Source organism: Nocardia amikacinitolerans NBRC 108937 (assembly GCF_001612615.1).
Taxonomy (GTDB): domain Bacteria; phylum Actinomycetota; class Actinomycetes; order Mycobacteriales; family Mycobacteriaceae; genus Nocardia; species Nocardia amikacinitolerans.
Genome location: NZ_BDAU01000004.1, coordinates 1 through 56,312 on the forward strand (window position 1 = coordinate 1; position 56,312 = coordinate 56,312).

At 69.8% G+C, this 56,312-nt stretch carries 51 protein-coding genes (1 of these 51 running past the window's edge); 31 read left to right on the forward strand and 20 right to left on the reverse strand.

The annotated features are described in order from the left end of the window. Positions 1 to 41 precede the first annotated feature (41 nt). From NAM01S_RS03990 to NAM01S_RS04005, 4 genes are all read left to right on the forward strand, one after another. A complete protein-coding gene (locus NAM01S_RS03990; protein ID WP_067779453.1) occupies positions 42 to 1,175 on the forward strand; it encodes an Mrp/NBP35 family ATP-binding protein in 1,134 nt (377 codons plus the stop codon). A gap of 135 nt (positions 1,176 to 1,310) precedes the next feature. Further along, positions 1,311 to 2,117: a class I SAM-dependent methyltransferase gene (locus tag NAM01S_RS03995; protein WP_067779456.1), complete on the forward strand. Its 807-nt coding sequence runs from the start codon at positions 1,311 to 1,313 to the stop codon at positions 2,115 to 2,117. 43 nt (positions 2,118 to 2,160) lie between these two features. Continuing rightward, on the forward strand, positions 2,161 to 3,042 hold the full coding sequence (locus tag NAM01S_RS04000) for an SDR family oxidoreductase (RefSeq protein ID WP_067779458.1): 882 nt from the start codon (positions 2,161 to 2,163) through the stop codon (positions 3,040 to 3,042). A 194-nt stretch (positions 3,043 to 3,236) separates the two neighbouring features. Then, positions 3,237 to 3,605: a helix-turn-helix domain-containing protein gene (locus NAM01S_RS04005; RefSeq protein WP_067779461.1), complete on the forward strand. Its 369-nt coding sequence runs from the start codon at positions 3,237 to 3,239 to the stop codon at positions 3,603 to 3,605. 2 nt (positions 3,606 to 3,607) lie between these two features. On the opposite strand, the gene lexA is transcribed toward NAM01S_RS04005, so the two are convergent. Next, a complete protein-coding gene (lexA, locus tag NAM01S_RS04010) occupies positions 3,608 to 4,285 on the reverse strand; it encodes a transcriptional repressor LexA (RefSeq protein WP_097248151.1) in 678 nt (225 codons plus the stop codon). Positions 4,286 to 4,547: 262 nt separating this feature from the next. On the opposite strand from lexA, the gene NAM01S_RS04015 reads away from it, so the two are divergent. After that, the gene (locus NAM01S_RS04015) at positions 4,548 to 4,994 is read left to right on the forward strand and encodes a hypothetical protein (RefSeq protein ID WP_067779467.1); all 447 of its coding nucleotides are present in this window, start codon (positions 4,548 to 4,550) and stop codon (positions 4,992 to 4,994) included. A 94-nt stretch (positions 4,995 to 5,088) separates the two neighbouring features. Here the strand turns inward: NAM01S_RS04015 and NAM01S_RS04020 are convergent, their stop codons facing one another. Then, positions 5,089 to 5,349, reverse strand: coding sequence for a hypothetical protein (locus tag NAM01S_RS04020; RefSeq protein WP_218018333.1), 261 nt, complete (start codon positions 5,347 to 5,349; stop codon positions 5,089 to 5,091). A 122-nt stretch (positions 5,350 to 5,471) separates the two neighbouring features. On the opposite strand from NAM01S_RS04020, the gene NAM01S_RS04025 reads away from it, so the two are divergent. The 3 genes from NAM01S_RS04025 to nrdR all read left to right on the forward strand — a co-directional run bounded on the left by NAM01S_RS04025 (position 5,472) and on the right by nrdR (position 7,565). Further along, complete coding sequence (locus NAM01S_RS04025) at positions 5,472 to 5,651, forward strand: hypothetical protein (RefSeq protein WP_067779469.1); 180 nt, start codon at positions 5,472 to 5,474, stop codon at positions 5,649 to 5,651. A 75-nt stretch (positions 5,652 to 5,726) separates the two neighbouring features. Beyond that, positions 5,727 to 6,974: a hypothetical protein gene (locus NAM01S_RS04030; protein ID WP_084482407.1), complete on the forward strand. Its 1,248-nt coding sequence runs from the start codon at positions 5,727 to 5,729 to the stop codon at positions 6,972 to 6,974. A gap of 120 nt (positions 6,975 to 7,094) precedes the next feature. Continuing rightward, the gene (nrdR, locus tag NAM01S_RS04035; protein ID WP_067779472.1) at positions 7,095 to 7,565 is read left to right on the forward strand and encodes a transcriptional regulator NrdR; all 471 of its coding nucleotides are present in this window, start codon (positions 7,095 to 7,097) and stop codon (positions 7,563 to 7,565) included. 86 nt (positions 7,566 to 7,651) lie between these two features. Here the strand turns inward: nrdR and hrpA are convergent, their stop codons facing one another. Further along, a complete protein-coding gene (hrpA, locus tag NAM01S_RS04040; RefSeq protein ID WP_067779475.1) occupies positions 7,652 to 11,716 on the reverse strand; it encodes an ATP-dependent RNA helicase HrpA in 4,065 nt (1,354 codons plus the stop codon). 139 nt (positions 11,717 to 11,855) lie between these two features. Between hrpA and NAM01S_RS04045 the strand changes: the two genes are divergently transcribed. The 3 genes from NAM01S_RS04045 to NAM01S_RS04055 all read left to right on the forward strand — a co-directional run bounded on the left by NAM01S_RS04045 (position 11,856) and on the right by NAM01S_RS04055 (position 15,607). Then, the gene (locus NAM01S_RS04045; protein WP_067780040.1) at positions 11,856 to 12,494 is read left to right on the forward strand and encodes a Pr6Pr family membrane protein; all 639 of its coding nucleotides are present in this window, start codon (positions 11,856 to 11,858) and stop codon (positions 12,492 to 12,494) included. Positions 12,495 to 12,567: 73 nt separating this feature from the next. Further along, positions 12,568 to 13,791, forward strand: coding sequence for an aminotransferase family protein (locus NAM01S_RS04050; protein WP_067779482.1), 1,224 nt, complete (start codon positions 12,568 to 12,570; stop codon positions 13,789 to 13,791). Positions 13,792 to 13,969: 178 nt separating this feature from the next. Beyond that, on the forward strand, positions 13,970 to 15,607 hold the full coding sequence (locus NAM01S_RS04055; RefSeq protein WP_067779485.1) for an acyl-CoA synthetase: 1,638 nt from the start codon (positions 13,970 to 13,972) through the stop codon (positions 15,605 to 15,607). A gap of 61 nt (positions 15,608 to 15,668) precedes the next feature. Here the strand turns inward: NAM01S_RS04055 and NAM01S_RS04060 are convergent, their stop codons facing one another. Continuing rightward, positions 15,669 to 16,397 (reverse strand): SDR family NAD(P)-dependent oxidoreductase, encoded by a 729-nt coding sequence (locus NAM01S_RS04060; protein WP_067779488.1) that lies wholly within the window; start codon positions 16,395 to 16,397, stop codon positions 15,669 to 15,671. A gap of 200 nt (positions 16,398 to 16,597) precedes the next feature. On the opposite strand from NAM01S_RS04060, the gene NAM01S_RS04065 reads away from it, so the two are divergent. The 4 genes from NAM01S_RS04065 to NAM01S_RS04080 all read left to right on the forward strand — a co-directional run bounded on the left by NAM01S_RS04065 (position 16,598) and on the right by NAM01S_RS04080 (position 21,323). Further along, the gene (locus tag NAM01S_RS04065) at positions 16,598 to 17,650 is read left to right on the forward strand and encodes an AraC family transcriptional regulator (RefSeq protein WP_067780043.1); all 1,053 of its coding nucleotides are present in this window, start codon (positions 16,598 to 16,600) and stop codon (positions 17,648 to 17,650) included. 76 nt (positions 17,651 to 17,726) lie between these two features. Continuing rightward, on the forward strand, positions 17,727 to 18,785 hold the full coding sequence (locus tag NAM01S_RS04070) for an AAA family ATPase (protein WP_067779491.1): 1,059 nt from the start codon (positions 17,727 to 17,729) through the stop codon (positions 18,783 to 18,785). Positions 18,786 to 18,787: 2 nt separating this feature from the next. Continuing rightward, a complete protein-coding gene (locus NAM01S_RS04075; RefSeq protein WP_067779494.1) occupies positions 18,788 to 20,617 on the forward strand; it encodes a vWA domain-containing protein in 1,830 nt (609 codons plus the stop codon). A gap of 127 nt (positions 20,618 to 20,744) precedes the next feature. Further along, on the forward strand, positions 20,745 to 21,323 hold the full coding sequence (locus tag NAM01S_RS04080) for a DUF5134 domain-containing protein (RefSeq protein ID WP_067779496.1): 579 nt from the start codon (positions 20,745 to 20,747) through the stop codon (positions 21,321 to 21,323). A 9-nt stretch (positions 21,324 to 21,332) separates the two neighbouring features. On the opposite strand, the gene NAM01S_RS04085 is transcribed toward NAM01S_RS04080, so the two are convergent. From NAM01S_RS04085 to NAM01S_RS04095, 3 genes are all read right to left on the reverse strand, one after another. After that, entirely contained in the window at positions 21,333 to 22,007 is a 675-nt protein-coding gene (locus tag NAM01S_RS04085) for a PhzF family phenazine biosynthesis protein (protein ID WP_067780046.1), read from the reverse strand. Positions 22,008 to 22,174: 167 nt separating this feature from the next. Beyond that, complete coding sequence (gene ahpD / locus NAM01S_RS04090; protein ID WP_067779504.1) at positions 22,175 to 22,714, reverse strand: alkylhydroperoxidase, AhpD family; 540 nt, start codon at positions 22,712 to 22,714, stop codon at positions 22,175 to 22,177. A 107-nt stretch (positions 22,715 to 22,821) separates the two neighbouring features. Further along, positions 22,822 to 23,409 (reverse strand): peroxiredoxin, encoded by a 588-nt coding sequence (locus tag NAM01S_RS04095; RefSeq protein WP_067779506.1) that lies wholly within the window; start codon positions 23,407 to 23,409, stop codon positions 22,822 to 22,824. A 110-nt stretch (positions 23,410 to 23,519) separates the two neighbouring features. Here NAM01S_RS04095 and NAM01S_RS04100 point away from each other — a divergent pair, with 110 nt between their 5' ends. From NAM01S_RS04100 to NAM01S_RS04130, 7 genes are all read left to right on the forward strand, one after another. Next, entirely contained in the window at positions 23,520 to 24,428 is a 909-nt protein-coding gene (locus NAM01S_RS04100; protein ID WP_067779508.1) for a hydrogen peroxide-inducible genes activator, read from the forward strand. Positions 24,429 to 24,495: 67 nt separating this feature from the next. Beyond that, positions 24,496 to 25,269, forward strand: coding sequence for an MBL fold metallo-hydrolase (locus tag NAM01S_RS04105; RefSeq protein WP_067779510.1), 774 nt, complete (start codon positions 24,496 to 24,498; stop codon positions 25,267 to 25,269). 55 nt (positions 25,270 to 25,324) lie between these two features. Beyond that, on the forward strand, positions 25,325 to 25,870 hold the full coding sequence (locus tag NAM01S_RS04110) for a gamma-glutamylcyclotransferase family protein (RefSeq protein WP_218018334.1): 546 nt from the start codon (positions 25,325 to 25,327) through the stop codon (positions 25,868 to 25,870). 24 nt (positions 25,871 to 25,894) lie between these two features. After that, positions 25,895 to 26,485: an LmrA/YxaF family transcription factor gene (locus tag NAM01S_RS04115; RefSeq protein ID WP_067779514.1), complete on the forward strand. Its 591-nt coding sequence runs from the start codon at positions 25,895 to 25,897 to the stop codon at positions 26,483 to 26,485. A 79-nt stretch (positions 26,486 to 26,564) separates the two neighbouring features. After that, entirely contained in the window at positions 26,565 to 27,302 is a 738-nt protein-coding gene (locus tag NAM01S_RS04120) for an SDR family NAD(P)-dependent oxidoreductase (protein WP_067779517.1), read from the forward strand. Beyond that, positions 27,302 to 27,505 (forward strand): tautomerase family protein, encoded by a 204-nt coding sequence (locus NAM01S_RS04125; RefSeq protein WP_067779520.1) that lies wholly within the window; start codon positions 27,302 to 27,304, stop codon positions 27,503 to 27,505. Before NAM01S_RS04120 ends, NAM01S_RS04125 begins: the two co-directional genes overlap by 1 nt. Before the next feature lie 219 nt (positions 27,506 to 27,724). Continuing rightward, a complete protein-coding gene (locus tag NAM01S_RS04130; protein ID WP_067779523.1) occupies positions 27,725 to 29,116 on the forward strand; it encodes a cation:proton antiporter in 1,392 nt (463 codons plus the stop codon). Positions 29,117 to 29,309: 193 nt separating this feature from the next. Here NAM01S_RS04130 and speD read toward each other — a convergent pair whose 3' ends face one another. The 4 genes from speD to NAM01S_RS04150 all read right to left on the reverse strand — a co-directional run bounded on the left by speD (position 29,310) and on the right by NAM01S_RS04150 (position 35,227). Beyond that, a complete protein-coding gene (speD, locus tag NAM01S_RS04135) occupies positions 29,310 to 30,518 on the reverse strand; it encodes an adenosylmethionine decarboxylase (RefSeq protein ID WP_067779526.1) in 1,209 nt (402 codons plus the stop codon). 8 nt (positions 30,519 to 30,526) lie between these two features. After that, a complete protein-coding gene (locus NAM01S_RS04140) occupies positions 30,527 to 31,642 on the reverse strand; it encodes a type III PLP-dependent enzyme (protein WP_067779528.1) in 1,116 nt (371 codons plus the stop codon). Positions 31,643 to 31,739: 97 nt separating this feature from the next. Beyond that, positions 31,740 to 34,238 carry a DEAD/DEAH box helicase gene (locus NAM01S_RS04145; protein WP_067779531.1) on the reverse strand — a complete coding sequence of 833 codons (2,499 nt, stop codon included), beginning with the start codon at positions 34,236 to 34,238 and terminating at the stop codon, positions 31,740 to 31,742. A gap of 56 nt (positions 34,239 to 34,294) precedes the next feature. After that, positions 34,295 to 35,227 (reverse strand): PAC2 family protein, encoded by a 933-nt coding sequence (locus tag NAM01S_RS04150; protein ID WP_067779533.1) that lies wholly within the window; start codon positions 35,225 to 35,227, stop codon positions 34,295 to 34,297. A gap of 290 nt (positions 35,228 to 35,517) precedes the next feature. Here NAM01S_RS04150 and NAM01S_RS04155 point away from each other — a divergent pair, with 290 nt between their 5' ends. Both NAM01S_RS04155 and NAM01S_RS04160 read left to right on the forward strand, forming a co-directional pair. After that, positions 35,518 to 36,237 (forward strand): sensor domain-containing protein, encoded by a 720-nt coding sequence (locus tag NAM01S_RS04155; RefSeq protein ID WP_253798305.1) that lies wholly within the window; start codon positions 35,518 to 35,520, stop codon positions 36,235 to 36,237. Between the two features lie 174 nt (positions 36,238 to 36,411). Beyond that, positions 36,412 to 37,776, forward strand: coding sequence for a DUF4192 domain-containing protein (locus NAM01S_RS04160; protein ID WP_084482415.1), 1,365 nt, complete (start codon positions 36,412 to 36,414; stop codon positions 37,774 to 37,776). A gap of 86 nt (positions 37,777 to 37,862) precedes the next feature. Here the strand turns inward: NAM01S_RS04160 and galE are convergent, their stop codons facing one another. Beyond that, entirely contained in the window at positions 37,863 to 38,843 is a 981-nt protein-coding gene (gene galE / locus NAM01S_RS04165; RefSeq protein ID WP_067779535.1) for a UDP-glucose 4-epimerase GalE, read from the reverse strand. A 3-nt stretch (positions 38,844 to 38,846) separates the two neighbouring features. Then, entirely contained in the window at positions 38,847 to 39,536 is a 690-nt protein-coding gene (locus tag NAM01S_RS04170) for an iron-dependent transcriptional repressor DtxR (RefSeq protein ID WP_067779537.1), read from the reverse strand. 185 nt (positions 39,537 to 39,721) lie between these two features. Between NAM01S_RS04170 and NAM01S_RS04175 the strand changes: the two genes are divergently transcribed. The 3 genes from NAM01S_RS04175 to NAM01S_RS04185 all read left to right on the forward strand — a co-directional run bounded on the left by NAM01S_RS04175 (position 39,722) and on the right by NAM01S_RS04185 (position 44,063). Continuing rightward, positions 39,722 to 40,987: an acetoin utilization protein AcuC gene (locus NAM01S_RS04175; protein ID WP_067779540.1), complete on the forward strand. Its 1,266-nt coding sequence runs from the start codon at positions 39,722 to 39,724 to the stop codon at positions 40,985 to 40,987. Continuing rightward, complete coding sequence (locus NAM01S_RS04180; protein ID WP_067779544.1) at positions 40,980 to 43,667, forward strand: bifunctional acetate--CoA ligase family protein/GNAT family N-acetyltransferase; 2,688 nt, start codon at positions 40,980 to 40,982, stop codon at positions 43,665 to 43,667. Before NAM01S_RS04175 ends, NAM01S_RS04180 begins: the two co-directional genes overlap by 8 nt. Positions 43,668 to 43,754: 87 nt before the next feature. Further along, a complete protein-coding gene (locus NAM01S_RS04185) occupies positions 43,755 to 44,063 on the forward strand; it encodes a DUF4333 domain-containing protein (RefSeq protein ID WP_067779547.1) in 309 nt (102 codons plus the stop codon). Between the two features lie 137 nt (positions 44,064 to 44,200). On the opposite strand, the gene NAM01S_RS04190 is transcribed toward NAM01S_RS04185, so the two are convergent. The 3 genes from NAM01S_RS04190 to NAM01S_RS04200 all read right to left on the reverse strand — a co-directional run bounded on the left by NAM01S_RS04190 (position 44,201) and on the right by NAM01S_RS04200 (position 47,844). After that, complete coding sequence (locus tag NAM01S_RS04190; protein ID WP_067779550.1) at positions 44,201 to 45,169, reverse strand: sigma-70 family RNA polymerase sigma factor; 969 nt, start codon at positions 45,167 to 45,169, stop codon at positions 44,201 to 44,203. A 196-nt stretch (positions 45,170 to 45,365) separates the two neighbouring features. After that, positions 45,366 to 46,883 (reverse strand): DUF7782 domain-containing protein, encoded by a 1,518-nt coding sequence (locus tag NAM01S_RS04195; RefSeq protein ID WP_067779555.1) that lies wholly within the window; start codon positions 46,881 to 46,883, stop codon positions 45,366 to 45,368. Positions 46,884 to 47,103: 220 nt separating this feature from the next. Then, entirely contained in the window at positions 47,104 to 47,844 is a 741-nt protein-coding gene (locus tag NAM01S_RS04200; RefSeq protein WP_067780058.1) for a VOC family protein, read from the reverse strand. Between the two features lie 250 nt (positions 47,845 to 48,094). Here NAM01S_RS04200 and NAM01S_RS04205 point away from each other — a divergent pair, with 250 nt between their 5' ends. Then, positions 48,095 to 49,390, forward strand: coding sequence for an MFS transporter (locus NAM01S_RS04205; RefSeq protein WP_218018340.1), 1,296 nt, complete (start codon positions 48,095 to 48,097; stop codon positions 49,388 to 49,390). 7 nt (positions 49,391 to 49,397) lie between these two features. On the opposite strand, the gene NAM01S_RS04210 is transcribed toward NAM01S_RS04205, so the two are convergent. Then, the gene (locus NAM01S_RS04210) at positions 49,398 to 49,811 is read right to left on the reverse strand and encodes a DUF3099 domain-containing protein (protein WP_084482417.1); all 414 of its coding nucleotides are present in this window, start codon (positions 49,809 to 49,811) and stop codon (positions 49,398 to 49,400) included. A 107-nt stretch (positions 49,812 to 49,918) separates the two neighbouring features. Here NAM01S_RS04210 and NAM01S_RS04215 point away from each other — a divergent pair, with 107 nt between their 5' ends. Then, complete coding sequence (locus NAM01S_RS04215; RefSeq protein ID WP_067780064.1) at positions 49,919 to 50,155, forward strand: DUF3039 domain-containing protein; 237 nt, start codon at positions 49,919 to 49,921, stop codon at positions 50,153 to 50,155. 24 nt (positions 50,156 to 50,179) lie between these two features. Here the strand turns inward: NAM01S_RS04215 and NAM01S_RS04220 are convergent, their stop codons facing one another. Then, on the reverse strand, positions 50,180 to 51,160 hold the full coding sequence (locus tag NAM01S_RS04220; RefSeq protein ID WP_372511617.1) for a YihY/virulence factor BrkB family protein: 981 nt from the start codon (positions 51,158 to 51,160) through the stop codon (positions 50,180 to 50,182). Positions 51,161 to 51,453: 293 nt separating this feature from the next. Between NAM01S_RS04220 and NAM01S_RS04225 the strand changes: the two genes are divergently transcribed. Next, positions 51,454 to 53,220 carry a DEAD/DEAH box helicase gene (locus tag NAM01S_RS04225; RefSeq protein ID WP_067779561.1) on the forward strand — a complete coding sequence of 589 codons (1,767 nt, stop codon included), beginning with the start codon at positions 51,454 to 51,456 and terminating at the stop codon, positions 53,218 to 53,220. Positions 53,221 to 53,488: 268 nt separating this feature from the next. On the opposite strand, the gene NAM01S_RS04230 is transcribed toward NAM01S_RS04225, so the two are convergent. Both NAM01S_RS04230 and NAM01S_RS04235 read right to left on the reverse strand, forming a co-directional pair. Continuing rightward, the gene (locus NAM01S_RS04230; RefSeq protein ID WP_067779564.1) at positions 53,489 to 54,043 is read right to left on the reverse strand and encodes a hypothetical protein; all 555 of its coding nucleotides are present in this window, start codon (positions 54,041 to 54,043) and stop codon (positions 53,489 to 53,491) included. Next, on the reverse strand, positions 54,043 to 55,857 hold the full coding sequence (locus NAM01S_RS04235) for a DEAD/DEAH box helicase (RefSeq protein WP_372511614.1): 1,815 nt from the start codon (positions 55,855 to 55,857) through the stop codon (positions 54,043 to 54,045). Before NAM01S_RS04235 ends, NAM01S_RS04230 begins: the two co-directional genes overlap by 1 nt. A gap of 127 nt (positions 55,858 to 55,984) precedes the next feature. Here NAM01S_RS04235 and NAM01S_RS04240 point away from each other — a divergent pair, with 127 nt between their 5' ends. Next, positions 55,985 to 56,312: the beginning of a TetR/AcrR family transcriptional regulator gene (locus NAM01S_RS04240; protein WP_253798302.1), read on the forward strand. 434 nt of this gene lie beyond the right edge of the window; only the first 328 of its 762 coding nucleotides appear in the window; it begins with the start codon at positions 55,985 to 55,987; its stop codon lies beyond the right edge, outside the window.

The following is a 56,312-nucleotide window of genomic DNA, read 5'->3' on the forward strand; positions in this document are numbered from 1 at the left end:
TGAGTCTCGGCTAACACATGCCGAATCGAAAGGCAACCACAATGACCGAACCGTTGGTATCGAAGGAACGAATCGCACAGGCGCTCGCGCTGGTCCAGGATCCCGAGATCCACCGTCCCATCACCGAATTGAACATGATCGACGCCATCGACGTGCGCCCCGGCAACCGGATCGCCGTCCGGGTGCTGCTCACCGTGGCCGCCTGCCCGATGCGGACCACGATCGACCGCGACGTCCGAGCGGCCGTGCTCGACGTTCCTGGCGTCGCGGAGGTGAGCGTCGAGTTCGGCGTGATGTCCGACGAGCAGCGATCCGGGCTGCGCTCCCAGTTGCGCGGCGACACGCCTGACGATGTCGTTCCGTTCGCCCAGCCCCACTCTCGGACCCGTGTCTACTGCGTGGCGTCGGGCAAGGGCGGCGTCGGAAAGTCCACGGTCACGGTCAATCTCGCCGCGGCCATGGCTGCGCGCGGGCTCGCGGTCGGTGTGCTGGACGCCGACATCCATGGCCATTCGATTCCCGGGATGCTCGGCGTCACCGGCGTTCCGACTCAGGTCGATCGGATGATCATGCCGCCGACGGCCCGCGGCGTCCGGGTCATCTCGATCGGCATGTTCCTCGATGCCGACAAGCCGGTGGTGTGGCGCGGGCCGATGCTGCACCGCGCGCTGCGGCAGTTCCTCGCGCAGGTGTTCTGGGGGGATCTGGACGTGCTGCTCGTCGACCTGCCGCCCGGCACCGGTGACATCGCGATCTCGCTGGCGCAACTACTGCCCGATGCCGAACTGTTGATCGTGACCACGCCGCAGCCGACGGCGGCGGGCATCGCCGCGCGAGCCGGTGCCGTCGCGGCGGAGACGGGGCAGCGGGTGGTCGGTGTCGTGGAGAACATGTCCTGGTACGAAGATCCCGCGGGTGGCCGTCAGGCACTGTTCGGTGCGGGCGGTGGCCGCGCGGTCAGCGATCGGTTGACAGCCCTGCTCGGCTCCGAGTGTCCGCTGCTGGGGCGAATTCCGTTCCATCCCGCGGTGGGCGCGGCGGGGGATCGGGGTGCGCCGATTGTTGTCGCGGAGCCCAGCTCGGCGGCCGCTGACGTGCTCAACGAGGTGGCGCGGCAGCTTGCCGTGGGCCCGCGCGGCTTGGCGGGTCGTCCCCTGGCGATCGGCGTGCGATGACGACCCCGCGATCCGAAGCGTTGCGGAGGCGGCGCACCTGAGTTAGGTTGTCCTTAGTTCTAGTTGAACATCGATTTCACTAATGCGGCCGAGGTGCGCGGGTGACTCCGGCCGACCGAGTGGGAGGACGAACCCATGGGCGCCGACGTCGAACTCGACGGGATCCCGCTGACCATGCTCTGGACCCTGCACAATCGAGCCAGCGAGTCCAAACGGCCCGACGCGATCCTGCGCGACCCCGACTGCGAGCGGATCTACGACGCGATCGCCTTCGACTACGAGCGAGCCTTCGGCAAGCCGGACGGCACGCACGCGGTGCGGTCGAAGATGTTCGACGCGGTGCTGCGGCCCTGGCTCGCGGCCCACCCGGGCGGGACGGTGGTGGAACTCGCGGCCGGACTGGAGACGCAATTCCAGCGCTGCGACGACGGACGGGTGCGGTGGCTGTGCGTGGACGTGCCGGATGCGATCGCGGTGCGCGAACGCTTCCTGCCGCCGAGCGAGCGGTGCAGGCATCTGCCCGTGAGCGCGCTGGACACCGCCTGGCTGGACCAGGTGGACCCGTCGCACGGCGTATTCGTCACGGCGCAAGGGCTTTTCATGTACTTCGAGCCGGAGCAGGTGCGGCGGCTGTGCTCCGCGATCCTGGACCGATTCCCCGGCGTGGAGTTGATGTTCGACACCATCCCGCCCTGGTTCTCCCGCAAGACTCTGCGCGGCTTCCACAAGACCCCGCACTACGAGGCGCCGCCGATGCCGTGGGGCGTCCGGCGCAGCGACATCGCGGATCTGGTGCGCTCGTGGAGTCCGAAGGTCACCGAGGTGACGGTCTCGTCGTACAGCCCGTCGCACGGTCCGCTCCCCGCCACGCTGCCCCTGTTCGAGCGGCTGCCGGTCCTACGCGACATCCCGCCCGCGATCGCGCACGTGCGCACCGCCTGAATCGTGTTCCGAAGCGTGTCCGAGGGGTTTACGCTGGGAAACCATGACCGCCTTCACCGGCAAGGTCGTACTCGTCACCGGCGGCGCCCGCGGCATCGGTGCGGAGGTCGCGCGGCGACTGCACGCGCGCGGCGCGCGCCTGATCCTCGTCGATGTCGATCCGCCACCGCTGCGGGAACTCGCGGCGGAATTGGGCGGCGACGAACATGTCTTAACGGTCCCCGCCGACGTCCGCGACCTCGCCGCGCTGGAGGCCGCGGTCGCGAAAGGAATCGAGCGGTTCGGCGGCATCGACATCCTGGTCGCCAACGCGGGCATCGCCAGCTACGGATCGGTCCTTGCCGTAGACCCCGCCGCTTTCCGGCGGGTGATCGAGGTCAACCTCGTCGGCTGCTTCCATACGGTCCGCGCCGCCTTGCCCTCGGTCGTCGAGCGGCGCGGGTACGTGCTGATCGTCTCCTCCCTCGCGGCCTACGTGGCGATGCCGGGGATGGCGGCCTACGACGCCGCCAAAGCCGGGGTCGAGCATTTCGCGAACGCGCTGCGGCTCGAGGTCGCGCATCGCGGAGTCGATGTCGGGTGCGCGCACATGTCGTGGATCGATACCCCGCTGGTGCGGGAGAGCTTCGCCGACCTGCCCGCGATGTCGCGCGGGCTCGCCGCGCTGCCCGGCCCGTTCCGCAAGACGACCTCGGTGCAGCAGTGCGCCGCCAGGTTCGAGCGGGGCATCGCGCGGCGCGCCAGGCGAATCAACGTCCCCGTGTGGGTCGGCATGCTCCGCTGGCTGCGGCCGCTGCTGCAACTGCGGCTCGTCGAGCGCTCGAGCGGCAAGACCACCAAGGACTGGCTGCCGGAAATGGACGATGAGGTGGTCGAGCTCGGTCGTTCGCTCAGCGCCCGGACGCAGGCGCTCGGCGAGGACTAGCGCCGCCTCGGGCCACCGCCGGGTCTCGACTCTTATCCGCTGCCGCGCGGGCTTTCTCTGTTCTCCCAGAAGGGAATTCAACCGTTTCACCGCCGAAGTGGCAGGGAATTGGTAGTTTTCGCGGACCCGCGCGGATGCGTTCGGAAGGTCGATGGGGGTTCGCGGAGATGTCCGGTTCGAAACTATCGGGAAGCGTGTCCGTCGGACGCCGTGATCGACTGCCGGGCAAGGGGATTCGCTCAGGCATCGTGGGCGCGGTGCGTGACGAGCTGGTCCGGGACCCGGCCGCGATCCCCGACCTGCCGCGGGTCGCGGCGGCGTTGTTTCTCAGTTCCCGCACGCTCTCCCGTCGGCTCAACGTGGAGGGGACGTCGTTTCGCGCGCTGGTGGACGAGGTCCGCAGGGCGCGGTCCGAACAGCTGCTCGGTCACACGCGCCTGACCACCGAGCAGGTCGCCAGCAGGCTCGGCTACTCCGAATCCGCCTCGTTCATCCGCGCCTTCCGGCGCTGGAACGGATGCCCGCCGCAGCAATTCCGTTCCCGCGGCGGGCATTCCGGCTGATCTCAGATCTTGCGGATGACCGTCACGACCTTGCCGAGGATGCGGGCGTCGTTACCCGGAATCGGCTCGAACAGCGGGTTGTGCGGCATCAGCCAGACGTCCTTGCCGCTGCGCTTGAAGGTCTTCACCGTGGCCTCGCCCTCGATCATCGCGGCCACGATGTCGCCGTTGTCGGCGACGTTCTGCTGGCGAACGACCACCCAGTCGCCGTCGCAGATGGCGGCGTCGACCATCGACTGGCCGACGACCTTCAGCAGGAACAGCGAACCGTCGCCGACCAATTCACGCGGCAGCGGGAACACGTCCTCCACCGCCTGCTCGGCGAGGATCGGCCCACCGGCGGCGATCCGGCCGAGCACCGGGACGAAGGTCGGGGTCGGACGGCTTGGATCGATCGCGGCGGCCTCGGCGTCCTCGATCGCGGCGCCGGGCAGGCTGGTCACCGCGCGCACCGCCTCGTCGAGGCCGCGGACGTCGACCGCGCGGGGGCGGTTGGGGTCGCGACGTAAATAGCCCTTACGTTCCAGGGCCCGAAGTTGGTGGGCGACCGACGAGGTGGAGGTCAGTCCGACCGCGTCGCCGATCTCGCGGATGCTCGGCGGGTAGCCGCGCTCGCTCACCGAGGTCCGGATGACCTCCAGCACCTTGCGCTGACGCACGGTGAGATCTGCCCCGGTCAGCGACGGGTCGCCGCCGACTCCGCTCTCGTCGCCCGTGTCGTCTGTGTGGCTCACCGCAACCGCCCTTCCTGTCGTTGATGTCGCTTTTCGAATTTAGTCCGGTGACGCCCAGGTTTCAAACATCTGTTCGACGCATGTCGGGCGTTTCGTGCTGACTTCGGCGCCGTCGCGTGGTAGAAATCGAACATCAGTTCTTCGAACATGTGATCGAAAGCGACTCCCTTCGAGCCATCCCGCCTGCATCTACACGGAGGTTTGTCCGATGAACACAGCGATCCGCGAAATCCGCGCCGGCGAAACCGCTCCGGCCTCCGAGGCTCCGCACGACAATCTGGGTTTCGACTCCGTACCCAGGGTGCGGCGCGCGCATCGAGGCGGGCTGCGCGCGCTGGACGGGCCGGGTCGCGCGGTGGCGGATCGTCGCCCGCCCGCGACCAGGCCGGGCGGGACCGTGGAGCTGTATCGGCGCGGTCCCGTGCACACGCCCGCCGCCCGGCGCCCGCGCGGCTCGCACCCGGTCCCGACCGTGGAGCAGGCGCAGCTGGGCTTCGCGGTGCTGGCGGTCGCGGCCCTGCTGAGCGCGCTCGTGGTCGTTGCGCTGTTCGGCCTCGCCCATTGGCGGGCGGGCAATTTCGAGGAACCCGCCCACTCGACTTCGATTCCCGCGGAGATCGGGCAGCAGTCGCACTACGGCGACTTCCCGCGCTGATCCGGCGAATCTGCCCGCTGATTCGCTGAGACGCCGAACCGGGACGTCGGCGGCAAGAGGTCGTGGCGGACGCCGTGTGTTGCCTCGGCGGGCCTCATCCCTCGTCGGAGAGTCGGTCCAGCCACTCCTTCAGTAGATGCTGCTCCGCGCTGCTGAGGCTGGTTTGTTCCGGCAGCGCGGCTCTCAAGGCGCGGGCGGCGCCGGCCGGTCCCGCGTCGCGCACCGCGGGCTCCTCGGTGGTCACCGCGGCGACCATGGACTCCCGAAGGGTTGTCAGCAGGGCGGGGTTGCGCCGGTCCGGCGGCAGTGACAGCCAGGTGAGCACCGCGCCGCGCGCCGTTGCGTGGATGATCATGGCCGCGAGTTCCTCGTCGACGCGGAGCCAACCACCGGCGGCGAGGCGCCGGATACGGCCCGGTCGTCGGTCGCGCCATCACCAGGGTCACGGTGTCCGACGGGCGTTTTCGTGAGCACTTGATGGGCGGGGGAGTCCCCGCCGATGCGGCAGCGCAGCTACTGGGCGTCTTCGCCGCCAGTCGCGCGGGGGAATTCGCTGCCGTGGACCCCACGCTGGCCGAACTGATCGGCCGTCGACCGAGTGGCGTGGACGCGGTGCTGCGCGAATCGTCCAGCGTGGCCGAAAATCTCGATCCATAACTAGAACGCGTTGTTACTGTGCTGAAAACGTGACCCAGGCAACACCTGCCGCGAACGATTTCGGGACCACTTGCAATGACGCAGCGACACACAGCGGGCCGCGCGGTCCGGGCTTTCGCCGGGCTCTTCTTCTGTCTTCTGTTGGGACTCGGCGCGATTCCCGCCGCGCACGCCGACCCCGCCTACCACGGCTATCTGGATCTTCCGTCGGTCAACGGCGACGGTGAGTACGGTGGCGGACTGAATCCCGCACTGCCACTGGACGAACCGACGTTGCGCGCGGCGCTGGACCAGGCGCGCGCCGACGGCATCGCGCCGGAACGCTATGCGACACTGCTGCATCAGTACTGGCTTGTGGTGGCGACCGGCAACGCCGCGATCGATCTGGCCGGGTGGGACCCCAGCCGCGGCGTGCGCGCCAACGAGCGCACGTTCAACCAGGTGTACGTCAACTATCTGCGGCTGACCACAGCGCATCCGGAGTTCTACTGGGCGGGTCTCGCCGGGATCGCCGGCGGCTCGTTCGCCTCCGGGTTCTTCGACATGAGCGATGTCGGCGTCGTTCTCGACGTGCCTGGCATCCATCAACTCGGCAACGCGGTCGCCGACCTGCTGCGCGGAACCCCCGAGGAACTGGTCGGCGAACTGCCCGCCGACATCCGGCTGCTCGCCACGGAGGGCACGCGGTTGTCCGCCGAGGACGTCGCCTGGTATCAGACCCGGCTGATGATCATGCAGAAGCACATCTTCACCGATCTCGTTCCGATGCACGAAGCCTTCGTCGCGCTCGGCATGCCGGGGATCGACGAGATGTACGCCGCCGGAATCATCGACGCCGACATCCGCGCCGCCTGGCAGTCGATCACGACGGGCACCCGCGACGGCTACATCGACGCGCTGATCCGCATGACCGACCGGGAGCAGAACCGCGTCATCGCCGACCAGTGGGACGTCACCTCCGCGGGGCGCGACGGCATCGGTCGTGTGCTCACCTACGTCAGCACCATCGCGGGCAAGCCCGCGGTGCCCGGCGTGCGCGCGCCCGGCGTCTTCGCCCCGGCCACCGTGCGCGCCGATCTCGGCGGCAGGCCGGTCGCGCTGCGCACCGCGCTGCCCGCCTTCAACTGGGCCGACCGGGAGGACCGCTGGACCTACATCATGGGCGACCTGGTGCCGCGCCACATCGACATGGAGTCCGACGCCGTGCTCGCCGCGGCCGTGCTCGGCGAGTCGTTCTGGCACAAACTCGCCCGAGGGCGGCTCGTGCCGCGCCTGCCGGAACTGCTCGCCGACCTGACCGCCCGGTGGCAACTCGTCGAGTGATGCGGCCCGCCGGGCGAAACTCCCGGTACCGGCACGGGTATCCTCGAAGAGCTATGGAGGTATACCGCGTGTCAATAGGGGTATACCTTGTGCCGGGTACATCGACGAAGGATCTCTCGGATGCATTGCCCGTACTGCCGACACCCTGACTCGCGGGTGGTCGACTCGCGCGAGGCCGAGGAAGGCGCGGCCATCCGCCGTCGACGTTCCTGCCCGAATTGTGGGCGGCGTTTCACCACGGTCGAGACCGCCATCCTGTCCGTGGTCAAGCGCAGTGGCGTCACCGAACCGTTCAGCCGGGAGAAAGTCATCCGCGGCGTGCGGCGCGCCTGCCAAGGTCGCGAGGTCGACGACGATGCCCTGAACCTGCTGGCTCAGCAGGTCGAGGACGCCGTGCGCGCGACGGGTTCGCCCGAGGTGCCCAGCCACGAGGTCGGCTTGGCGATCCTCGGCCCGCTGCGCGATCTCGACGAGGTCGCGTATCTGCGCTTCGCCTCGGTCTACCGGTCCTTCACCTCGGCGGAGGACTTCGAACGTGAGATACGGGAGATGCGCGAGGCGCGCGCCGCGGCGGGCGTCGCCGCCGACTGATCCGCTCCGACTCCGAGCCCGCCGGATAACGTGATCCGGCGGGCTCGCTGTCGCTCGGAGAAGGCTGCGATCGTCCGCACTGCCCGCTAACGACGAATCGCGGCGATCGCCTTCTCGATCCGCTTGGCCGACACCGGATACGGCGTGCCGAGCTTCTGGGCGAACAGGCTGACCCGGAATTCCTCGATCATCCACCAGATCTCGGTGACATCGGGCGCCTGCTTGCGTCCCTCCGGCAGCGCGGCGAGCAAGCGGTCGTACGCGGCGAGGACGCGGTCGAGTTCGGCCATGCCCTGCCGGTCGCGCACGGCGGAACCGGGCAGCGATTCCAGACGGACCAGCGCGGCGCGCAGGTAGCGGGGGAGGTCCCGCAGGCGCGCGCTGCCCCATTCGGAGACGAAGCCGGGGAAGACCAGATCGTCGAGCTGGTGGCGGACGTCGTCGGCGATATCACGCTCGGCGGTGCCGCCCAGCGCCGAGGACACCCGGTGCGCCTCGGCCAGCACCGGCACCACCGCGCGGACGATGCGGGCGACCTCGGTGGCGAGCTTGGGACGGATCGCGGCGACGAGGGCCTCGAATCGGTCCGGGCTGTGTACCGGGCCGCCCGCGCCCGCGATCAGTTCGTCGGCGGCCGCGGCACGGCAGTCCTCGACAAGCGCCTCCAACGACCCGTACGGATTCTGGCTCAGCGCAAGACGATCTGTGGGGCGCAGCCCGGCGGTGACGGTGCGCACCGAGGTCGGGATCGCGTGCAGCACCAAGGCGCGGGTGCCCGCGCGCATGGCGGCGGCCTGTTCGGCGGGGGAGCTGAGGACCCGCACGGCGACGCCCTCGCCCTCGGGGACCAGCGCGGGATATCCGGTCACGGTCTGCCCGGCGACCTCGCGCCGCACCGTCGGCTCGACGGTGCCGAGGGACTCCGAGGTCCACACGGTGGCCGCGGCTCGTTCGGCGCCCGCGGTCGCGCGCGCCACGGAGGCCGAGACCTGTTCGGCGAGTTGGGTCTTCAGCGCGGTCAGGCTCTTGCCCTTGGCCAGTACCCGGCCCCGGGTGTCGACCGCGGCGAAGGTCATGCGCAGGTGGTCGGGCAGCGCGGCGGGATCGAGGTCGTTCGGCGTGATCGTCACCGATCCGAGCCGGGACAGCTCCCTGGCCAGGCCGGTGCGCAGCGGTTCGGCGCGCGGGGTGAGCGCGGCGAGCGCGGCGGCGGCGAAGTCCGGTGCCGGAACCACGCTGCGCCGCAACGACTTCGGCAGTGTCTTGATCAGCGCCGCGGCCAATTCCTCGCGCATGCCCGGCACCAGCCAGTCGAAGCCGACGGCGCGCACGTGCGCCAGCTGCTCGACCGGGATGCGCACGGTGACGCCGTCGTCCTCCTGGCCCGGCTCGAACTGGTAGGTCAGCGGGAAGCTCAGCTCGCCCTGGCGCCACGCGTCCGGGAAGTCCGTCGGATCCAGCGCCGCCGCGTTCTCGTTGACCACCGTCGACTTCGAGAAGTCCAGCAGCGCGGGGTCTTTCCGCTTCGCGGTGCGCCACCAGCTGTCGAAATGCCGCGCCGAGACCACGTCCGCGGGGACGCGCTTGTCGTAGAACTCGAACAGCACCTCGTCGTCGACCAGGATGTCGCGGCGGCGGGCACGGTGCTCGAGATCGGCCACGTCGTCGAGCAGCTCCCGGTTGCGATGAAAGAACTCGTGCTTGGTCTGCCACTCGCCCTGCACCAGCGCGTGCCGCAGGAACAGCTCGCGGGATACCTCGGGGTCGATGCGGCCGTAGTCCACCGGTCGGCTCGTCACCAGCGGCACCCCGTACAGCGTGACCCGCTCGTAGGCGCGCGCGGAGCCGCGCTTGGACGACCAGTGCGGCTCGGAGTACGTGCGCTTCACCAGGTCGCCAGCCAGCCGCTCGGCCCATTCGGGTTCCACCCTTGCCGCCATGCGGCCGAACAGCCGCGACGTCTCGACCAGCTCGGCGGCCATCACCCAGCGCGGTGGCTTCTTCGCAAGCGACGAGCCGGGGAAGATCATGAACTTGGCGCCGCGCGCACCGAGGAACTCCCGGCTCTCCGCCTCGCGCACGCCGATATGGGAGAGCATGCCCGCCAGCAGCGATTGGTGGATCGCAGTGGAATCCCAAGGGAGGCCGTGGTTTTCGAGTGGGACCTCCGAGGTCTTCGGCGTGCCACGGCCTCCGCGCCGCTTGCGATTCGTTCCGGCGGACTCGTCCGTCGTGCGGTCCGTCGGCACGGATTCCGTTGTGGGGACGGTTTTCGAGCCGCGTCCGTCGGTGGACCAACCCAGACCCTTGGTGATGGTGCGTAGCTGCCCGTGTAGGTCCTGCCACTCCCTGATTCGCAGGTAGTGCAGGAACTCCTCGCGGCACATCCGCCGGAACTGATTGGACGACAGCGACTTGCGCTGCTCGGTGAGATAGTCCCAGAGCCGCAGATAGGCGAGGAAGTCGGAGCCTTCGACGACGAAGCGCGCGTGCTTGGTGTCGGCGGCCTGCTGGAACTCGGCGGGCCGCTCGCGGACGTCCTGGATCGACAGCGCGGCGACGATGATCAACACCTCGGCCAAGCATCCGTTGCCGTTGGCCTGCACCAGCATTCGCGCCATGCGCGGATCGACCGGCAGCTGCGCCATCTCGCGACCGACCGGCGTGAGCGCCAACGCGGCATCGGGGCCCGCCGCGCCGCGGGCCAGCGCGCCCAGTTCCTCCAGCAGCGCGATGCCGTCGCGGATCGCGCGCTTGTCCGGCGCCTCCACGAACGGGAAGTTCTCGATGTCGCCGAGCCCGAGCGCGGTCATCTGGAGGATGACGGCGGCCAGGTTGGTGCGCAGGATCTCCGGTTCGGTGAACGCGGGCCGGGATTCGAAGTCGTCCTCGGAGTACAGCCGGATGGCGATGCCGTCCGCGACGCGGCCGCAGCGCCCGGACCGCTGGCGGGCCGAGGCCTGCGAGACCTCTTCGATCGGCAGCCGCTGCACCTTGGTGCGCATCGAGTAGCGGGAGATGCGCGCGGTGCCTGGGTCGACCACGTAGCGGATGCCGGGCACGGTCAGCGAGGTCTCCGCGACATTGGTGGCCAGCACCACGCGGCGGCCGGTGTGCGGCGCGAAGACGCGGTGCTGCTCGGCGGTGGAGAGTCGCGCGTACAGCGGCAGGATCTCGGTGCGCGGCAGCTTCAGATCGCGCAGCGCGTCGGCGGTGTCGCGGATCTCGCGTTCGCCGGAGAGGAAGACCAGCACGTCGCCGTCGCCCTCGGCGAACAGCTCGCGCACCGCGTCGCCGATCGCGTCGACGGGGTCGCGGTCCACCACGCGGGTGTCCTCGTCGTCCTCGTCGGCGGCGGGGAGTTCCAGGCTCAGCGGCCGGTACCGGATCTCGACCGGGTAGGACCGGCCCGACACCTCGACAATCGGTGCGGGCGCGCCCTTCTCGTCGGCGAAATGCTTGGCGAACAGCTCAGGATCGATGGTCGCCGAGGTGATGATCACCTTCAGGTCGGGGCGGCGCGGCAGCAGCTGCTTCAGGTAGCCGAGCAGGAAATCGATGTTGAGGCTGCGCTCGTGCGCCTCGTCGATGATGATCGTGTCGTAGCGGCGCAGCAGGCGGTCGCGCTGGATCTCGGCGAGCAGGATGCCGTCGGTCATCAGCTTGACCAGGGTGCGCTCGGAGGCCTGATCGGTGAACCGCACCGTGTAGCCGATGACGTCGCCGAGCTCGGTGTCCAGCTCCTCGGCGATGCGTTCGGCGACGGTGCGCGCGGCCAGCCTGCGCGGCTGGGTGTGCCCGATCGCGCCGCGGATGCCGCGGCCCAGCTCCAGGCAGATCTTCGGGATCTGCGTCGTCTTGCCGGAGCCGGTCTCGCCCGCGACGATCACCACCTGGTTGGCCGCGATGGCCTCGGCGATGTCGGCGCGACGGGCGGTCACGGGCAGCTGCTCGGGGTAGCGAATCCGTGGCACCGCGGCCCGGCGTGCCTCGACGCGCAGTTCGGCGGCGGTGATGTCGGCGGCGATCTCCTCGAGGTCGGTGCCGCGCGCCCGGTCCAGCCGACGCCGCAGCCGGTACTCGTCGCGGAGGGAGAGATTCGCCAGGCGGGTGCGGAGCTCGCGGGTTCCGGTATCAGCTGTCCTGGTCATTGCGTCGTCCAGCGTACCGGGCGGGGCGTCACCGCCCGCCGCTGCCGGGCCACCGCGGACGTCCTCGCCGATAGCCGAACGTATGCCGGCGGCGCTGGTTCGGCCGGTCGAGCGCTACCCGATGTGCGAAGATCGGCCAATGGACGCGGGCTCGGGCACCTGGTGGGTAGTCAGAGGACTTCGCGTTGCCTTCGGTGTACTCGGCATCGTGGCGCTGGCCTGGATCCCGCTGCGCGATCTGGATACGGATACCTTCTCGCCCGCGAACTACTTCAGCTACTTCACCATCCAGTCGAACATTCTCGGCGTGATCGTGCTGCTGATCGGCGGCCTGCGGGACCCGATGTCGCGCCGTTGGCAGGTGCTCCGCGGCGCCGCGACGCTCTACCTGCTGATCACGGGCGTGGTCTACGCCGTGCTGCTGGCGAATATCGATGTCATGCTCACCGACCAGTGGATCAACGACATCCTGCACCGCATCCTGCCGATCGTGCTGGTCCTGGATTGGATTCTGGTGCCGGTGAGCCTGGGCATCACCGGCAGGCTCATCGGAGGGTGGTTGATCTACCCCGCGGCGTACGGCGTCTACAGCCTCACACGGGGGCACGTCCTGGACTGGTATCCGTATCCGTTCCTGGATCCCCGCGGCCAGGGGTATGTCTCCCTGATCATCGGAATGATCATCTTGACCGGGGTGTTCGCGCTGCTGGCGGTCGCCGTCGCCGCCCTCGGCGGGCTCGCCCTGCGCCGGCGCGAACCAGGCGAGGTGGTGACATGAGCGAACGTAGTGAGCGAATCATGCGCCAGCGCGCTTCGCGCATGCCGGAGCCGAGCGCCAGCGAGGCGAAGGCATGAGCGCGTTGTGGCATGGATTCGCCGATATGGGCGCCGTCGAGCGGGACGGCGCGTTCGTGATCGCGCGCGGCGAGGGCGCCTACGTCTACGACCAGTCGGGCGCCAGGTATCTCGACGCCACCGCCGGACTGTGGTTCGCCAACGTCGGGCACGGTCGCGCCGAGATCGCCGACGCGGTCGCCGCCCAGCTGCGCGAGATCGCGCACTACTCGAACTTCGGCGACTTGGCCGAACCGCCCACCAGGGAACTGGCCGAGCGGCTCGCGGCGATCGCGCCGGTGCCCGGCAGCAAGATCTTCTTCACCTCCGGCGGATCGGACGCGATCGACACCGCCGCCAAACTGGCAAGGCGCTACTGGCACCAGGTGGGCAGGCCGGAGAAGACGATCGTGGTGGGCAGGGAGCGCGCGTATCACGGAATGCACGTCGCCGGAACGGCTTTGGCGGGGTTGCCGCTCAACCGCGAGGGGTACGGCGAACTCATGCCCGATGCGCGCACCGTCGCGTGGGACGACGCCAAGGCGCTGCTCGCGCTGATCGAGGAGGTCGGCGCCGAACACATCGCCGCCTTCTTCTGCGAGCCGATCATCGGCGCGGGCGGGGTGTACCTGCCGCCGGAGGGCTACCTGGGCGAGGTGCGCCAGATCTGCGATGAGTACGAGATCCTGTTCGTCGCCGACGAGGTCGTCACCGGATTCGGGCGCATCGGCGGCAGCTGGTTCGCCTCGAGCCGCTTCGACCTGCGGCCCGACATCATGACCACCGCCAAGGGGCTCACCAGCGGCTACCTGCCGATGGGCGCGGTGTTCGTCGCGCCGGAACTGGCCGAGCCGTTCTTCGGCGGCGGCGTGTGGTGGCGGCACGGATACACCTACGGCGGGCACGCCGCCTCGGCCGTCGCGGCGCTGGTCAACCTCGACATCCTCGAACGCGAGAACCTGCTCGCCGAGGCCGCGCGGCTGGAACGGACCTTGCACGAGAAGCTCGCGCCGCTGGCCGAGCATCCGCGCGTGGCGGAGGTGCGCAGCGGGCTCGGCGCGGTGGCCGCGGTGCAGCTGGCGGACCCCTCCGAAGCGCCTGCCTTCGTCAAAGAGCTACGCGTCCAGGGTGTTTCGAGCCGAGCAGCCGGTCAGGGTGCGATGCAGGTCTCGCCACCCTTCGTGATGACCGACGCCCAAGTCGACGAGCTGGCCGCCGCGTTCACCCGCGCGCTCGGCTGACGGCTCACAGCGCCAGCGTCATGAACACGCTGTGCGGGTCCTCGGTGTAGTCGGCGAAGGGCGGACAAACCACGAACCCGTGGCGCGCGTAAAGGCGCGATCGGGCTCTCGACGGAACTGTGTGAGACACCTTACTGTGAGGGCACTCGCCCTCGTCTGCTTCAGCTCAGGTGGACCTATGAATCGTGTCAACACTCTCGGCTCTGTCGCGGCCGCCGCGGCTCGCCGCGTCGCCGACGAGACCTACTACGCGAGCCTCGCGGTGCGCGCGGGTCTGGCCACTCCGCAACGGCCGGATCGGCTGGCTCGCATGGGTTTCGCGGTACTGCGCTCGGGGATGCTCGGCGGACTCGTGACGGTGGCCGCGCTGCGGTACCGGCACCGCGCGGCGATCATCGACGAACTGGGCGCGGTGAGCTTTCGCGAGCTCGACGAACGCAGCACCGCGCTGGCCAACGCCTGGCGGGCGCGCGGTCTGCGCGACGGCGAAGGCGTCGCAGTGCTCGCGCGCAACCATCGCGGCTTCCACTACGCGGTGTTCGCCGCGGCCAAATGCGGCGCCAAGATCATCCTGCTGAACACCGACTTCGCCGGGCCACAGCTGCGCGAGGTCCTGGCGCGCGAAGGCGCCGATCTGGTGGTCTACGACGACGAATTCGCGGGCGTCCTCGGCGATCTGCGCACCCCGCGCGGCCGCTACCGCGCCTGGACCGACGCGCCCGCGGTCGACACGCTGGAGAACCTGATCGCGGGCGGCTCGCGAAAACCGCCGCGCCGACCGAGCACCGCGGCCAAGATCATCCTGCTGACCAGCGGCACCACCGGGACCCCGAAGGGCGCGCCGCGCCGGGAGCCGACATCGCTGGCGCCGCTCGGCGCGATCCTCGGCCGGGTTCCGTTCCGCGCCGAGGAGATCACCGAATGTCCGGCGCCGCTGTTCCACACCCTCGGCTTCGCGCACGCCATCATGGCCGTCGGTTTCGGTTCGACCCTGGTGATTCGGCGTCGCTTCGATCCGAGGGCGGTGCTCGACAGCCTCGACCGGCACGGCGCCACCGCGTTGATCGCCGTGCCCGTGATGCTGCAACGGTTGGTCGATCTCGGGCCGGAAGTGCGTGCGGGACAAGACTTCTCGCGGCTGCGGATCATCTTCGTCGCGGGCTCGCAGCTGGGCGCCGAGCTGTGCGTGCGCGTCACCGAGGCGTTCGGTCCCGTCGTCTACAACGTCTACGGTTCCACGGAAGTGGCGTACGCGACCATCGCCACCCCCGCCGATCTGGCGGTCGAGCCCGGCTGCGTCGGCACCCCGGTGCCGAGCACCACCGTCAAGATCTTCGACGAGAACGACGCCGAGCTGCCGCCCGGCCGCACCGGACGCATCTTCGTCGGCAACAACTACCAGTTCGAGGGCTACACCGGCGGCGGAGACAAGGACCGCATCGGCTCGCTGATGTCCACCGGCGACGTCGGTCATTTCGACAGCGCGGGAAGGCTTTTCATCGACGGCAGGGACGACGACATGATCGTCTCCGGCGGCGAGAACGTCTTTCCGGGCGAGGTCGAGGAACTGCTCGCCGCCCACCCCGCGGTCGAGGAAGTGAGCGCCTTCGGCGTCGACGACGACCGCTACGGCCAGCGCCTGCGCGCGGTGATCGTGGTCCGCGCGGGCCACACCCTCACCGAAGACGAAGTGCGCGACCACGTGAAGACCCATCTGGCCCGCTTCAAAGTCCCCCGAGACGTCCTCTTCATCGACCGACTCCCCAGAAATCCCACCGGCAAAGTCCTCAAACGCGTGCTGCGCGAGCTGGGTTAGGCGTTTCTCCGCGTTCGCACCGGTGCGCAGGCTCGCGACGGACCGCCTCCGGCTGCGCCCATCAGACCCTGCCGACCATGCGGCGGAGGGTTCGGCGGAGCCGGATGCGGTCGGGGACGGCGCTACGCAGCCAGCCGTCGGACGGCACCACGACGAGTCCGCTCCTGCGGTGTTCGACGCAGTCGACGATCGCGTCGGCGACCAGTTCGGGGGCCGGTGCGTAGCCGGGGGCGATGGTGCTGACCAGCACGCCTTGTTCGGCGAGACCTCGATGCAGCGCGGTGCCGAGCCCGACGACGGCGTGTTTGGTCGCGCTGTAGACGGCCGCGCCGAGCGCCGCGGTGACACCGACCGCCGAACCGATGTTGACGATGTGGCCGTGCCCCTGCTCAACGAAACGCCGTCCGGCCAAACGGGATCCGGTGATCACCGCGCGCAGGTTGACGTCGATCTGGTGATCCGATTCGATCTCGGACTCGCTGAGGAACGATCCGCTCGGCGCGGTGTCGGCGGCGTTCACCACCACGTCCAGCCCGCCGAGCTTGCGTTCGGCGCGGGCGAGGAACTCGGCGAACCGCGCGCTGTCGGCGGTGTCGAGCGTGAGGCCGACGGCGGTGCCGCCGTGCATCCGAGCGAACTGCTCGGCCACCGCGCGGGCCCGCCCCGTGTCGCAGTCCCCGAGCGCCACATCCGCGCCCGCCGCGAGAAACGCCAGTGCGATCTCGCGGCCGACGCCGTGCGCGCCTCCGGTGATCGCCACCCGTTTGCCCACAAGTGTCTTCTTCGACATGTGATTTCGCCCGCTTTCGCCTCGGGCCTCGACGGTAGGGTGCGGCGCGGTGTCGATGCCATGCGATGTCGGGTCAGGACATTTCGGATATCGGCCAGTTGTGCCGTCGACCGCGAGGCGTTTGCCGCGGCGCGCGGGCGGACGGACAGGACGTCCGGCTGTCCTTGCGATGTCCGGCCAAAACCATGCGGAATCCGGCCATGCCGGACGACGATGAAGCTGTGTCCTCGTGGGAGTGGCGGCGCTCGGTGACGTTGTCGGCTGTCTTGGTCGAATTGGCACGCGACCACGGTCTGCCACTCGGGGAATGCTTGCGCGACACCGGGATCGAGCCCGCACAGCTCACCACGCCTGGCATGGAGGTCACCGCCGGGCAGGAGCTGGCACTGATCGACAACATCGTGACCCGGCTCGACGACCGCCCCGGCCTCGGACTGGAAGCCGGAATGCGCACGCACGTCACGACTTACGGTGCGCTCGGGCTGGCACTCCTCAGCAGCCCGACGGTGCGGTCCGCGGTGGACCTGCTGATGCGCTACATCCGGATGACCACGACCTTCGCCCGCACCCGGCACGTCTACCAAGACGACACGCTGCTGCTCTACGCCGACGACCGCGACGTGCCGCCCCGGCTGCGCGGCTTCCTGCTGGAGCGGGATGTGGCGGTGCTGCTGACGAATTGGACGGCCGTGTACCACGCGCCCGCGCCGATTCTGAGCGGACAGGTCGCCTGGGGCCTGCGTCCCCGACTGCAACCGATTCTCGATCGGTACGGACTCACGGCCACCGATGGCCCTGGCCCGCACCTGGTCGTCTTCGACACCGCGGGCTTCGACGACCCACTGCCGCAAGCCAGCCCGCTCACGGCGGCGCTGTTCGAGGAGCAGTGCGCGCACCTGCTGCGACGGCGTGGGCTGGCCAAGGGCATCGCCGGATCGGTGCGGGAGGTGCTGCTGCACCGGCTGGGAGGGCGCGTCTCCCAGGAGGACGTGGCGGCCGCGCTGCACATGAGTCTGCGCACCATGCGCCGCCGCCTGGCCGAGGAGGGCACCTCGTATCGCAGCCTGTGCAGCGAGACGTACGGCAACATGGCCGAGGAGCTGTTGTCCACCGGCCTGACCGTCGAGGACGTCGCCTACCGCATGGGATATTCGGGCGCGCCGAGCTTCTCCAACGCGTTCAAACAGTGGCGCGGCGTCTCACCCGGCCGGTTCGCCCGCGCCGCCGTGGAAAGGCACGGCCGACCCGTCTGACGCGAAAACCGGTGGCCGAGCCGCGCACGGCCCGCGTACCTTCGACCCTCGTAATTCTCGACGGGGGAGGAAGAATATGGAGGCGACGGTCACGGTGACCCCGGACCAGCTGCCGGAGTTGCTGCTGCACGTCGCACTGGTGCGGCCGGTGTTCCTCTGGGGCGCACCGGGTATCGGCAAGAGCTCGCTCGTGCGCTCGTTCGCCGAATCGCTCGGGCTGGAGTGCGTCACGCTGCTCGGCACCCAGCTCGCGCCGGAGGACCTGATCGGGGTGCCGCAGATCGTCGGCGACCGCAGCCGATTCGCGCCGCCGGAGCTGATCGCAAGGCCGACCCCGTACTGCCTGTTCCTGGACGAGTTGAACGCGGCGGCGCCGGAGGTGCAGAAGTCGTTCTACTCGCTGATCCTGGACCGCCGCATCGGCGGCTACGAACTGCCCGCCGGTTCGGTGGTGATCGGCGCGGGCAACCGCGCCATCGACAACGCGCTGGCCCGTCCGATGGCCTCGGCGCTGGTCAACCGCATGGTGCACCTGCACCTGCGGGCCGACGTGGACGACTGGCTGAAGTGGGCCGCGCACAACGACATTCATCCCTGGGTGGTGCGCTACGTGACCCAGCGCCCCGATCACCTGTGGTCGGCGGCGCCGAAGACCGAGGCGCCCTTCTCCACCCCGCGCGGCTGGCACATGCTCTCCGACGCACTGCACTCCTGCGGCGACGATCTCGACGACACGCTGCTCGAGGTGCTCGCGGCGGGCACGCTGACTCCCGCGCACGCCTCGGGGTTCCGCGCCTTCGTCAAGACCATCCGGCACGCCTACGATCTGGACGCCGTGATCAAGGGCGAGGCCGACTGGCCGCGCGATCCCGGCGACCGCGATCTGCTGTATTTCCTCTCCGAGACCTTCCGCGCGCGGCTGATCAAGGAACTGCCCGGCTCCCGCAAGCACGTCTCGGCCGCGACGCACCGATTCGTGTTGCGAGCCAAGGCGATGCTCGTCGAGCTGTCCGAGATCTCGGTCGAATGCGCGCAATTGGTGATCGCGTCGGACGCGGACGGTGTGTCGGTGCTGCCCTCCTGGTTCCTGGTCGAGGTGACCCGCGACCTGCCGCGCCTGGCCGCGCGGCGGTAGCGGTGGGCGCCGCGCGCGGGAAGCGCCGCGCGACCGTCGATCCCTGGCGCCAGGCGGTGCTGGACGGCTGGGGTATGGTCCGTGCGCATCGTGCCTTCGGGCATCTGCCGGGCAGGCTCTACGAGCTCGACCCGCGCCGGACGCCGCAGGAGGTGTGGGCGCGCATCGCGGGCGCGGGCGTCGGCTACCACCCGAAGCGTCGCGCCGAAGCCGCCGAGTGGGCATGGGTTTTCGCGCACTGCCTGCTGCACGCCGGGTTCGGACACCTGGACCCGCGCCGGGCGGACCCCGCCGACATCGTCACCGACATCGATCTGTCCGAGAGCTGGTCGATCGACGCGGCCGAACCGCACCCCGCCTATCGCGCCGCCTGCTGCGCCGTCGTCGACCAGTATCTGACCACGATGAAGATCGGTCGTCGGCCGACCGAATTCTCCGCCGCGCCGAGCATTTCCGACGAATACGCGACGGCCGCCCGCTGGCGCTACACCGCCGTTCCCGCCGAGTACCGGCGCGACGACCCGCCGGACTTCCTGATCAGCGGCGCCGCCGCGGCCGAGCGCGCCGACGACCCGGCACGTTTCGCCGCGGGTATCGCCGCCGCCGCGCGCGACGCGTTGACCGTCGCGGGCGGCGACTCGACACCCGAGGGCCGTAGGCCGCAGCGAACCTGGGACGCGGCGCTGAGCTGGTTCGTCTCCTCCTACCCGCTGCTCGGCGCGCTGGCGGCCGGGATGACGCTCGTCGCGGACGCGGGTCTGGCGCGCGGGTGGGACATCGCCATCGCCGCGGTCAACGCCGAGGCGGCGGAGATCTACGTCAACCCGCTGGCCGGGCTGACGCAGGAGGAGTGGCGCTTCGTGCTCGCGCACGAAATGCTGCACGCCGCACTGCGACACGGTGAACGCACCGCTTGGCGGGACCTTTACCTGTTCAACATCGCGTGCGACTACGTGGTGAACGGCTGGCTGGTGGAGCTCGGAGTCGGGGTCATGCCTGAGGGCTTGCTCTACGACCCCGCGCTGAAAGGCTGTTCGGCGGAGGAGGTGTACGACCGCATCGCGACGGATCTGCGGCGGTTGCGCAAGCTGGCCACGTTGCGCGGGCGCGGCCGCGGCGACGTGCTCGGCGAACCGCTGCCGCACTCCGGCGGCGCGGGACGCTACGTCGACCTGGACGACTACTACCGCAACGCGCTGACCACCGGCCTGGCGTATCACCTGAACAGCGGGCGCGGCTACCTCCCCGCCGCGCTGGAAGAGGCGATTCGCGCCATGGACCAGCCGCCGCTGCCCTGGGACGCGCAGCTGGCGCACTGGTTCGACGAGCACGTCCCCGCGGTCGACAAGCGCCGCAGCTACGCCCGCGCCTCCCGCAGGCAGGCGGTGACGCCCGACATCCCGCGCCCGGCGTGGGTGCGTCCGGAGGAGAGCACGCGGCTGCCGACCTTCGGCGTCGTTCTCGACACCTCGGGATCGATGGACGCGGCGCTGCTCGGAAAAGGTCTGGGCGCCATCGCTTCCTACGCTCTGGCCAGGGACGTGCCGCGCGCGAGGGTGGTGTACTGCGACGCTGCGGCCTACGACGCGGGCTATCTGCCGGTCGAGGAGATCGCGCGCGGCGTGCGGGTGCGCGGCCGCGGCGGCACCGTCTTGCAGCCCGGGATTCGGCTGCTCGAACGCGCCGACGACTTTCCCGCCGATGGACCGATTCTGATCATCACCGACGGTGCCTGCGATGTGCTGCGAGTGCGCCGCGAGCACGCCTACCTGGTGCCCGCGGGTGCGTCGCTGCCGTTTCGGCCGAATGGTCCGGTCTTCCGGATGCGCTGAGCCGGGATGTCCGGCGACCGCGTCGGGAGTCCTCGCTCGGAGAAACGAGAAAGGGCACCCTAACCCGACGTGGGATGCGAGCATGGAAGGGCAGTCTCACGATCGCCGCGGCGAAAGGTGGTGGGGTGTGGCCGAGTTCGTGCAGGAGTACGCCGCGTTGCGGTGGTCGGTGGTGGCGGCGTTCCTGGTGACGTCCGCGATCGTGACGCTACGACTGGCGAGACCCGTTCGCGGGCACGTGAACTCGGAATCGGATGCCGCGCACCTGGTCATGTGCCTGATCATGCTGGTGATGCTGATCTTTCCTGCCGAGGCGAGTCCGCACGCGGTGCGCGGAGTCCTGATCGCCATGACCGTCGCGTTCGGTGCGTTGCTGGTGAGCCGGATCGTGGAATGGCGCGCGGCGCGCGGCGCGGTGACGGCCGGACAGACTTTCGCGATCGGATACCACGCGCTCGCCGCCGCGGCCATGCTCTACGCGATGTCCGGGCATTCGGCCGCCGATCACGCGGGCCCGCCGCCCTTCGCGGCCTATGCGCTCGCCGCGCTCTTCATCGCCGACGCGCTCGCGGTGCTGTGCCTGCGCGGCGGCGGTTGGCACCGGCTGGCGCATCCGGTCGGCGCGGTCGGGTCGGCGGCCGTCGTGCCGCACGTGGTGATGGATTTCGGGATGGCGTACATGCTCGTCGCCGCCGTAGTCGGGTGAAACCGGGAATCAGACCTCGACGACGGTGTCGGCCACGACGCGTCCGCCGAGGCGCACCCAGCCGTCGGAGTCCCACTCGGTGAACAACTGCGAGCCCTGGCCCTGCGTGATGATCAGGCTGCGGCGCAGCAGCGCCGTGAGCGCGACCGCTGCCGCGCCGGTGGCCTCGTCTTCTTCGATGCCCATGGTGGGGGCGAACATTCGCGAGCGCACCGTGGCACGGTGCTCCTCGGTCCAGCACCACAGGTAGTGCGGTCCGCCGGGGAAATCCTCGGGCCGCACCGTGGCCAGCTCGTCGAGGCTGTCGAGCTGATGGAAGGTGAAGTCCGGCGCCCACTCGCCGCGCGCCTTGATCCAGGTCAGACCGTCGGCCAGCTCGACGGGCACCGGTCCGGCTGGCATGTCGAGCACCCGCACGGGGATGCCCTGTTCGGCGAACCACCACGCGGTGCCGACCGAGGGATGTCCGGCGAACGGGAGTTCGACGGCCGGGGTGTAGATCCGCATGCGGGCGATCTCGTCGACCGGGTCCTCGACGACGACGGTCTCGCTGTACCCGGCCCGCGCCGCGAGAGCCTGCGCGTCGGCCTCACCGACGTCCTTCGCGCGGGCGATGCCCAGCGGATTGCCGAGGCGTCCGGTCGCATCCGTGAATACGCGCACCACCTCGACCCGCGTGCCCATGGCTTCCGGCTCATCCTGTGTGCCCATGCACGCGAGCCTACCGGCTCGCACCGGTGGCTACCGGCGAGCAAACGTAATGCTCGTCACTCTCTCGGAGGGGCGGACGAGGGGGAAAATGCCGAAAGCCCCGTCCGGTCGAAGACGGGGCTTTCGGGTCGTCTCTGGCGTCAGACCGACGCGGCGGCGAGCGTCTCGGTGGACTGCACGGCCTGGCCGACGCCGGCCACGATGGCGGCGGCGCGCAGCGACTCGAAGATCACCTCGCGGGAGACACCGGCCTCGCGCAGAGTGTGCTCGTGCGCCTCCAGGCAGTGGGCGCAGCCGTTGATCGAGGAGACCGCGAAGGACCACAGCTCGAAATCGGCCTTGTCGACGCCGGGGGCGCCGATGATCTGCATGCGCAGACCGGCCCGCAGGTCGTCGTAGCGGCCGCCGAGGAACGCCTTGCCCCGGTAGAACACGTTGTTCATGCCCATGATCGAGGCGGCGCCGAGCGCGGCGTTGTACGCCTCCGCCGTCAGGATGTCGGCGGCTTCCTCGGCGATCTCGCGCAGCGTGGTCGCCGACCGGGTCGCGGCCGCCGACGCGAGCAGGGTGCCCCACAGTTGCTGTTCGTTCAGCACGGTGGTGCGCGCGATCGATGACAAGTTGAGCTTGAGGTCCTTGGCGTACTCGGGAAGGGAGTTCTTCAGGTTCTCAATGCTCATTCGACGTTTCCTCTGTGTGTATCGGGCCCGCGGGCGCGGGGATGTTCTCGAAGACGCTCCCCGCCGGAGCGGGGAGCGGGATCTGTTCGGGGAGTGGGCGTTCCGGATCAGACGCTGGCGGTGAGGAGCTCACCGGCGTTGATGGTCGGGTCGCCCTTCTTCCAGTTGCAGGCGCACAGCTCGTCGGACTGCAGCGCGTCGAGCACGCGCAGCACCTCGTCGACGTTGCGGCCGACGGAACCCGCGGTGACCGAGACGAACTGGACCTCGTTGTTCGGGTCGACGATGAAGGTGGCGCGGTCGGCGACACCGTCGGCGTTGAGCACGCCGGTGGCGGTGACCAGTTCACGCTTGAGGTCCGACAGCATCGGGAACGGGAGGGTCTTCAGATCCTCGTGCTGCGCGCGCCACTGGAAGTGTACGAACTCGTTGTCCACCGAGACGCCGAGCACCTGCGCGTCGCGGTCGGCGAACTCCTCGTTCAGCTTGCCGAACGCGGCGATCTCGGTCGGGCAGACGAAGGTGAAGTCCTTCGGCCAGAAGAAGACGATCCGCCACTTGCCCGCGTGATCGTCGCTGGTGACCTGGGTGAAGTAGTCGTCAGGCTGCTGAGCGTCGACCTTCGACAGATCACCGCCGATGACCGCGGTGAGGTTGTATGCCGGGAACTGGTCGCCGATGGTCAGCAGGGCCATGCTTTGTCTCCTCGTCCTTCATGGGGTTTTTGGGCGTGCGAAGTTCTTCTGTGATCTTGCACAAAGGGCAGTGAAAGGTAAAGGTGATCAGTCGCACTACACTGATAGGTGTGACTGATCAGACTTATCAGCCGACACTTTCGCAGCTGCGTGCGTTCGTGGCGATCGCGGAATACCGGCATTTCGGCACCGCGGCCGCCCGGCTCAATGTGAGCCAGCCCACGTTATCGCAAGCATTGGCCGCGCTCGAAAACGGACTGGGACTCCAGCTGATCGAGCGCAGCACGCGCCGGGTTCTGGTGACCGCGGCCGGAATGCGGTTGCTGCCGCAGGCGATGGCGACGCTGGAAGCCGCCGACCGCTTCGTCGCCTCGGCCACCGGCGACGGGCTCGGCGGCACACTGCGGATGGGAATCATCCCGACCGTCGCGCCCTACGTGCTGCCCGCTCTGCTGCCCGAGCTGCGCAAGCGGCTGCCCGCGCTGGTGCCGCAGGTCGTCGAGGACCAGACCGCGCGTTTGCTGGAGGGGTTGCGCACCGGCGTGCTCGACGTCGCGCTGCTCGCGCTGCCCACCGAGAACTCGGGGCTGGTGGAGATTCCGCTCTACACCGAGGAATTCGTGCTGGTGACCCCGCGCGGGCACGCGCTCGCGGGCCGCAAGGACATCGAGCCCGCGGTGCTCGGCACGCTGCCGCTGCTGCTGCTCGACGAGGGCCACTGCCTGCGCGACCAGACCCTCGACCTGTGCCGCTCGGTCGACGTCCACCCGGGCGCGGTCGGCGACACCCGTGCCGCCTCGCTGGCCACGGTCGTCCAGTGCGTGGCGGGCGGACTCGGCGTCACGCTCATCCCGGAAATGGCCGTCGCCGCCGAAACCGCAAGGGGCACGCTGGAAACCGCCCGCTTCGCCGATCCGGCCCCCGGCCGCACCATCGGCCTCGCCTTCCGCGCCTCCAGCGCCCGCAGCGACGACTACGAATACCTCGCCGCCATCATCCGCGCACACCGGCCGATGTGAGGCATCCGGCCGCGCGGGAGCTTCCTGTGGCATTGACCGCGGGGGCGGGGGCTGGGACGCTCGGCTGGTGCGGATTCACCACCTGAACTGCGGGTCGATGGCGATGGGCATGGTCGACCATTGCCTGTTGATCGAGACCGACACCGGGCTCGTCCTTGTCGATACCGGATACGGCCTGGAGTGCGTGCGTGATCCGGGCCGGATGATGGGGCCAGCGCGGTTCTCGCTGGGCGCCAAACTGCTCGAACGGGAGACGGCGGTCCGGCAGGTCCAAGCGCTCGGGTACGACCCGGCCGATGTCCGCGACATCGTGCTCACCCATCTGGATCTCGACCACGCGGGCGGGCTTGCCGATTTTCCGGACGCGACCGTGCATGTGCACGGTCCGGAACTGCGCGCGGCGAACTCGTCGAAGGGGCTGTTCGACCGGCTGCGCTACCGACCGGCGCAATGGGCGCACCGGCCGAAGTGGCTGACCAACGAGATCGACGGCGGTGCGGAATGGTTCGGCTTCAACGCGGTCCGCGATCTGCCCGGCCTGCCCGCGGAGATTCTGATCGTCCCGCTGTACGGCCACACCGAGGGGCACGTGGGCGTTGCGGTCGACACCGGCGACGGCTGGCTGCTGCACGCGGGCGACGCGTTCTACGTGGGCAGCGAGATCGATCCTGTGCACCCGCGAACCCCGCTGATCTGGCAGGTGATGGAGTTGCGTTCGCTCGGCTCGAACGACTTCATGCGGAACCGCGAACGTCTCCTCGAACTCAACCGGGCGCACGGTGGGGAGATCACCGTGTTCTCGTCCCATGATCCGGACGCGTTCGCCCGCTTGGCGCGGTGAAGCCGACACCGGCGCGAAGGGGCACAGTGGTGACAAGCGCGGAGAGGAGTGGTGCGTGGACGTGATCGGCAACGGCCCCGGTGGACGCCTCGCGAGGGTGTCCACGGCGGAGCACGCGCTCTTCGTCTACGGCACCCTCCAGTTTCCCGAGGTGCTGCATCAGTTGATCGGACGCTGCCCCGATCTGTCGCCTGCCGACCTGGCCGGATGGCGGGCGGCCGCGCTGCCCGGTCGGCTGTATCCGGGCTTGGTTGCGGATGCGCGGGCGACGGTGCGCGGCGCGTTGCTTTCCGGCTTGAGCGCGGGGGAGTGGGCGGTGCTCGACGCCTTCGAGGACGACGAATACGACTTGCGCTCGGTGGATTTCGGCGACGTGGTGCACGCCGATCCTGGCGTTCGCTCGTCGCGCCACCGCCCGGAAGGTCCCGACCTCACGGCGCGTGCTCGCTACGCACCCGGCGCGGTGTGGACCTACGTGTGGACCGCCGATGTCACACCGCGTGACTGGCGCGCGGAGGAATTCGCCGCCGAACATCTGAGCGCGTTCGCCACCCGCTGCGCGGGCTGGCGGCAGACGCTCGACCCCCGTTGCAATTCCTAGACGACCGGTCGTATAGTTCGTCGCATGGCACGACCGCGACGCAGTGACGACACTCGCCAGCTCTTGGTGGAGGAAGGCGCCGCCGGTTTCCTGGCCAACGGCTACCACGGCACCGGCATCAAGCAGGTGCTCGACGCGGTCGGCGTGCCGAAGGGCTCGTTCTACAACTACTTCGACAGCAAGGAGAGCTTCGGGCAGGCGGTCATCGACTACCACTCCCGCTGCATCCAGCGCAACCTCGCCGAAGCGCTCGGACCCGCACCCGATCCGGTGACCGGTCTGCGGACGTTCTTCGCCAAGCAGATGGACGAGTTCGTCGAAACCGATTTCACCGGTGGGTGTTTGATCGCCAACCTTGGGGGCGAGCTGGAGGGCAGCGAGACGCTGCGCGAATCGCTGTCCGGGGCGTTCCGCGCCTGGCGCGACGGGGTCGCCAAGGCGCTGCTCGAGGCGCAGGAGCGTGATCTGGTGCGCGGCGACATCCCGGCCGAGGAACTCGCCGATCTGCTCATCGAGTCCTGGGAGGGGGCGGTGATCCGGATGAAGATCGACCGCTCGCTGGAACCGCTGCACAAGTGCCTGCGTCGCCTCCTGGACGACTACTTCCGACCCTGAATTCACGTGCCCGCCATAGGCGGGCCAATTCGTACCCATTCCAAGACGACCGGTCGTATCCAATCGGAAGGGAAACAACATGTCAGGCAAGACGGTCATCGTGACCGGATCCTCCAGCGGGATCGGCCGCGATATCGCCAGGGCACTGGTGGCCCGCGGCGACAACGTGGTGATCAACGGGCGCGACCCGGACAAGCTCGCCGCGGTCGCCGCCGAGCTCGGCGCGCCCGCCCGGGTGGCCGAGGTGGTCGGCGACATCGGCTCGGCCGCAACGGGTTCCGCGCTGGTCCGGACCGCGGTCGAGCGGTTCGGCCGGGTGGACGTCCTCGTGAACAACGCGGGCGTCTTCGGCGCGAAGCCGTTCGTCGACGTCACCGAGGCGGAATTGGACAGCTACCTGAACGGCAACCTGAAGGGCACTTACTTCACCACCCAGGCGGTGGTGCGCAGGCTGCGCGAACAGGGCGGTGGCGGCAGCATCGTGAACATCGGCACCGTCCTGATCGACCACGCGCTCGCCGGTCTGCCCGCCTCCGCGGCACTGGTCAGCAAGGGCGGCGTGCACGCGCTCACCACCAGCCTCGCGGCCGAACTCGCCGCCGACGGTATCCGGGTGAACCTCGTCGCGCCGGGCATCATCCGCACTCCGCTCTTCGGTGACGGCGACGAAAAGTCCTCGGGTCGTTTGGCTTTGCTCAACCGTATCGGCGAGGTCGCCGAAACCACCGCCGCCGTCCTGTATCTGGCGGACGCGGAATTCACCACCGGCCACATTCTCCCCGTCGACGGCGGGTTCATCTCCGGGAGGGCAGCGTAATGCCGTATGTCGACATCAAGGTCACCGACGAGGGCGTGACCGTCGAACAGAAGACTCGGCTCATCAAGGGCGTCACCGACCTGCTTCAGGACGTGCTCGGCAAGGATCCGGCGACCACCTTCGTGGTGATTCATGAAGTGCCGCTGACCGATTGGGGTGTCGGCGGGATGAACGTGGCCGACTGGCGCGCGCGAAATTCCTGAGCGCGGGCGCGCCCGGCGGACGCGATCGGTCTGGAACGTGGTTCCGGCCTTGCCGCCGGGCGTCGGCGTTTTCTGGTGGTTCGCCGCAGGTCGTCGCGGAGGAAAGTAGCCGCAGGACAAAGGATTCCGGTACCGTTTCCGGCACCGCGTTGCGTTCCGGAGAGTCTTCGCGATCTCTGAGTGTCAGTGCACGATCCAGCTCGACGGAGGGGAGCTGCGATGCCATCGCTTCTGGAAATCACCACTCATTTCTTTCTGCAGGTCGCCGTCATCCTGGTCACCTATCGCCTGCTCTGGCCGGTGTTCCGCCGGTTGGGGCAGGTGCAGGTGGTGGCCATCATGGTCGCCGGATTCGTTTTGGGGCCTTCGATTCTGGGTCTCGTCTGGCCCGAGGCCCAGGAATGGCTGTTCCCGACCACGCTCGCGGTGGGAGGCGCGAGCATCATGCACCCGAACCTGACCGCGATCTACGTCGTCGGCCAGCTCGGCCTCGTGCTGTACATGTTCCTGGTCGGCGCGTCGTTCAAGGTGGACATCCTGTCCTCGCACCTGCGCAAGGCGGGCGCGACCTCGACCGCGGGCGTTGCGGTGCCGCTGGTGCTGGGCGGTGCGCTCGGCTGGTGGATGGTCGGTAGCGGCGGGTATTTCACCGACAAGGTGGAGCATTGGCAGGGCGGGCTTTTCGTGGCCGCGGCCGTGGCCATCACGGCGTTTCCGATGCTGGCCTGGATCATCTACGACTCGGGTCTGCTGAACACCCGCCTGGGCACGATGTCGCTGGCGTGTGCCGCGGTGGACGACGCGTGCGCATGGATCCTGCTGGCAACCGTGGTCGCCACCACCAAGGACAGCATGAACGGCGCGTTCCTCGCCGTAGGCGGCGGACTTGCCTACCTGCTGTTCATGATGTTCGTCGCGCGGCGCTGGCTGGCCAAGCTCGAGACCTGGCAGCCCAAGCGCGGCGACACCGAACGGGCGGGCGGGCTGCCGATCGCGCAGCTGTCCATCGTGCTGCTGGTCGTGTTGCTCGCCAGCTGGTTCACCGACTGGTGCGGGATCTACTCGGTGTTCGGCGCGTTCGTGGCGGGGGCGGTGATGCCGCGCGGCCAGCTGCTCGACACCATCCGTGAGCGCTTCGAGCCGCTGGTGGCCTACCTTTTGCTGCCCGCGTTCTTCATCTACTCCGGTCTGAACACCGAACTCAGCCTGATCTTCGAACCGGAGGTCCTGCTGGTGACGGCGGTCGTGCTGATCGTCTCGTTCGCGGGCAAGTTCGGCGCCGTCGGACTCGCGGCGCGCTGGCAGGGCATGAGCAAGCGGGAGGCCGCGTCGATGGGCGCGCTGGCCAATGCCCGCGGCCTGATGGAGCTGATCCTGTTGAACATCGGCCTCGGGGCCGGGCTCATCACCGGTGAGCTGTACACGATCCTGGCGCTGATGACGATCATCACCACGTTCATGGCGACGCCGGTGCAGCGGATCTTCGAACGCAGCGCGTGGAAGGCCGGTCTGGTCTTCGGTCCGGACGGCGAACAGCCCAGGGCGGCGACAGGGAAGGAGCCGGGCGGCGAGCCGAAGCGATCCGGCGAACCGGCGCCGGTCGCGACATGAGCGGGCGCTAGGCCGACCAGCGCGGCCGCCGGGTCGATCGGCGCGGCCGCTGGGTCGATCGGTCGCGGGCGCGCATGAACCGCGCCGGACAGGTCTCCGCTCCCCGCGGGTCGCCAGAAAAGAGGAATCGCACCGGCGCCGAGGATGTCGAAACTCCTTGGCGCCGATGCGATTCGGCGATCCGGTCTGGAATCTATTCGGCCGCGCGCAGCGCGTGCGGTTCGATGGCGCCGCGCACCAGCGCGCGACCGTCGATGGTCTCCGCGCGGTAGGGCAGGGTGGCCAGGCGGTCGACCATGCCGGGCACCGGGTCCTCGATCGCGTCGACAAGGCCGAACAGGAACGACCACTCGTGCTCGTCGCTGCCGTAGTGCACGACCGTGCCGAACTGCTCGTGGAAGCGCTGCCAAGACCGCTTGAGGGTCTCGTTGCGCCACATGGTCGCGCAGCCCGCCTGCGCGCTGAGCACGCCGCCAGGCGCGAGCAGCGCTCGACATCGGGACAGGAACTCCGACTCGTAGAGACGGTTGTGCTGCGCGTCCTCGACCCGCTCGTCGGGCAGGTCGATCACGATCACGTCGTAGCGGGCGCCCGTCTGCTGGGCGTTCGCCAGGAAGTCCCAGCCGTCGGCGTAGTGCACCTTGATCGGGCCCTCGCCCGCGACCGCCGCGGCGAGCTCCTCGGTGGTGTAGCCGTAGGGCAGGTGCTCGGCGCACAGTTCGACCTCGAGCTGGTCGATGTCGACGTGGTCGACGTGGGTGGCGCCCGCGGCCACCGACATCTGGCTCGCGACGCCCTCGCCGGAACCGATGATCAGCACGCTGTCCAGCTTCTCGGCCAGCACGAAGGCCGGCACCATCATCGCCTCGTGGTAGGTCAGCTGGGAGAACTCGGTGGACTGGCGGTCGTCGTCGGAGAACAGGCTGATGCCCTGTTCGGTGCGCGCGATGACCATGTGCTGGAACGGAGTATTGGTGTCGACGATCACATCGTGCAGATCCCAGATCCGGGTCAGGCCCGCGCCGACCGGCTCCTCGATCTTCTGCGCGCCGTGGCCCCGCTGAATGACCTTCATGCGAACGTCTTTGGGAGACAGCTTGTCCCGCAACATCTCGACGGCCTTCGTCGCGCCGGCGCCGATGCTGCCGCAGGTGAAGACGTCGACGAAAATGTCGCCGGACTCCGGATAAGTGTGAATCGAGGCGTGGGACTCCGACAACAGCGCGAGGACGGTCACCCCCTGCGGATCGAACTTCTTGTGAACGACATCGCAGATGGTGACGCCCGCCGCGATCAGAGACTCACGCAACGCCGATTCGAGTCGTTCGAGATCGTCGCAGAGATCTGCGTCGACACCACCGAACTCGGCCAGCACATGCCAACCGGTGAATTCCGCCGTCATAGGCAAACTCACTCTCGCTCAGCGCCCGAGACATGAACGGTCAAGGGCGGAAAACCATTGAAGGACACCGACGAATAGCTCGCGGTATAGGCGCCGGTGTCGAGGATCGTGATGCGATCACCGGCTCGCAACGTGGTCGGCAGAAGGACCCGTGTGCGTTGATACAGTACATCGTCGCCGTCGCAGGTTGGACCGGCGACCACCGCCTCGTCGACGGGATCTCCGTCGCGTTCTGTGACGAACCGGTAGGCGATGTACTCGTTCTCGGTCTCGGCCATTCCGTTGTAGCGGCCGATGTCGAGATACACCCAGCGCCGTCCGTCCGGCGCGATGCGAACGCCGACGACCTCGGCGTGAATGGTGCCCGCGTTGCCGACCAGCGCGCGACCGGGTTCGACGACCAGTCCGGCGGTCTCGGGCAGGAATTCGGCGGCGGCGGCATTCACGACCGCGGCGATCTCGCCGAGCACGGGGGCTGCCTCGGCGTAGGAGATCGGCAGCCCGCCGCCGATGTTCACCGAGGTGATGTGAATGTCCTTGGCGGCCAACGCTTCCGCGATCTCACCGGCTTGCTGGATGCCGATCCGCCACGCCGCGGGATCCAGCTGCTGGGAGCCGACGTGGAAGTAGGGCCCGGCCACGACCAGCCCCAGATCGCGGGCGCGCACCAGCAGGCGCAGCGCCTCCGCGGGCGAGCAGCCGAACTTGGTGCCGAACGGCGTCTGCGAGGCGGGAGTGGCGGCCAGGAAGCGGCACTCGACCTCCGAGCCCGGGGCGTGCTCCACGATGCGCAGCAGGTCGTCCTCGGTGTCGAAGGCGTAGCGGCGCACCCCCTCGGCGTAGGCACGGGCGATGTCGGCGGCCTTCTTGATCGGGTTGCCGTAGCAGAGTTTCTCCGGCGCCACCCCGAGGCCGAGGCACAGCTCGATCTCGCCGATGCTCGCCACGTCGAATTCCGCGCCCTCGCCATCGAGCAGAGTGATCAACTCCGGCACCGGGCTCGCCTTCACCGCGAAGCGAATGCGGGCCTTGTCGTCGCCGCGGACGGCGACGGCGGCATCGAGCGCGCGGTAATTTTCGCGAACTCGCTCGGAGTGGATGACAAGGTACGGAGATTCGGGCATAGTTGATCTTTCGCGTGGGCAGCAGCGGAGAGAGTATCAGCGGCCCCTACCCAGATACGAATCCGTCGAAACCCGTATTCGCGCAGGGGCTGCCCGCCTACCCTTCGGACACCGTGACCTCGTCGAACACCACCTCGCCAGCCGCGTCGGACGCGGCGAGATCGACCACCGCCTCGATAGACCAGCCGTGGTCGCCCGCGGGGTCGTCGAGGACCTGGCGCACGTGCCAGAAGCCGGGTCGCTGCTCGATCTGGAACAGCTGGGGACCGCGCGCGTCGGGGCCGGTGCCGATGCGCGCGTACTCTTCGAAGTAGGGGGCCAGTTCGTTCGCCCAGTCGGGGCCGGTGCCGAGGTCGGCCAGATCGTCCCAGCGCCGCAGCGCGGCCAGTTCGACGCGGCGGAACATGGCGTTGCGCACCATCACGCGGAAGGCGCGCTCGTTGGCGGAGATCGGGCGGATGGTCTCCGCGCCGAAGGCCACCTGCTCGGCGTCCTTCTCCGCGCCCGGGCTGGTCAGCTGCTCCCATTCGTCGAGCAGGCTCGAATCCACTTGCCGGACAAGCTCGCCCAGCCACTCGGTGAGGTCGTCGAGGTCCTCGGTGCGCGCCGCGTCGGGCACGGTGCGGCGCAGCGCGCGGTAGGCGTCGGCAAGGTAGCGCAACACCACGCCCTCCGAGCGGGCCAGCTCGTAGTGCGAGATGAGCTCGGCGAAGGTCATCGAGCGCTCGATCATGTCGCGCACCACCGACTTGGGGGAGGGCGCGAACTCCGAGACCCATGGGTGTCCCGCGCGATAGGTCTCGTAGGCGGGTTCGATCAACTCGGCCAGCGGCTTGGGCCAGCTGACTTCCTCGAGCAGTTCCATGCGCTCGTCGTAGTCGATGCCGTCGGCCTTCATCTCCGCGACGGCCTCGCCGCGCGCCTTGTGCTGCTGGGCCATCAGCAGCTGGCGGGGGTCCTCCAGGGTCGACTCGATGAGCGAGACCACGTCGAGGGTGTAGCCGGGGGAGTCGCGGTCCAGCAGGTCCAGCGCGGCCAGCGCGAAGGGCGAAAGCGGTTGGTCGAGGGCGAAATCGCGTTGCAGGTCGACGGTGAGCCTGGCGTAGCGGCCGGTCGTGTCGGGTTCCGGCAGCTGCTGCACCACCCCGGCGTCGCGCAGCGCGCGGTAGAGGCGGATCGCGCGCAGGATGTGCTTGCGTTGCGCGGGCCGCGGCTCGTGGTTGTCCTCGAGCAGATGGCGCATGGCCTGAAAACAGTTGCCGGGCCGGGCGATCACGTTGAGCAGCATCGCGTTGGTGACGTTGAACCGCGACACCATCGGCTCCGGCTGGGCCGCCACCAAACGGTCGAAGGTCTCCTCGCTCCAGGAGACGAACCCCTCCGGAGGCTTGCGCCGCTGCACCTTGCGCTGCTTCTTGGGATCGTCGCCCGCCTTGGCGAGCAGCCTGGTGTTCTCGACTTCGTGCTCGGGCGCCTGCACCACCACGGTGCCCATGGTGTCGAAGCCCGCGCGCCCGGCGCGACCCGCGATCTGATGGAACTCGCGGGCCTTGAGCCTGCGGGTGCGCACGCCGTCGAACTTGGTCAGTCCGGTCAGTAGCACGGTGCGGATCGGGACGTTGATGCCGACGCCGAGCGTGTCGGTGCCGCACACCACCTTCAGCAGACCGTCCTGCGCCAGCCGTTCCACCAGTCGGCGGTATTTCGGCAGCATGCCCGCGTGGTGCACGCCGATGCCGTGCCGGATCAACCGGGACAGGGTCTTGCCGAAGCCCGCGGCGAAGCGGAAGTCGCCGATCGCCGCGGCGATGGCGTCCTTCTCCGCGCGGGTGGCGAAGTTCACGCTGGTCAGCGCCTGCGCCCGCTCCAGCGCCGCGGCCTGGGTGAAGTGCACCACGTAGACCGGGGCCTGGTGGGTGGTGACCAGTTCCTCCAACGTCTCGGTGATGGGCGTGCGCACATACGAAAAGCTCAGCGGCACCGGGCGTTCGGTGCCCGCGACGATGGCGGTGCCGCGGCCGGTGCGGCGCTCCAGGTCGCGGGCGAAGAAGTCGACCTCGCCCAGGGTCGCCGACATCAGCAGGAACTGCGCGCGCGGCAGCTCGAGCAGCGGCACCTGCCAGGCCCAGCCGCGGTCCGGGTCGGCGTAGAAGTGGAACTCGTCCATGACCACCTGGCCGACCTCGGCGTCCGCGCCCTCGCGCAGCGCCAGATTCGCCAGGATCTCGGCGGTGGCGCAGATGATCGGCGCGTCGGCGTTGACCGACGCGTCGCCGGTGACCATGCCCACCTTGTCGGCGCCGAACACCTCGCACAGCGCGAAGAACTTCTCGCTGACCAGGGCCTTGATCGGGGCGGTGTAGTAGGTGCGCTGCCCTCGGGTCAGCGCGAACAGATGTGCGCCGACCGCCACCAGCGACTTGCCGGAACCGGTTGGCGTGGCCAGGATGACGTGCGATCCGGACGCCAGCTCCAGCAGCGCCTCGTCCTGCGCGGGATACAGCGGCGTGCCCTGCTCGGCGGCCCACATGCCGAACGACTCGTAGAGCGCGTCGGCGTCGGTTCCTGGAATGTCGAGCAGTTCGGTCAGATCCACTCCGACCAGCTTAGGGCAGGCCTCGCCGAGGTCGTCACCGCGATCGGCGCGCCGCGTCAGGTGTTGTCGCCGTCGTAGCCACCCTGCTCGGCGAGGAAGCGCTCGAACTCGGCGCCCAGTTCGTCACCGCTGGGCAGCTCGCCGTCACCGGCGAGCAGGCTGGACTGGCGCTCCTGGGAGGTGACGAAGCTGTCGTACTGGCGCTCCAGCGCGTGCACCACCGTCTCGACCTCGGAGTTTCCCGAGATGTGCTCGTTGACCTGCTCGCGCACGCGCGCGGCCGCCTCGCCCAGCGCGGCGAGCGGCAGCTCCAGGCCCGCGTTCTCGGCGACGTTCTCCAACAGCGTCTGCGCGGCCTCCGGGTACGCCGTCTGGGCGAGATAGTGCGGCACGTGCACCGAGAAACCGACCGACTCGTGCCCGTGCTGGGCCATCCGGAACTCCAGCAGCGACGACGCGCTGCCGGGCACCTGCAATTCCCCCGGCCAGCGCTGGTGATCGGAGATCAGGTCGCGATCCGAGGAATGCGCGGTGACTCCCAGCGGGCGGGTGTGCGGAATCGCCATCGGAATCGCGCTCAGGCCGATGCTGCGGCGCACGCCGAGCTGTTCGGCGAGCAGCCGCACCGCGGTGGTGAACTTCTCCCAGCGCAGATCCGGTTCCAGACCGGAGAGCAACAGGAACGGGGTGCCCGCGGTGTCGCGCAGCGCCCACAGGTTCAGCTCGGGTTCGGCGTAATCGGCGAAATGATCGGTTTTGAACGTCATCAGCGGACGGCGGGAGCGGTAGTCCAGCAGTTCGTCGACGTCGAACGAGGCGACCAGTTCGCTTTCCAGGCTCTCGCGCAGGTGCGTCGTGGCCAGGCGGACTGCGTGCCCGGCGTCGGTAAAGCCCTCCAGCCCGTGTACGAGGACCGGACCCGCGCCGTCGGCGGACGACAACTGCGGAGCGGGGAACTCCAGCTCGTACATTCGCGACTCGTAGTCCATCGCGTCACTCCTTCCTGCGCGGTCCGCCGCGGCGGCCGATCGAGGGCAGCACCGCGGGGAACCCATGTCCATTGTCCCCCATGGCGATGACGCGCACCGCGCACGGTGCGGACACCGACCCATAGAACGAGCCAACAGCGCCCGAACGTCCGGCATTCCCGACCGGGTAGCTACCTGTATTCCCTCGTCGCGACCGGTGACACCGGTTACGGCGAAATCGGGTCGGATGCGCGCAAGTCGCGCGCGGAGGTCGGCGTGGCGCAGGAAACGCCGAACTCACGTTTGGCACAGTGAGCGGTGTGACTGTGCCGGATTCGAGGGGACGCACGCGGGCGCTCGGCGCCTGCGTTGTCGCCGTGTGCGCGCTGCTGCTCACCGGGTGCGGATCCACCGTCACCGGGCAGCCCGTCGCGGCGCGGCCGTCGACCGTGCGGCACATCGACGCCGCACTGACCACGCTGCTGCCCGAACCAGCGCAGTTCCCGGCGCGCTACCCCGCGGTGGTGCTGCCCCCGGAAGCGGCGGCCCAGGCGGCGGGGGACCTGAACGGCGTGTCCCGCGGCGCGACCGTGCGGCCGGACGGGTGCGCTCCCGCCGAACAGCAGTTCGGCCCCGACCACACCGCCATCGCGGTCGGCACCGACGAGGTCTCCCGCGCCACGCTCACCGTCGAGCTCACCCGGACCAGGCAGCCGCTGTCCACGCTGCGCGAACAGGTGCTTCGCTGCGGCGAGGTGCGGGTGGTGGCCAGGGCAGGGGCGACCACGACGGTGTCGACCGAGCTGGATCCGCCGCCGCCCCTCGACGCCGACGACACGCTGGCGCTGCGTCGCACCGTCGCCCCTGACGTCGGCGGCCCCGGGCTGACTCAGACCATGCGGACGTTCATCGGGCAGGTGGGCGATGTGCGAATCGCGGTGACCTACATGACATTCAGCGATGCGCCGCCCGACACCACGGCGCTGGACGAGCTGTTCACGGCGTCGGTGCGGAAGGTGCGCGAGGCGTAGGCGGTCCGCGGCCGAACGATCGAGAGCGGCCGTATACCCGCCCGGGCCGACAACCGGCGCCGCCGGGTAGGGCGGTCGCCGTGCTTCGTGCACAGGCTGCCGGTTGTCCACAGGGGAGCTGTTCGCGCAGGTCGGACGATCGGCGGCCGGAGGCGCGGTGCGCACGATGGCGGCATGACGACTTCAGCGAATCCGCCGCTCGGCGCGGGCGCCCGGCGCGGCGGCGAGGGCAGCGAACCCGTCGATCCGCCCGGCCGATACCCGGGCGACCCGACGCGTGCCGAGCATCCGCCGGGGCCGCACCGGCGGCCGCCGCGGCAGCGATTGTGTCTGCGGCCATCCACCGTCGGCTCGCGCACCCGCCAGACGGGCAACGACGACGATCCGGCGCCCAGCGCGGTGTTCGCGCAGCCGTCACCGCTGTACCGCGCCGGATACTCGGCAAAACCACTGCGGGTGGACGATCCCGGAGAACTGATCGCCGCGCTGCCCGCCATGGTGGGGTTCTATCCGCATCGCTCGCTCGTCGTCGCGGTGCTCGGCCCCGCGGAACCGGGCGCGAGCCACGGAATCGCCGCGGTGCTGCGGTTCGATCTCGAGCCGGTCGGCCCGCGCCGCGGCCTCGTCGGGTCGTTCGCGGACCTCATCGGGCAGATCTGCGCCGCCGAGCGTGCGACCGAGACGCTCGCGGTGGTCGTCGACGACCGGCTCGGCGGTCCGCTCGGCAAGGCGGGGCGCGGGCGGCGTGGTTCCCCGCCGGAGGCATTGATCGCCGCGCTCGCCAAGAGGCTCGGCGCCGACGGCATCCGGGTCGGCGGCGCGTGGGCGGTGCCAGCGATCGAGGAGGATCGACCGTGGTGGAGCCTGCTGGACGGGTCGGAACGCGGCACGGTGCCCGACCCGAGCGCGTCAACGGTGGCGCTGGCGCACGTGCTGGACGGACGGCCGATCCTCGGCTCTCGCTCGGAGCTCACCGAGCGCGTGGCCGAGGACGCGGCGCTGTGCGCGGAGGTCGGGGTCCAGCTCGACAGCGCTGTCGCGGTGGCCAGGGACCGGTTCGCCAGGGCGGTGCGGCACGACGACCTCACCGGCTATCGCAGGCGGGCGCTGGAACACGTGCTGTGGCAGGTCGCCAACATCGAATCCGGCGCCGTGCTCGCCGCGCCGGAGATCGCGGAAGTCGTTGCCGCTCTGCGTGATCGGGTGGTGCGTGACGCGATGTTCGCGCTGGCCGCCTCCGACCACGCGGCGGCCGCGGAACGGCTGTGGCTGACCCTCGTGCGCGGTCTGCCGTCCGGGCGGGACCGCGCCGAGGTCGCGGCCCTGCTCGGTTACAGCGCGTACTTCCGGGGCGACGGACCGTTCGCCGGCATCGCCCTGGAGGCGGCGCTGGAGGCCGACCCGGGCAACGCGATGGCGATTCTGCTGGAAACCTCGCTGCGCGCGGGCATGCGCCCGGAACAGCTGCGCAGGCTCGCCCGCAGCGGTTACGACGCCGCCGCGTGGCTGGGCGTCGACCTCGGACCTGTCGTCCGATGACGCGCGGAACCGGTGGTTCGATGAGGCGCGGTGCGGAGGGTCCGCCGCGGCTTCGGTGCGGTGTGCGGCTTCGGTTCGGGGCGATCCTATTTCGCGCTGTGCGCGCGCTCGCCCAGCGAGCGCAGGAACTCCCAGGCGTCGGCCACGATCTCGTCGAGATCGTTGTGCTCGGGCCGCCAGCCGAGTTCGTCGATCGCCCGTTCGCTGGAGGCGATCAGCGTGGCCGGGTCGCCGGGACGGCGCGGCGCGTCCTGCGCGGCGATGGGCAGACCCGTGACGCGTTCGCACGCCGAAATCACCTCGCGCACCGAGAATCCCGCGCCGCTGCCGAGGTTGTAGACGCGGTGCGCGCCTGCCTCGGCCGAGCGCAGGGCCAGCAGGTGGGCCTCGGCGAGATCGCGGATGTGGATGTAGTCGCGCACCGCGGTGCCGTCGGGAGTCGGCCAGTCGGTGCCGAAGACGGAGATGGCCTTGCGGTGGCCGAGCGCGACCTGCAGCACGAGCGGAATGAGATGCGTTTCGACCACGCGGTTCTCGCCGAGCCCGCCGTAGGCGCCCGCGACGTTGAAGTACCGCAGGCTGGTCGCGGCCAAGCCGTGCGCGATCGAGTAGGAGGTGATCGCGTGATCGATGGCGAGCTTCGACGCGCCGTAGGGGTTGGTCGGCCGGGTCGGCGCGTCCTCGGTGATCGGCACCTGCTCGGGTTCGCCGTACACCGCGGCGGTCGAGGAGAACACCAGGCGCGGTGTGTCCGTCAGCCGCATGGCCTCGAGCAGCTCCAGCGTCTTCACGACGTTGCCGTGCCAGTACTTCTCCGGCTGCTGTACCGATTCGCCGACCAGCGACTGCGCGGCGAAATGCAAGACGCCGTCGAAGGTTTCGCCGCGCAGCAGCGCGGGCGTGGCCTCGGCGACATCGCCCTCGACGAAGCGCGCACCGGTCGGGACGCCGTCGGCGTTACCGGTGGAGAGATCGTCGACGACGACCACTTCGTGGCCGTCTTCCAGCAGCACCTGCGCGCAGACGCCCCCGACGTATCCCGCGCCACCCGTGACCAGAAGTTTCACGGATCAGACCAGCTTCACCTGGACGGCGTGGGCCATTTCGTCCGACAGCTCGAAGCCGCGGTCGTGGCCGGGCACGCTGATGACCACAGAACCGGGCTTGGTCTCGACGGTCACGCGCGCGTCGGGCACCACGCCTGCCTCGCGCAGCTGGCCGATGACCTCCGGATCGGTCTGGATGTGCTCGGCGAGGCGGCGCACGACGACCGCGTGCGCCGGGCCGTGCGGCAGATCCGAGAGCCGGACAAGGGTCTCCTCGACTGCCACGGGCGCGGTGATGCCCAGTTCGTCGAGGCCGGGAATGGGGTTGCCGTACGGCGAGGTGGTGGGATGGTTGAGCACCTCGACCAGGCGTCGCTCGACGTCCTCGCTCATCACGTGCTCCCAGCGGCAGGCCTCGGCGTGCACGTTCTGCCAGTCCAGGCCGATGATGTCGACCAGAAGCCGTTCGGCGAGCCGGTGCTTGCGCATCACCGCGACGGCCATGCTGCGGCCCTTCTCGGTGAGCTCGAGATGGCGATCGCCCGCGACGAGCAGCAGCCCGTCGCGCTCCATGCGCGCGACCGTCTGGCTCACGGTCGGGCCGCTCTGCTCGAGGCGCTCGGCGATCCGGGCGCGCAGGGGCACCACGCCCTCCTCCTCGAGGTCGTAGATGGTACGGAGGTACATCTCCGTGGTGTCGACCAGATCCTTCACCTGTTACCCCTTCGTCGGCACGAATTCTACCCACGCACGGCGACAGCACCGTGCGCCGTGTCGGATCGCGTCCCACCGCCGGAACCGCCTCGGCGCACGGCCTGTCGCCGTGTTCGCACTTGCCTCATTTCTACTGCATACAAACACCCGACGGGGCTGCTAGCTTCCCGCGTACCGTTGCGAGCATGGCCACTGCACCCTCGGCGTCGCCCCGCGAACCAGGGGCGCACCGGAGTTCGGGCACCGTCGTGTGGAGTGAACGCTTCCTCGACTACAGCTGGACGCCGGAGCACCCCATGAAACCGGCGCGACTGAAGTTCACCATGTCGTTGGCCGAAAGTCTGGGATTGCTCGACGGTGTCGAGCGGTTGGAGCCCGCTCCCGCGAGCCGCGACGAACTGTTGCGCGTGCACACCGCCGACTACATCGAGGCGGTCGAGCACGCGGTGGCGCCCGCGGGCGAGCCGCTCGCCCCGCCCTACGGCCTGGGATCGCCCGACAATCCGGTGTTCCCGCGCATGCACCAGGCGGCCTCGATCATCGTCGGCGGCACGCTGGCCGCGGCGCGCGAGATCGCCGAGGGCCGGACCCGGCGGGCGGTCAGCATCGGCGGTGGCATGCATCACGCGATGCCCGCGTCCGCTTCGGGCTTCTGCGTCTACAACGATGCGGCCGTGGCGATCTCCTGGCTGCTCGATCACGGCTTCGACCGCATCGCCTATCTCGACGTCGACGTGCACCACGGCGACGGCGTGCAGCGCGCCTTCTACGGGGACCCGAGGGTGCTCACCGTCTCGATCCATCAGCACCCGGCGACCCTGTGGCCCAACACCGGCTGGGCCGAGGAGATCGGCACCGGCGCGGCCGAAGGCACCGCGATCAACCTGCCGATGTTGCCCGGGACCCGAGATGCCCAGTGGCTGCGTGGTTTTCACGCGGTGGTGCCCGGCGCGGTCGCCGCGTTCCGCCCGCAGATCGTGGTGAGCCAGTGCGGTGTGGACACCCACCGCGAGGATCCGCTCGCCGACCTGGAACTCACGGTGGACGGACAGCGCGCGGCGTTCCGCGCCATGCGGGATCTCGCCGATCAGTACGCCGAGGGACGCTGGCTCGCCGTCGGCGGCGGTGGATACGGCTTGGTTCGGGTGGTCCCGCGAGCGTGGACGCACCTGCTGGCCACCGCGCTCGACCGCGACATCGCGCCGGAAACGCCGGTGCCGCAGGAGTGGATCGATCTGGTGCGCGCAGTGGCGCCGAACACCGAGCCACCGCGCACCATGGGCGAAGGGGGCGACATCACATTTCGTCCGTGGGACGGGCCCGGCGGAACGGTGGAGACTGGGGATGCGCGCGCCGACCGTGCGCAGCGGGCCGTAGACACGGCCGTATTGGCAACGCGCCGAGCATGCTTCGGGTTGCTCGGCTTGGATCCGGAGGACCCCCGTGACTGAGCAGATCCCCGTCCCGGACTCTCCGTCGACGCCCGCGACGCCACCACCGCCGCCGCAACACTGGTTCGCCGACGTGCTCGCCTCCGACGGCGGGGTGGTGCGGCTGCGGCCGGTGACCCCCGAGGACGGCGACCGTTTACAGGAATTCCACGCCGCGCTCTCCGATCGCACCAGGTACCTGCGGTATTTCGGTCCCTACCCGCGCATCTCGCCGAAGGACCTGTACCGGACGACCCATCTCGACTATCACGACCGGGTCGGTCTGGTGGTCGAGCTCGGCGAGCAGATCATCGCGGTGGGCCGTTACGAACTGCTCGACCGCACCGGTCCGCGCGCCGCCGAGGTCGCTTTCGTGGTGGCCGACGGGCACCAGGGGCGCGGCCTCGGCTCCATCCTGCTCGAGCACCTGGCGGGCGCGGCGGCGGAGAACAAGATCGAGACCTTCGTCGCGGAGGTGCTGGCCGAGAACACCGTGATGGTCACCGTCTTCCGCGAGGCCGGGTATCAGGTCGAGCGCAGCAGGGACGGCTCGGTGCTGCACCTGGAGTTCGCCATCGACCCCACCGAAGCGCTGGTTTCCGTGCGGGATTCGCGGGAACGCGCCTCGGAAGCGCGCAGCGTCGGGAATCTGCTCGCGCCGGGTTCGGTCGCGGTGATCGGCGCCACGCCCGCCGCGGGCCGGGTCGGCGGCGTGGTGCTTGCCAACCTGCTGTCGGGCGTGTTCCAGGGGCCGGTGTATCCGGTCAATCCCACCCGGAAGTTCGTGCGCGGCGTGCGCGCCTACGCCACCGTGCGCGAGATTCCCGACGAGGTGGACTTGGCGGTGGTCGCGGTGCCCGCCGCCGCGATCGACTCGGTCCTCGACGACTGTATGGCCAAGGGTGTCAAGGGTTTGGTGGTGTTGACGGCCGGGTTCGGCGAGACCGGCCCGGAAGGCCTCGCCGCCGAGCGCGATCTGGTCGCGGCCGCGCGAGTGCACGGCATGCGGGTGGTCGGTCCGAGCGCGTTGGGCATCGCCAACACCGACCCGGCGGTGTCGCTGAACGCGACGTTGGCGCCGGTGCTGCCCGCGCGCGGGCGGATCGGATTCTTCTGTCAGTCCGGGCCGTTGGGCGCGGCCATCCTCGGCGAGGCGGCCGCGCGGAACCTGGGTCTCTCGACGTTCGTCTCGGCGGGCAACCGCGCCGACGTGTCCGGCAACGATCTGCTCCAGTACTGGGACACCGCGCCCGACACCGACGTGATCCTGCTGTACCTGGAGAGCTTCGGTAACCCACGCAAGTTCTCCCGGATCGCGCGACGGGTGGCGCGCACCAAACCGATCGTCGCGGTGAGCAGCGGGCGGCAGGCGGGGCGCAGCCAGCCCCCGCGCGATATGGATCGCTCGATCGTGCGAGACCTGTTCGCGCAGGCGGGCATCGTGCAGGTGGACTCGATCTCGGAGTTGTTCGACTGCGCCGCGCTGCTCGGCTATCAGCCGCTGCCCCGCGGGTCACGCCTCGCGGTGGTCAGCAACAGCACCGCGCTCAGCTGGCTGGCGGTCGACGCGGCCCGCGGTGAGGGCCTCGACGTGGCCGAGCCGGTGAATCTGGGGCCGCAGGCGACGCCGGGCGCGTACCTCGACGCGGTCGTCGCCGCCCTGCGGTCCGACGAGACCGATTCCGTCATCGTGGTTTTCGCGCCACCGGTGCCGCTGCCGATGGCCGGGTTCGCCGACGCCATCCGGGCCGCCGCTGCCGCGGTGCCCGAGGCGGACAAACCGATTCTCACCACGTTCATCGCCGAGCAGGGCATTCCGAATCTGCTCGCGGTGCGCGGTCAGGGCGGGATGGCGGTGCACGGATCGATTCCGTCGTATCCGGATCCCGAACGCGCCGCGCGGGCGTTGGCTCGGGTCCGCCGCTACGCGGAGTGGCGGGACAAACCCGCGTCGGTGGTGGTGCGACCGGACGGCATCGATACCGAGCGAGCCAGGGGACTGGTGGCGAAGTGGATGGTCGATTCCGGCGGCCGCTGGCTGACCGATCTGGAGGCCGCCGAGCTGCTCACCTGCTACGGCATCCAGGTCGTCGAGTTCCGCGAGGTGCGCGACGCCGAGGAGGCGGTGGCGGCGGCCGAGGAACTGGGCTATCCGGTGGCGGCGAAGGCCACCGGCGAGATGTGGCGGCGCAGGCCCGATTTGATCGGCGTGCGGCTCGACCTGTGGCGGCCGGAGGCGGTGCGCCAGGCCTACACCGACCTGGTGGAGACCTGCGGTGACCCGGTGCTGCACATCCAGAAGATGGCGACCAAGGGCGTCGGCTGCATCCTGCGCGTGCAGGACGACCCGTCCTTCGGGTCGGTGATCGAGTTCGGTCTGTCCGGCATGATCATCGAAATGCTCGGCGACCGCGCCTATCGCGCGCTCCCGCTGACCAGCGACGAGGCGGCGGCGCTGATCGACGCTCCGCGCGCGGCCCCGCTGCTCTCCGGCACGCCGGCGAGTCCGCGGGTGGACAAGGCCGCGCTCGCCGAACTGGCGCAACGTATTTCGGCGCTGTTCGACGACCTCCCCGAAATGCGCGAGCTGGCCTTCGATCCCGTGCTTGCCTCGCCGACCTCGGCGGAAATCCTCTACGCGCGCGGTCGAATCGGCCCCGAGCCCAGCCGGTTCGACGTCGGCCCGCGGCGGTTGGCATGAGGCCGTTGTCGTCGAGCGGCGTTAACGTCGCTCGGGCGGCACCCGATCTGGTGAAGATCCGAGAGAATCGACCAGAGAGGTGTCGACATGAAAACCACTACCCTCGCCGGGCTTTTCGCCCTTGCGTTCCTGGCAGCGGGATGTTCGGTGGAGGTCGGTTCCTCCACGCCCCAGGTCAAGGAAGGCGAGCTGGAGAAGTCGGTCAAGCAGACCTTGACCGAGGAGGTCGGGCAGGAACCCGACAGCATCGACTGCCCCGCTGACCTGGATGGCAAGGTCGGTACAACCATGCGGTGCACGTTGACCGCGGGCGGCGAGACGCTCGGCCTCACCGTGACGGTGACCTCGGTGGAAGGCGACAAGGTCAACTACGACGTCGCCGTCGATCCGGCCTGACAACGAGTTCGCCGACCGGTTCGCGCGGAATCCGGAGGGGGCGGGTCGCGCGGACACCGGTCGGCGTCTGTGCGGTGACCGCGTAGGTCACCAAGTCGGACGCCGGGGCGCCTCGGAAAACACCCGGCGTCGATGGGTCAGCTGGCGTAGGCCCGCAGGCGGTCGGCCCGCTCGCCCTTGCGCAGCTTCGCCATGACCTCACGCTCGATCTGACGCACCCGCTCGCGGGACAGGCCGAAGAGCTTGCCGATCTGGTCGAGGGTGCGCGGCTGGCCGTCGTCCAAGCCGAAGCGCAGGCGGATGACCTGCTGTTCGCGCTCGTCCAACGTCGCGAGGACGCTGCGCACGTCGTGGTGCAGCAGTCCCGCGATCACCGCGGACTCGGCCGACGTGGCCTCGGAGTCCTCGATGAAATCGCCGAGCGGCGCCTCTTCGTCGTTGCCGACCGGCATGTCCAGGCTCACCGGGTCGCGGCTGTGATCGAGCAGATCGGAGATCTTGTCGACCGGGATGCCCGACTCGTTGGCCAGCTCTTCGTCGGTGGCTTCGCGGCCCAGCTGCTGGTGCAACTCCCGCTTGATCCTGGCCAGCTTGTTCACCTGCTCGACGAGGTGGACGGGCAGCCGGATGGTGCGGCTCTGATCGGCCATGCCGCGGGTGATGGCCTGGCGGATCCACCACGTCGCGTAGGTGGAGAACTTGAATCCCTTGGCGTAGTCGAACTTCTCCATCGCCCTGATCAAGCCCAGATTGCCCTCTTGGATGAGATCCAGCAGCGGCATGCCGCGACCGGTGTAGCGCTTGGCGAGCGAGACCACGAGGCGAAGGTTGGCTTCGAGCAGGTGCGCCCGTGCGGCCTGGCCGTCGCGCACGATGATGGCGAGATCCTTCTTCCGGCCGGCGGAAAGCCGCTTGCCCGTTTCCAGCAGATGCTGGGCGTAGAGGCCCGCCTCGATGCGCTTGGCCAGCTCGACCTCGTCAGCTGCCGAGAGCAGCGCGGTGCGGCCGATTCCGTTCAGGTACACGCGTACCAAGTCGGCGGCAGGGCTCTGGGCGTCGAGGTCCGATTCGCTGGTGCGCACTCGAGTGGTGGCGGGGCTGGTCATGACTTGCCTCCTGTCGGTGGTGTCTCACTCCGATCAACGGACCCGACAGAGAGAAAGTTCCCCGCTCGCGCCCCGATAAACCGCTTCTGAACTGCGGTTTCGGTCACTTACGTCTGAGAAGTTCCTGAGAACCCCCGCGGGCGGGAACGCCTCCCTGTCCGATGCCTCCGCCGACGCATACCCGGTTGCCCCGTGCTTACACGGGAGCGATCAACCCGTGCCGGACCAAACCGGCGACGACGGTGAGCGCGTCGGCCGCGAACTCCGGCGTCACCTCCTCGGCTCCGTGGGCGAGCGCCAGCAGTTCGACCAGCTCGTACAACGGAAGTCCGTCCGGGCGCATTCCCGCGACCAGCGAGATCGTCGTCTCGTCCACCTCGTGCTGCCAGCGCGGACCGTCGCCCCGGTGCAGCCGCGCGACACGCTCGGCCCAGCCGTCCGGACCGGGCAGGGACACCCGTTCCAGCGCCGTCGTTGGCTCGACCGCGAAACGTGCGGTCCAGGCGTGGTTTTCGTCACTCGCCACGGCGCGCAGCCAGGCCGACCGTTCGAAATAGGCGCTCGCCTCGGCGCCGAGCGGATCGTCGAAGCCGTGCGTGAGGTCCTCGGCGAGCAACTCGGTGGGACCGTCGATCGCGCGCAGGTAGACGAAGCCGAAACCGATGCCCTCGACGTCGGCGGCGGCGAACGCGTCCAGCCACTGCTCGGCGCGGGCCTGCGACGACGGATCGCGCGGGTCGAGGCCCGCGTCACGCAGCCAGGTGCCGACGTACAGCGCCGGATCGGCGACATCGCGCTGCACCACCCAGGCGTCGACACCGTGCGCGGGCAGCCACGAGGAGACGCGCTGGCGCCAGTCCTCGCCGTCCACGTGCACCCAGGCCGCCAGCATGGCCGCGGTGCCGCCCGGCGCGAGCAGCTCGGGCGCGCGCGAGACGACCAGCCTGCTGGCGCCGTCCAAGGCAAGGCCCGAATCGCGGTAGGTGTGCTCGATGCGCGCGGGGCCGACGACGAACGGCGGATTCGCCACCACCTGATCGAACCGTCGCCCGGCCACCGGTTCGAACCAGGAACCCTCCAGCAGCTCGATGTCGAGGCCGTTGAGCGCGGCCGTCGCCTCGGCGAGCCACAGCGCGCGCGGATTCACGTCGGTCGCGGTGACGGTGCGCGCGTAGGAGGCGGCGTGCACCGCCTGCACGCCGCAGCCGGTGCCGAGATCGAGCACGGATCCGACCGGCCGGGTCGGCGTGGCGCGCAGGAGCGACAGCGAGGCGTGGCCTACGCCGAGCACGTGATCCTCGGTGAGGGTTCGCCTGCACATCGAGTCGTCCAGATCGGACAGGATCCAGCGGTTGCCCTCGCCCGCGTCCAGCGGGCGCAGATCCAATGCCGCGCGGACCTCGTCGCCGTGACGCTCCAGCAGACCCGCCGCGACGGCCCGGTCGACGTCCACCGGCGCCAGCGCGGCCGCAACCTCGCGCTCGGGCAGGGCGTCGCCGAGCAGCAACAGCCGGATCAGCGTGCCGAGTTCACCCGCCGCCCGCGCCGCCCGCCGCACCGGCACCGGCTCGGACCGGCCCAGCGCCGCGTGCGCGTCCGGTCCCAGCGCCGACAGCAGCGTGTCGGCGTCGTAGCCGACGCGGGTCAGCGCCGTCCGCAGCTCCGGGCACAGGGCGGTGAGCAGGGATCCGGTGGTCGTCTGGTTCGTAGGCACACACGTACTCTGCCACCGCTACCCGTGCGCATCCGTAACCCGTTGTCCACGTCACCGCGTGGGCCGTGCCGAGGACGCGTCACCGTGGTGCCGAGGGCACAACGCTGCGGGAGGCGTGCGGAGAATGCGGCACCGCGCAGGTGATGCCGAGGACATCACCGCGGAGGCCGCGGGCGGTCACCACAGAGTCGGTGCCGACCAGACAGCACCGCGGCCCGGATCACACCCCCTTCGGGTCGCGTGCGGTGACGCAGTACACGGCGTCGCCCGGATCGGTCATCACGATCCAGTGCTCGTGGCGGCGCACCACAGTCGCGCCGAGCGATTCGTGCCATGCCGCGGTGGCCTCGATATCGGACGAGGACAGATCGATGTGGGCGCTGGTCGGCCGGTTCTCGCCGAGGCGCTGCAACAGCAACTGGACCGGCATCGGCTCCGCCGGGCGCAGCCGGGAGAACTCGGCGAGTCGGCCCGGCGTGTGCTTCCAGCCGGTGAGGTCGGCCCAGAAGCGTGTCTCCACGTCGTGATCTGCCGCGCCGATGTCCAGGCAGACCTGGTCGAGGCGGCTCAGCGTGCCGTCGGGCGCGCGGAAGGCGGGCGCGGGGTGGCCCTTGGCGCGTCCGCTCGGGGTGAAGCAGAAGATCTGCCCGGCCGGCGAGCGAAGCACCGCGTAGTCGGGGTGATTGGCGACCAGTTCGGCGTTCAGGTCCAGCGCGACGCGCACGGCGGCGGGGATGTCGTCGACGTCGAAGTCCAGGTGCACGCCGCCGAGGCCGTTCACCGACTGCATCTTGACCCCGGCCGCGGCGAACAGCGCGGGATCCGGCAGCAGCGTGAGGAATTGGTTGTCGTCGCCGCGACGCGGGGAGAGCTGGGTGCCGGTGATGGTCGACCAGAAGGTCGCGCAGGCGTCGAAACGTTGTGCGGGACGGTCGAGGAACGCCCAGACCCAGCGAATCATGTTGTCTCCTGTGCCGTGCGGGAGGTTCCCGCGACCGCCGACGTGGTGGCCCGGCGCGTGCGCCGAGCAGGTGTTGCGGGACACGGCAAGCGGCGAGTGCGACGCAGGCCACAAGGCTGCCGTGCCCCCGGGACACAGTAAGGGGCGGCCGGGAGACTGTCGAACCGGTTTGGCGGAATCTCGATGTTCTGTGGCATTCGTGCCACTCGTTCGGCGCGCGGCTTTCCGGCAAGCTCGGCGGGTGACCGAACTGCGCACCTCACCGGCCGAGCCAGTCGAGCCCGCCGAGCCCGTCGACAAGGCGGCGCGGCGGCCGCACCCGGCCTGGATCGTCGCGGGGGTCGGCTTCGTCGCGCTGCTCGGCGCGGCCGCGTTCCGTTCCGTGCCGAGCGTGCTGATGGACCCGCTGCACGCGGAGTTCGGGTGGTCGCACGGCACCATCGGTTTCGCGGTCTCGCTGAATCTGCTGCTCTACGGGCTCATCTCGCCGTTCGCCGCCGCGCTGATGGACAAGTTCGGCATCCGCAGGGTGGTGGCCTGCGCGCTGGTGCTCGTCGCGGCGGGCAGCGGACTGACCGTCTTCATGACCCAGGCTTGGCAACTGGTCGCGACCTGGGGTCTGCTGGTCGGCGTCGGTGTCGGCTCGATGTCGATGCCGTTCGTGGCGACCATCACCGGGCGCTGGTTCGTGCGCCATCGCGGTTTGGTCACCGGCGTCCTGACGGCCGCGGGCGCGACCGGACAACTGGTCTTCCTCCCGCTGGTCTCGGCGCTGGCGCACGAGCACGGCTGGCGGCTGCCCGCGCTGGTGGTGGCCGGCGCGGCGCTGGCGGTGGTGCCGCTCGTTCTGCTGTTCGTCCGCGACTTCCCCAGCGACGTAGGCGTTTCCGCGTACGGCGCGGAACCCGGTTCGCCCGCCGGGATGCGCACCACCGCGCAGGGTGGCGCGACGCGGGCGCTCACCGTGCTGGCGCGGATCGCGCGGACGCGCGGATTCTGGTTGCTGGCAGGTGGTTTCGCGGTGTGCGGCGCCTCGACCAACGGTCTGGTCGGCACCCACTTCGTCAGCGCGGCGCACGACCACGGGATGCCGCCGACGACCGCGGCCGGGCTGCTCGCGCTGGTCGGTGTCTTCGACGTGGCGGGCACCATCGCCTCGGGGTGGCTCACCGACCGCGTCGACCCGCGCTATCTGCTGCTGGCGTATTACAGCCTGCGCGGGCTCTCACTGCTGATCCTGCCGTCGTTGTTCGCGCCGCACACCGAGCCGAGCATGTGGGTCTTCGTGATCTTCTACGGCCTGGACTGGATCGCGACCGTCCCGCCGACGGTCGCGCTGTGCCGCGAGCTGTTCGGCGAGGACGGGCCGGTGGCCTTCGGCTGGGTCTTCGCCTCGCACCAGATCGGCTCGGCGATCGCGGCCACCGGCGCGGGCGTCATTCGCGACGCGCAGGGCAGCTACGACACGGCCTGGTACGTGGCGGGCGCGTTGTGCGGGCTGGCGGCGCTGATGTCGATCGTCATCCGCAGGCGGGTCGGCGCCTGAGAACCGCTCACCCGTCGATGGCGTTGTGCGGGCGGGATTCGATGGCCTTGCGGGGGCGGTCCCAGCGGCTGGGTTCGTCCTTGCGCCGCGGCGGGCGGTCGTTGGCGATGAGCACCGCGATCCACGGCAGCGGAATCGACGCGCCGATGATCAGCAGCGAGATCAGGGCGCTGCCCCACGCGCTGTAGGCGACTGCGGCCAGCACAAGCGCGGGGATACGGAACGCCATCAGGATTGTGTACCTGCGCACCCGCGCGCGATGCTGATCCTCGAGCGACGGGGCGGCCTCGGTGATGAGCACCGGGTGCTTGTCGTCGCTTCCGGGGAAGTACCCGCGCGACGGGGAAGGACCGGATGAGACGTCCGGGCGAACACCGCGGCCGATGTCGTCGGCGTCGGAGGAGTCGCCGTACTGCTGCATACCCTGAGTCTTCCACTCCGGTGCTCCCCGCGCACACACCAGGTCGATTCGCCGCGGGCTTCGGGCGCGGGCGACCCGCCGGACCGTCATACGGCATCATGGAATCCGTGAGTACCGACACCCTGGTTCGCCCGGATACGACCACCGACGAGACGACGGGCGACGACACCCCGAAGTTCTTCCACTATGTGAAGAAGGACAAGATCGCCGAGAGCGCCGTCATGGGCACCGTGGTCGTGGCCCTGTGCGGCGAGGTGTTCCCGGTGACCCGCTCGCCGAAGCCCGGTTCGCCGGTCTGCCCGGAGTGCAAGAAGGTCTACGAGTCCCTGCGCAAGGGCGACTGAGTCCCGCGACCTTCGACCGCGCGGTCACCTCGAGCTACGCAGCGCGTCCCGCGCGGCGGAGGTGATCGCGCGCGCCGACTCCGCGCGACCCGCCTCGTCGGCGTCGGTCTCCTCCTCCGGCGTCTCGCCGCGCACCTGGTTGGAGATCCATTCCTTCATCTGCTCGATGCGGGTGGCGCGGGCGGGCCAGAACTCCTGGACCGCGGCGTTGAACTCGGCGCCGAGAATCACCGCGAAGCCGAGGAAGAACGTGAAGAGCAGGAACGCGATCGGCGTCGCCAACGCGCCGTAACTCACGCCGGTCGCGGTGATCCAGGACAGGTATCGGCGCAGCCCCTCGCTGGCCGCCATGAAGAACACGCCCGCGACGAGCGCCCCGGCGAACAGCCGATGCCAGGGCAGCGTGCGATGCAGTGCCAGCTTGTACAGCGTGGTCAGGCCGACGATGAGCAACAGGCCGACGCCGGGGTAGTAGAAGCTGTCCAGCAGCTGTAGGCCCGGCTCGCGCCACCCGTCCGGCAGCACCCGGCCGATCAGGCTGGGACCGAGTGCGACGAGCGGCAGGATGAACACCGCCGCCACCAGGAACAGCACGTAGAGCAGCAGCGCGAAGATGCGCTGCCACACCGGATGCCGCGCGTCCTGCTGGTCGTGCGCCTCCACGATCGCGTCGACGAAGGTCGCCATCGCCGAGGATCCGGCCCACAGCGAGAGCACGAAGCCGAACGACACCACCGCGCCGCGCCCGCGCCCGAGCACGTCGCCGACGGTCGGTTCGATCAGGTCGGTGACGACGGCCTCGCTGAACAGCTCCCGGCTGAACGTGATGATCTTGGACTCCACGATCTCGACGGTGTCGGGCCCGAACCAGCCGCCGACGTAACCGAGACTGCCGAGCACCCCGAGCAACAGCGGGGCCAGCGACAGGGTCTGCCAGAACGCGGCGGTCGCGGATTTGGCGAAGATCGCGTCGTCCCACGCCTTCCTCGACACCCGGATCACCAGTCTGCGGGCCTGCCGACCGGCATGCCGGATCCGCCGGGCGACGACGTCCGCGCCGCGCGGCGGAGTGCCCGCGCCGCCGCTGTGGATCGGTTCGGGCCCGCGCGCGGGTGGGGGACTGGCTTCGGTCATGGTGCTTACAGCATCGCGCACCGGACGCTCGCGCACCGGTCCGTCCCCGCATCGTGTCGGCGGGCAACAGGTGAACACGGGGCGGCGCGCGGGGAATGTGACGCGGATCGCGACCGCCGCGTCGGTTTGGCGACACGCCGTCCCCGGCCGCTACTGTCTTCTGCGTGACTGGGTCGGATGGCGCTGCGGCGGGAGATGGAGCGACGCCGGGCGATTCGGGAAAGTCGGCAGCCGGGGGCGGTTCGCTACGCGCGTGGCAGCGGCGCGCGCTCACGAAATACCTGGCAACCAAGCCGCGCGACTTCCTCGCCGTGGCGACGCCGGGCGCGGGTAAGACCACCTTCGCGCTGCGGGTGGCGGCCGAACTGCTCGCCGACCGCACCGTGGACCAGATCACGGTGGTCGCGCCGACCGAACACCTCAAGCACCAGTGGGCGGCCTCGGCCGCGCGCAGTGGCATCCAGCTGGATTCCCGGTTCTCCAACGCCACCGGCGGCACCTCCGGTGACTACCACGGCGTGGTCGTCACCTACGCGCAGGTCGCCTCGCATCCGTCCAGGCACCGGGTGCGCACCGAGAACCGCAGGACGCTGGTGATCCTCGACGAGATCCACCACGCGGGCGATGCCAAGAGCTGGGGCGACGCGACCGCGGAGGCGTTCGGCGACGCGACGCGCAGGCTGGCGCTGACCGGTACGCCGTTCCGCTCCGACGACAGCCAGATCCCGTTCGTCGTCTACGAGCCCGACGAATCCGGCTTCCCCAAGTCGCGCGCCGACCACACCTACGGCTACGCCGAGGCGCTGGCTGACGGCGTCGTCCGGCCGGTGGTCTTCCTGGCCTACTCCGGTGACGCGCATTGGCGCGACAGCGCTGGCGAGGAGCACTCGGCCCGGCTCGGCGAGCCGCTCAACGCCGAACAGACCGCGCGCGCATGGCGCACCGCGCTGGACCCCGCGGGCGACTGGATCTCCGCGGTGCTGCGCGCCGCCGACATCCGGCTGCGCCAGAAGCGCGCCTCGGGCATGCCCGACGCGGGCGGCCTGGTGATCGCCACCGATCAGGACCGGGCCCGCGACTACGCCGAACTGCTCGAACACATTTCGGGCGAGCGGCCCGCGCTGGTGCTCTCCGACGACCCCGCGTCTTCGAACCGGATCGCCGAGTTCAGCAACAACACCCAGCCGTGGATGGTCGCGGTGCGCATGGTGTCCGAGGGCGTCGACGTGCCGCGCCTCGCCGTCGGTGTCTACGCGACCAGCGCTTCGACGCCGCTCTACTTCGCCCAGGCCATCGGTCGATTCGTGCGTGCCCGCCGACCCGGCGAGACGGCGAGCGTGTTCCTGCCCTCGGTGCCGGTGCTGCTGGATCTGGCCGCTCAGCTGGAGTTGCAGCGCGACCACGTCATCGGCAAGCCGCACCGGGAGAAGAACGGCCTCGACGACGAGCTGCTGACCGACGCGGCCAAGCAGAAGGACGAGCCGGGCGAGGAAGAGAAGAAGTTCGTGGCGCTCGCCGCGGACGCCGAGCTCGACCAGGTGATCTACGACGGCTCCTCGTTCGGCACCGCCACTTTCGCCGGCAGCGACGAGGAGGCCGACTACCTCGGCATTCCCGGCCTGCTCGACGCCGACCAGATGCGCGCGCTGCTGCGCGAGCGCCAAGCGCGGCAGCTGGCCGATCGTGGTGAGCCGAAGATCGTGGAACCCGCGCCGCAGGTCGCGACCGCCGCCGAGCGGGTCGCCACCGCGGACCGGCTCGGTGAACTGCGCAAGGAACTCAACAGCCTGGTGGCCATGCACCACCACCGCACCGGCAAGCCGCACGGGGTGATCCACGGCGAGCTGCGCCGCGAGTGCGGCGGGCCGCCGACCGCGCTGGCCACGGCCGACCAGCTGCACGAGCGCATCGCCGCGCTGCGTCGGAGGTAGCGCCTCCAGCGAGCTGGGTGGTGACGCGTCGAGCGAGTCGCGCCCTCGCTGAAGCGAGCGATCGTGCGCAGCGCTCAGGGGTGCTCGGCGTGGCGTACCCGACCCGCCCGGCGGCCCCGGTGATCGCAGCCCGTCCATGAGCAGCGGCAGCGAGGCGGCCAGGCGGATCTGGGTGCGCCACTGCGCGAAGCCGATGCTCGTCTCGGCGCGGAACAGCCGGGCCAGGTTTCGCGAACGGGGTGGCCACCGCCGCCGAGCGGCCTGACGGTCAGACTCGCGCCGGTTCGAAGTAGTGGTCGGGGTCGAGGGAATTGATCGGGGTCCAGCGCGGCTGTTCGACGGTGATCTCCGCATCGGCGTGCGCCGCTTCGAAATAACCCTGGATCTCCAGGGCCAGCCGTGGGTATTCGTCGACTCGCCGCGCCATGTCGTAGAGCGTGGCGAGCACGTGGACGCAGCGGTCGGTGCGCGCCGAGCACGAGCAGTCGACGGCGGCGAGCACCGGGGCGGGCCGCACCTCCGCCGCGACGAGCGCGCGGTGCGTCTCGTCGGTCAGTACCGTCGGATCCGGGATCACTTCCGCGATGGCGGCCACCGCCTGCCGGGACAGCGGCGCGACCTCGAGGTGCGTCACCGAGGCCTGCCCGCCGCGATGAATGTGCGCACGCACGACGCGGCCTTCGACCGTGGCCTGGACGCCGTTGTTGCGGGCGATGCTGCGGGCGCGGGGTAGCAGCGGGTCGGGCCGGGTCTGGCGCAGTGGCTCGGCGAGCCGCACCCAATCCATGCCCCAAGCGGTGTAGCCGAATTCGTTGTCCGCCATCAGTTCTCTCGCTTCCGTCGCAGGATCTCGACGAGTTGGTCGTCGTCGAGGCGGGCCAGTGCGGCGATGCCCGCCGAGTCCGACAGGTCGGTCAGCGCGGACTTGCGGTCGTGCATGCCGGCGATGTGCTCCTCGACGGTCGTTCCGGAGGTGAGGGTGGTGATGGTGACCGTGCGGGTCTGGCCGATCCGGTGCGCGCGGTCGGAGGCCTGCGCTTCCACGGCGGGATTCCACCAGCGGTCGAAGTGCACCACGTCGGCGGCGCGGGTCAGGGTGAGGCCGGTGCCCGCCGCCCGCAGGCTCAGCACGAGCACCGGCGGCCCGTCCGCGGACTGGAAGTCGCGCACGATCGCCGCGCGCTGGTCCTGGTTCAGTCCGCCGTGGAAGAACGGCGCGGTGACGCCGAACTGCTCGGCGAGGTGACGGACCAGCAGTTCACCGGTCTGCCGGTACTGGGTGAAAATCAGGGTGGGCGAGGCTGTTTCGAGGTTGGTGGCGACGATGTCGGTGCACAGGTCGAGCTTGCCCGAACGACCGGGCAGCTCGGCCAGATCGCCGGTGATCAGGCCCGGGTGGTTGCAGACCTGCTTGAGCGCGGTGAGCGCGGCCAGCACCCGGCTCTGCCGTTGCGCGCCGGAACCGAAGCCGTCGTCGATGGCCCGCTCCAGCAGCTGATCGTAGAGCTTCTCCTGTTCGGCGGTCAGATCGCAGAGCAGATCGGTGTGGATCTTCGCGGGCAGCGCGGCGGCTACCTGAAACTTCTTGCGCGCCAACACGACCGGTTCGATCGTGTCGCGGAGCCGGGCGGCGGCCGCGGCCGAACCCTCCTGGATGGGCCGGACGAAACGGCGGCGGAACTGGCCGCGATGGGCGAACAGGCGCGGGGCGACCAGGTGCAACAACGCCCACAGTTCCTCGAGGTGGTTCTCCACCGGCGTGCCGGTCAACGCCACCTTGGCGGGGCTCGTGAGGGCGCGGGCGGCCTTGGCGAGCTGGGTGCGCGGGTTCTTCAACGCCTGCGCCTCGTCGAATACCGCTGTCGCCCAGTTCTGTTCGGCGAGGAGGTGACCGTGCAGCCGCAGCATCGGGTAGCCGACCACCACGATGTCACCCGGGGCCGCGGCGAGTTCCCCACCGCGCCAGCTGATCGGGCGCAGTTCCGGTGCGAATCGGGTGATCTCGTGCGCCCAGTTGCCGACCAGCGACGTGGGGCAGACGACGAGCTGTGCGCCCGCCGCGGCACGCGCGAGCAGAAAACCGATGGCCTGCACCGTCTTTCCGAGGCCCATCTCGTCGGCGAGCACCGCGCCGCCGTAGGCCTCGACGGTCTCGGTCAACCAGCCGATCCCGCGCGCCTGATAGGGACGCAGGTCGGCGTGCAGGGTGGTCGCCAGGTCGGCGGCCACCGCCTCGGTGTCGAGCAGGGTTCGCAGCGCGCGATCGGCGGACACGATCGCGGTCCCCACGGCGTCCGGTACGGCGTGGGCGGCGATGGGCAGTGCGTCGACGGGCTCGCCTTGCCGCAGGACGGTCCGCCATGCTCGCAGCGACGAGCCCGCGTCGAGCGGCCTCGGTGTGGCGGATGGTTCGGCGGATGCCATCGGGGCCGAGTGCCCTCGATCCGGGGAACCGGCGGCAGGCAAATCGTCGCCCAGCGCGAGAGCGGCGAGTTCCGCGGGCGAGATCAACGCGCAGTCGACATCGGCGACTTCGATGGCCCCGCGCGACCCGGTCGGCAGTGCGAGCGCCAACGTCTCCCGGTCGCCGAGATCCGCCGGTGCGAATCCGGGGCCGTGGCCCGTCCAGGTCCACAAGGCGAAGAGGTGACGGTCGGGCAGGTAGGTGGCCTGTGTGCTGGGCAGAGCGAACCCCTAGATCATCGTATGGCGTATGGAGTATCGTGACAACGTACACCGTACCAAGTTTGTTCCGAGGAGCCCCTTGCCCGCGCAGAGCGACGACGACCAGGCGAAACAACTGCTGCACCTGCTGTGGCGGCGGTCGCTGCCGCCGCGCGCGGGTGGGCGCGGGCCGAAGCAGACGGTGAGCGTCGACGCCGTGGTCGCGGCCGCCGTGGCACTGGCCGACCGCGAGGGGTACGCGAAGGTGTCCATCCGCGCGGTCGCGGCCGAACTGGGCCTGCGGCCGATGAGCCTGTACACCTACGTGCCGAGCAAGGAGGCGCTGACCGTGCTGATGGTCGACGCCGTCGCCGCGGAGGACGCGCCCATTCCCGCCGGGCTGCCGGTGCGCGAGCGGATGGCGGACA

Excerpts from the sequence above, each read along its gene's own strand:
- NAM01S_RS03990 (WP_067779453.1), top strand. The coding sequence starts at position 42 with ATGACCGAACCGTTGGTATCGAAGGAACGAATCGCACAGGCGCTCGCG.
- NAM01S_RS03995 (WP_067779456.1), top strand. The coding sequence starts at position 1,311 with ATGGGCGCCGACGTCGAACTCGACGGGATCCCGCTGACCATGCTCTGG.
- NAM01S_RS04000 (WP_067779458.1), top strand. The coding sequence starts at position 2,161 with ATGACCGCCTTCACCGGCAAGGTCGTACTCGTCACCGGCGGCGCCCGC.
- NAM01S_RS04015 (WP_067779467.1), top strand. The coding sequence starts at position 4,548 with ATGAACACAGCGATCCGCGAAATCCGCGCCGGCGAAACCGCTCCGGCC.
- NAM01S_RS04020 (WP_218018333.1), bottom strand. The coding sequence starts at position 5,349 with ATGATCATCCACGCAACGGCGCGCGGCGCGGTGCTCACCTGGCTGTCA.
- NAM01S_RS04025 (WP_067779469.1), top strand. The coding sequence starts at position 5,472 with ATGGGCGGGGGAGTCCCCGCCGATGCGGCAGCGCAGCTACTGGGCGTC.
- NAM01S_RS04030 (WP_084482407.1), top strand. The coding sequence starts at position 5,727 with ATGACGCAGCGACACACAGCGGGCCGCGCGGTCCGGGCTTTCGCCGGG.
- nrdR (WP_067779472.1), top strand. The coding sequence starts at position 7,095 with ATGCATTGCCCGTACTGCCGACACCCTGACTCGCGGGTGGTCGACTCG.
- hrpA (WP_067779475.1), bottom strand. The coding sequence starts at position 11,716 with ATGACCAGGACAGCTGATACCGGAACCCGCGAGCTCCGCACCCGCCTG.
- NAM01S_RS04045 (WP_067780040.1), top strand. The coding sequence starts at position 11,856 with ATGGACGCGGGCTCGGGCACCTGGTGGGTAGTCAGAGGACTTCGCGTT.
- NAM01S_RS04050 (WP_067779482.1), top strand. The coding sequence starts at position 12,568 with ATGAGCGCGTTGTGGCATGGATTCGCCGATATGGGCGCCGTCGAGCGG.
- NAM01S_RS04055 (WP_067779485.1), top strand. The coding sequence starts at position 13,970 with ATGAATCGTGTCAACACTCTCGGCTCTGTCGCGGCCGCCGCGGCTCGC.
- NAM01S_RS04060 (WP_067779488.1), bottom strand. The coding sequence starts at position 16,397 with ATGTCGAAGAAGACACTTGTGGGCAAACGGGTGGCGATCACCGGAGGC.
- NAM01S_RS04065 (WP_067780043.1), top strand. The coding sequence starts at position 16,598 with ATGCCGGACGACGATGAAGCTGTGTCCTCGTGGGAGTGGCGGCGCTCG.
- NAM01S_RS04070 (WP_067779491.1), top strand. The coding sequence starts at position 17,727 with ATGGAGGCGACGGTCACGGTGACCCCGGACCAGCTGCCGGAGTTGCTG.
- NAM01S_RS04085 (WP_067780046.1), bottom strand. The coding sequence starts at position 22,007 with ATGGGCACGCGGGTCGAGGTGGTGCGCGTATTCACGGATGCGACCGGA.
- ahpD (WP_067779504.1), bottom strand. The coding sequence starts at position 22,714 with ATGAGCATTGAGAACCTGAAGAACTCCCTTCCCGAGTACGCCAAGGAC.
- NAM01S_RS04095 (WP_067779506.1), bottom strand. The coding sequence starts at position 23,409 with ATGGCCCTGCTGACCATCGGCGACCAGTTCCCGGCATACAACCTCACC.
- NAM01S_RS04115 (WP_067779514.1), top strand. The coding sequence starts at position 25,895 with ATGGCACGACCGCGACGCAGTGACGACACTCGCCAGCTCTTGGTGGAG.
- NAM01S_RS04120 (WP_067779517.1), top strand. The coding sequence starts at position 26,565 with ATGTCAGGCAAGACGGTCATCGTGACCGGATCCTCCAGCGGGATCGGC.
- NAM01S_RS04125 (WP_067779520.1), top strand. The coding sequence starts at position 27,302 with ATGCCGTATGTCGACATCAAGGTCACCGACGAGGGCGTGACCGTCGAA.
- NAM01S_RS04130 (WP_067779523.1), top strand. The coding sequence starts at position 27,725 with ATGCCATCGCTTCTGGAAATCACCACTCATTTCTTTCTGCAGGTCGCC.
- speD (WP_067779526.1), bottom strand. The coding sequence starts at position 30,518 with ATGACGGCGGAATTCACCGGTTGGCATGTGCTGGCCGAGTTCGGTGGT.
- NAM01S_RS04140 (WP_067779528.1), bottom strand. The coding sequence starts at position 31,642 with ATGCCCGAATCTCCGTACCTTGTCATCCACTCCGAGCGAGTTCGCGAA.
- NAM01S_RS04150 (WP_067779533.1), bottom strand. The coding sequence starts at position 35,227 with ATGGACTACGAGTCGCGAATGTACGAGCTGGAGTTCCCCGCTCCGCAG.
- NAM01S_RS04160 (WP_084482415.1), top strand. The coding sequence starts at position 36,412 with ATGACGACTTCAGCGAATCCGCCGCTCGGCGCGGGCGCCCGGCGCGGC.
- NAM01S_RS04175 (WP_067779540.1), top strand. The coding sequence starts at position 39,722 with ATGGCCACTGCACCCTCGGCGTCGCCCCGCGAACCAGGGGCGCACCGG.
- NAM01S_RS04185 (WP_067779547.1), top strand. The coding sequence starts at position 43,755 with ATGAAAACCACTACCCTCGCCGGGCTTTTCGCCCTTGCGTTCCTGGCA.
- NAM01S_RS04190 (WP_067779550.1), bottom strand. The coding sequence starts at position 45,169 with ATGACCAGCCCCGCCACCACTCGAGTGCGCACCAGCGAATCGGACCTC.
- NAM01S_RS04200 (WP_067780058.1), bottom strand. The coding sequence starts at position 47,844 with ATGATTCGCTGGGTCTGGGCGTTCCTCGACCGTCCCGCACAACGTTTC.
- NAM01S_RS04210 (WP_084482417.1), bottom strand. The coding sequence starts at position 49,811 with ATGCAGCAGTACGGCGACTCCTCCGACGCCGACGACATCGGCCGCGGT.
- NAM01S_RS04230 (WP_067779564.1), bottom strand. The coding sequence starts at position 54,043 with ATGGCGGACAACGAATTCGGCTACACCGCTTGGGGCATGGATTGGGTG.